The organism is Pauljensenia sp. UMB3104 (assembly GCF_030217285.1).
Taxonomy (GTDB): Bacteria; Actinomycetota; Actinomycetes; order Actinomycetales; family Actinomycetaceae; genus Pauljensenia.
The window spans coordinates 1-57,671 of the sequence record NZ_JASONN010000013.1 but is presented as its reverse complement, the minus strand read 5'-3'; the positions used below and the strand labels follow the sequence as shown (position 1 = coordinate 57,671).

Sequence of the window (57,671 nt, the reverse complement as noted above, 5' to 3'; positions counted from 1 at the left end):
CAGCTGCGCTGGTGGGACGGTCATGCCTGGACGGAATACGTCGAACCCTACGAGGCGACCCCCGCGCAGTCTGAGACCGCCGAGGCAATCCCCGCCTACGACGAGGCCCAGCACTACGCTCAGCAGGAGCAGGTAGCGGCGAACGCGCCGGTTCAGGACGCTGCCGAGGTCCCGCCGATCCCCTCCCCCGAGGAACCCTCGTACTGGGAGGACACCGTACCCGCCCCCTCCCCCGAGGAGACGGCGGCGTGGGAGCCCACCCCCGCCTCGTCGATGGACGAGGCAGGCGCTGCCCCGATCCCGATGCCCGACGAATCCGAGCCCTCCCAGGAGACCCCGAAGCGTTCGGGCACCCTCAAGTGGACACTCGGCTGCGTCGCCTCCTGGATGCTTGTCGCCGTCTTCATCGCGGTCCTCGTTCTCGCATGGTCCCACCTGGGCGCCAGCGGTCGCATCCACGATGACGCGAAGAGCCGCGCCGAAACCGCGCAGCAGGAGCTCGACACCGCGCAGTCCACGCTCGCGGACATTAACCGCCAGATCGAGGAGGCCAACAAGTGAGCGCACCCGCACCACTGCGCGCAGCGACCGTCGCCGGAGCCGCCCTCGCGGTCATCTTCATCATCCTGTCCGCCGTCGTCGGCGGCATCAACGTCTGGCGTTCGCATTCTGCGTCCAGCTACGAGGCGCAGGCCGAGCAGGCGCAATCCGAGAAGGCCGCGGTCGACCAGCAGATCACCGACGCGAAGACCCGCCTTGACGCCGCCAACGTCCACAAGGACGCTAAGGCATGGTGCGATTCCGTCACCCGCGACACGGCCGCCTCGATCCGCGACGCCATCAAGACCTACGATTCGGCGACGCAGGCCGTCAAGGACGCCATTCACCAGGAATGCGCCCCCAAGGAGACTCTCGCCAACGCGCAGCGCGCCGGCGCCGGCGCCGACGCCGCCTTCAGCCCCGGCGTCCCCGAGTGCACGACCGACCAGGTGACCACGACGATCAACGGCACCATCACCTTGAACTCCGCGAGCCCCATCTCCTCGCTCGGGCCGCTCGAACTGACGATTTCCGGCTACACCCTCGACAAGGGCACGACCCTGAACCCCTCCTCCCCCTACCAGGGGACCACAACTGTCACGCTCACGCCGGGAACCCCTGCTACGTTCACGATCTCCGTTCCGTACGACCCGGCGATGACCGACAAGACCGAGTGCGGGTTCACCATGACCTCCTGGTGGCCGACCAGCCTCTGACAAACACGTGAGGCCCATCACTGAACAGATTCCACCAATTGGCGCTGACCTAAAATTGGCGGGACACAGTGAAAGGAGCCTCCCCGTGAGCAACCCCGGTCAGGTGCCTGCTGCGGCCACACCCGCGGCGGCCAAGCCCACCGCGCAGCCGCCCGCCTCGCAGATCGTCACTGCCGCGATCCTGGCGCTCCTGGCGTTCTTCTTCGTCGTCGGCGCCGTGCTGGCCGGCAGCGTGTACGTCCGTGACGGGGAGGACCTCCAGCGCGCTCAATCAACCTACAATCAGGCCGAGCGGGACCTCCAGGAAGCGAAGGACGCGGGCAAGTGAGCGAGAATTCTTCCCCGACCTCCCTTCGCCCGGCGACAAAGGTCGCGACGAAGAGCCGAGGCCTGAGCATCGTCAACTGGATCATGGCCATCATCGTCGTCATCAGCGCGGTCGCAACCGTCGCCCTGTTGTCGCTGGCGGCCTCCCGCAGCGCTCAGGTCCGCGAGCTCACAAACGACACGGAGAAGACTAAGAAGCGCACGCTCGAGATCAAGGCCGCCAATTGGTGCGACCAGATCATCCCGGACAACGCCGAGAAGGTGCCCGACCTGTACAAGGACTACGACGCAGCGTCGTATGACCTCAAAGCGGAGATCGAACGACAGTGCAAGGCGCGCGTCTCCATCGCGGAAATTATCCGCCGCGCGGATCCCCTGTACGACTTCACGGTCGATCCCGAGTGCACCCTCAACGAGTCGCAGGGCACCGCCTCCTGCACCGCTACCGTGAACGCCAGTCCAACGACGATGCGGCTCAAACTCGCAAACTATCCGTCAACGACCGCGACCCTGCGCATGCGCGTCGCGGACACCCAGACGAGCTTGGTAACCCAGCCGCACGTCATCGACAACGTCGCGACCGTGACGCTCGATTCGAGCGGCAGCGGGACCGTGACCTTCGATGTTCCCGTCGACCCCAGCTGGGGCAGCGCGTACGACATTCAGGTGAGCTCCTTCTTCCCAAACGAGTAACACCAGAATCGAACGAGGTCCCGCTACCCCCTATTCACGTGAAGCCAATCACTGACCGAATCAATAAAATTGATGCTCCCATAGAATGAGGGGGACACAGTGAAAGGAGCCTCCTCGTGAGTAACCCCGTCCAGGGCTGGTACGCAGACCCTGCAGGAACCGACCAGCTGCGCTGGTGGGACGGTGCGCAGTGGACCGACCGCTACCAGGCCGCGCCCATTTCCAACACCGCCACGAATTCCGAAACCCCGAACGCCGCAGGCGATGCCGCGGCCACCGGCGAGACCGCGGCCACCGCCGCTCAGGCCGTGCCGCAGCCCACCGACACCACGGTGCAGTTCACCCCCGTGGCCCAGACGCCTGCCACCAAGGCCACCGGCGGACAGATCGCCCTCGCCGTCATCGCCTCGCTCCTCGTCGTCCTCTTCCTGGGCACGAGCATCATTGCGACTGGCATGCACGGAAAGGCGCGCGAGGACGTCGCGCATTCTCAGTCCATCCTCGATGACGCAAAGAGTGAGCTCCAGAAGGTGCAGGAGGCAATCCAGTGACTGACCTGAACACCGCAGCGTCCCCCGCGGCCACCGCAGCCACCGAGGCTCCCACCGCGACCGCGGCCACCACGAAGCCCGCTAAGAGCAAGGGCCTGTCCATCTTCAACCGCGTCACCTTCATCGTCGCAGCGCTCCTCGCAGTCTTGACGATCGCCATGCTTGTTGCGACTGCGATGACCGCCAAGTCCGCTACCAACATGCGCGACGAGGCCCAGGCGACTCGCGAGCAGGCCGGTCAGGAGCTCGCCTCCTACTGGTGCTCGCAGATCACACCCGAGAATGTCGCGAAGTTCGACGAGCTACGTCAGCTCTACCTCGACGTGAGCGAGACGGCTCAGCACGCTGTCGATCAGCAGTGCCAGAAGAAGGTCACCATTAGTGACCTCGTTGCTAACAACGATCCCAACTCGGCTTTCGACACCACCAGCGAGTGCACTATTAATGCATCACGCACGAAGATCACGTGCACCGCGACCGTTAAGGCAAACGACACGATCAAGAAGGATCTCGCGTCCTTCTCCTCCACGACAGTCACGCTCGACATGACCGTGCGCGCGACGAACAACGCGCTGACGTCGAAGGGCCACGACATCAACAACGTCGCAATCGTCACCCTGGACAGCAGCGGTAACGGCAGCACGCTGATCGAGGCTCCCTACGACCCCACCTGGGGCGAGTACTACAAGATCACCGTGTCATCGTTCTACCCGAACGAGTAACGCGGCGCTCCGACACGCGAAACCCCGTCGCCCCGTGGGCGGCGGGGTTCGTGCATCCGCAGCCGACGCTTGTCGGTCGAGCCCCGGAAGCAACTCAGCCGCGATGACACCCCCGCACGCACCCCACCGGGCCGGCCCCGGCCTCGTCGATGAGCTTAGTAGTGCTCGTGGGAATCGTAGCCGCGCAGCCTATCGAGCTCGCGACGCTCCTTCTTGGTTGGGCGCCCACTGCCCCTCTCCCGCATGGCGACGGGAATATGCACGCGCGGGCGCTCCGGCGTGCGGTCATCGTAGGCGGTACGCGCCTGCGGGTAGGAGACGCGCTTAGCCAGGAGCAGGACGACCCCAAGGATGCGGTCAAATCCCTCAATGCGCAGGCGCACCTCGTCACCCACGCGCACCTTGTAGGCCGCCTTGACGGGCTCCCCGTTCACGCGCACGTGCCCAGCGCGCACGGCGGCCGTCGCCTGGGAACGTGATTTCAGCTGACGGGTCGCCCACAGCCAGGTATCGACGCGCACGGACGACGATGCGAGCGCGCCGGCGGGGATTACGACGTCGTCGGGGGTCTGACTCATCGGCGTCCCCTAGTTGATGCGACGCAGACGCTTCTGGTGGCGGGGCGTCAGGACGATCGCGACGAGCGCGCACAGGATCGGTATGCCGATGAGCATGCCCAGGAGCGCACCCCACGGCACGACCGGCCACAGCGTGGTCAGGGTCGGGAAGATGCGGGAGCGAGCGAACGTGATGACGGCAAGAACGCCGACAACGAGGCCGGCGAGGACCGCCGTCGGGATCGCATTCAGGGCGAGGACAACGCCCTGCCAGGTCGTCACATGGCGACGCATCGCGGGGGCAGCACCGATCGCATCGAGCGTATCGAGGTCGGGGCGCATATCCGAGGCCGACAGCGCCACAACGAGAGCGACCGTGGCGGCCGCGGCAACAACCGCGATAAGCGCCGCGACGTAGGGCAGGACAAGGGAGCGCATCGTCGGCACGATCACCTGGGCCGAGGCGCCGGGCACCTGGCGCGCAATCGTCGCCTGGAACGACGGAGCATCGACGGGGCTCACCGGATGATCGACGGTGAGGAGCTCACCCAGAGGCCGCACCTGGAGTCCGAGGTAGGACGCCGCAGTCGGCGACAGCACGATGACGTTGACGCGAGTCAGGGGCGAGGCAACGAAGGTCTGGACGGTCGTCACCTTGGCGTCCGGCAGGTTATCGTCCGACGCTCCCGCCGCCTTCGCCTCCGCGATGGCACTCATGTCGAGGCTCCGCAGCGTCACCTGGCCCGCACCATCGATGTAGTCCGGGTCGGGAATGAGGACGCCGCCGGCGTTCAAGGTAGCGATCGCACGCACCATGTCGTCCTCGTTGCTGAAGTACCCAGCCTGACGCAGATACGTGCCGTCATCAACCATGTACGCCACGTCCAGTTCCGTCATGGTGCCCATGTTCGTCGACATCGTGAACGTCGAATTGTTGTACGGGTGCACCGCCTCGACCATCGTGGTCGGGCCACCCGGGCCGCTATTCCACGCCAAGCCGTTCAGCGTCGCCTGCGAGGTGACACCGCGCTGGCCGTCGACCGCATCAACAGCCGACTTCATGAGGTCGCGCGAGCGCTTGACCGAATCCGTGCGGTCAACCGTCGACACGAAGACCTGGCCCCGCTGCCCCACGTGCGGGCGCGAGTTCCAGCCGGCCTCGTTCGAGGAAGACAGGGTGATGAGCAGACCGCACGCCACGAACACCGTCGTCAGGATCGAGGCCATGGCCGGGAAGGTGCGGTGGCCATTGCGAACGGCGTCGCGCAGCGCCAGGCGCATGCTCATCGACGCGCGGCGGTTGGGAACGCGCCACCGGGTAAAGATGTAGGGGATCGAGCCGATCAGACCCGCCTCCAGCAGGCCGATACCGACGACGAGAGCGAGCACCGAACCGAACCAGGCGGCCACACCGAGGAGTGGCAGACCCGCCAGAAGCGCCAACGGGTAGATCATGCGGCGACGCACGAGGCGCGACGGCTCCCACACGCGACCGCCGATAACGGCGGAGGTGTCAATATGGGACGTCGTGTGGGCCGGTGACACCGACGCCATGAGCGATAGGAGTACCGGCAGAAGCACGGACAGCGCGAGGGGCCACCACGGGACGATGCCAATACCCAGGCCCGACCACATGCCGATTCCCACCATCGCGGCCGCTGAGAAGACCGCGGAAAACACAGCCGAGTAGAGGCCGATGATCACGCCGTGGGCGATCGTGAGGCGACGGCCGTCGGTGCGGTCACCGCCATTAGCGACAATCATGGCAGCCGTGCGCATGACCGAGCGCTGAGCAACGGTGTACAGCGGCGAGATGAGCAGAATCATCTCCGTGAGGATCAGGAGAATACCGGCAACGAGCAGCAGGTACTGCCACGGGTTGGCGCTCCGAGTACTTTGGGGGACCTCGTACTGGGCGATCTGCGAGGGCAGGGCCGAGGCGTCGGGCGGGTTTGCCAGGACCTGGCGGGACAGGACCGAGAAACCGGACGCGTTCAGCTCGCGGATCTTTTCCCACGACACCGGCGTCGGTCCCGTCACGAACCAGGCAGTCTGCGTGCGCCCCGCGACCGCGAGGCGGTCAATCGGAAGCGTCCCGTCGCCGATAATCGCGCGTTCGGAACCCCCAATGATGGAGTCGATCACGACGTTGCCCTTCAGGGACTGAGTCGCTCGTTCCTTCGCGATTGTCAGGGACAGGTTCACCGAGTCACCGACGCTCACCGACAGGGCCCGGGCCACGTCCTCGGAAATGACGGCATGGCCTGCGGCCAAAGGCCCGCTCTTACCACCCGCGTTCACGCGCGGCGCCTCCAGCGAAGCCGTTTGCGTGCCGTTATCGACCGTGAAGCCCGTGCCGTCGGCCTTTTCCAGGCGCAGCTGGTAGAGCGTATCGACGGCGATCAGCTGATCGCCCTCGGGCAGCCAGTTCTGGAGGGTGTCCATCGACACCGAGACCTCGTCGCTCGAGGCCGTCTTCGACAGGCGGTCCGCGGTGAAGTCCTGCTCGATGGCCGTCGACGACCGGTGCAGCGTCACCGCCTGGACGTCGCTGCGGTGGCCGAGCCACGACGAGGCCTGGTAACGCTGCGAGGTCGTGACGTCCCAGAAGGTGATCGCCGCGATCGCAATGATGATCGGCAGGGAGATCAAGAAGACCGCCGTGGCCGTACGGCCCAGGCTTTGGCGCGCATCACGAGAGGCGATGCGGAGTACTACTCCCCATCGCCTCATCCGTGTGCTGAGTCGGTTCATCAGATCCTTGGTGCAGTGTCTGCCAGCAGATCCTTCAGCGAATCCCCCCTCGATCGGTCGACAATGCGACCGTCGCGCAGGAAGACAGTCCGATCTGCCCATGCGGCCATTCTGGCCTCATGAGTCACGAGGATACCGGCTGCACCGGCATCAATGTGATCACGCAACACCAACATGATCTGTTCACCAGTGTGAGAATCGAGCGCACCCGTCGGTTCATCAGCAAGAATGACCGAGCGGTTACCCACGAGTCCGCGGGCGATTGCGACGCGCTGGCGCTGGCCACCGGACAGGAGCTCCGGGAAACGATCCGCCAGGTCCGCAACGCCCACCTCCTCCAGCGCGGCCATCGCGGCCTCGCGCACCTTGGAGGGACTCACACCATCGAGCTGCAGCGGCATCTCAACGTTCTCGAGGGCCGACAGCGAGGGGATCAGGTTGTAATCCTGGAAGACGTATCCAATCGACCGACGACGAACCTCGGCACGATGAACGCTATCCAGGGCCGCCAGGTCAACCCCGTTGATATAGACATGCCCTCGGGTCGGACGCTCCAGGCCACCGGCAATCGACAGCAGCGTCGACTTACCGGAGCCGGAGGGACCCATAACAGCGAGAAGCTCGCCGGGTGCGACCTCAAGGTCGATCCCGTCGAGCGCTCTCACTCGGACGCCGTCAGCGCCGAACTCATGTCCGACACCCGCCATCCTGATCGGTAGCGGCACAGGCTGGCTCATCGCACCCCGGCACGCTCCGAAATGCCGGCCTCAGCCTGAGCCCAGTTCATCGAGCGACCCTTCGCAGCGGCGAAGGCGGCGCGACGCGCGGCCTCGGAGACCGCACCGGACTCAATGTGGTCGAGCCAGTTGAGCTCGGCCTCGAGGTCGAAGATGTGACGCTCAAGAATGAGCTTCCACGCGAGCTCACCCTCATCAGCCGAAGCCTTCAGGCGGGTCACATCGCGCAGGGAGCCCAGGGTCGAGCGACGCTGGGTCTGGATCATGGCCTCGACGTCGACCGTGGGATCGGCGGCAGCCACAGCGAGCTTCATAACGAGCTCATCACGTTCGGGATGTTCGCGGGGAACGGGGGTGGACCACCAGGCGTTGAGGACATCGCGGCCAGCATCAGTCAGCTCGAAGACCTCGGAATCACGGCCCGCGTTGGTCTCAGCGTGAGACACAACCTGGCCGTCGCGCTCGAGGCGCTGCATCGTCTGGTAGACCTGGCCAATATTCAGCGGCCATGCTCCGCACGTCTGCTCCTCGAACATCTGCTTCAGGCGGTAGACACCGGCGGGCTGCTGCGCAACAAGCGCCAGCAGGGCATTGCGAACCGACATAACTCTCCGTTCGTTGTCTGGACGTGTAGACGATCGTGGTTGAACAGTATCTATCGTACGCCAAAATCGTTGTTAGAGCGGGGAATCGGCGGTGGGTTACCTAACAAAAACCCTACCAGCTAGTTAGACAGGGGTTCCCGAAATGACGGGGAATATCAGGGAAATCGACCGTGACACCAATAAAAGTGCCAACCACGTTGCAGATGCCTTTTTCAAGTTTTTCAGTGATATTCCAACAAAGCACCCGTCAAACAGCCAGAGCCCTCCAAAGTCGAGGCGAACGTCTTCCAAAACCAGGAAAAACCGCCCCCGAGGGCGCTCTGACCATTGGGACAGAAATTATTTGTCAGCCGACAGTCTCAAATTTTGAGATCTATCGCTCACGCGGGGACCTACTCGGCGAGAACGTCCTCAATATCTTCCCAGAGCACCTCCGGCGACGACGGCGCAACAGCCGCCCTGAATTCGCCATCCTTATCCGCCAGCAAGGGCACCTCGTCGGGGTACAGCTCGGCGAACTCCACGCCCGCCAGCACCTCGCAGACCTCCTCGCTGGTGGCGAGCAATCGCCAGCTCTCGCCCGACAGATCCGGGTACGACACCGCATCAACGACCCGCACGCCAAGCACCACCCACGCCTCGTCCGCGACGTCCGCCCAGAAGGCTCCCGTCGCCTCGTCGACCTCGGCATCGATCACCTCGGCGATCTCGCGAGCAACCCTCGGCACCTGCAGGAGGATCTGTGGGACGTCGCCCTGTTCCAGGGCCGTGAAGAACACCTCCGGCACCGCCGTCGGCACAATCCCCTCGCCCGACGGCTCTCCCAAGGCGCTGAGCTCGAGGAACGTCTCCCTCAGCTGCGCAACATCGATCGCCCACACCGACAGCATGTCTTCCTCGCCGCCGTACATACCTTCATCGTCACACCGCGACACGACGACGGAGCGCGGGCCGACGAAGAAGGTGACGAGGCGACATCCGGCCGGAGCGACGACCCAGGCGGTGAGCACTTTCGTCGCCTGCGCGAACCCATCGAGGACCGCGGCGAGGTGCGGGACAGGAGTATCGCCGACGACGAGGCCCTGGCTGCGCAGCACCTCAACAAAAGGATGCGCGGGGTCGGCGAGGAACCCATCGGCGTATGAGCGCAGCGCGTCGCACTCCAGCTCGCTCATATCGAAGACGACGCCGTCCTCCGTCTCGCATGCATTGATCATGATTTCTCCTGTGTACTCGAACGGGCACCGACGCGGCGCCGAAACCAGGACAACGGTACGGCACACCGACCGCCAGCGCGAGCGCCGACCGCGACCGCCCCCGACGCGGGAGGCTACACTGGTGGCGACTAGGAGGATTCATCGATGAACACCCCGCATCCCGCAGGCCCCGCCCCGGCCTCGTCCCCGATTCCGACCCTCACCCTCCCGACGGGCACGCCCATCCCCGTGCTCGGTTTCGGCACCTACAAGGTCGCACCCGAGGACGCGTACGACGCGGTAAGCCGCGCCCTCGAGGTCGGGTACCGCCACATCGACACCGCCCAGATGTACGGCAACGAGGCCGAGGTCGGGGCAGCGCTCGAGGCCTCGGGCATCGCCCGCGAGGACCTGTTCGTCACCACGAAGGTCGACAATTCCAACCACGAACCCGAGCGGGCTGCCGCCTCGATCGAGCGTTCCCTCGTGGACCTGCGTACCGACTACGTCGACCTCCTCCTCGTGCACTGGCCGCTGCCCACGCTCTACGGGGGCGACGTCGCCCTGCCCTGGCCCGCCCTCGAAGACGCTTTTACTGCTGGCCGCGCGCGAGCGATCGGCCTGTCGAACTACGAGCGCGAGCACATCGAGGCCGTCCGAGACGTCGCCACGGTCGCCCCGCACGTCCTCCAGGTCGAGGCCCACCCCTTCCTGCCCAACGCCGCGCTGCGCGATTACGCGCAGGGACTCGGCATAGTGTTCGAGGCCTGGTCCCCCCTCGCGCGCGGACGCGCCGTCACCGAGGCGACGCTCATCGAGATCGGGACCCAGCTCGGCGTGAGCCCCGCCCAGGTCGCCCTGCGCTGGGCCCTCGACCGCGGCCACGTCGTCTTCCCCAAGACACTGAGCCCAGCGCGCATGGCCACCAACTTCGATCTCTTCTCTTTCTCGCTGTCCCCCGAACAGAGCGCGCGCATCGACGCGCTGGACGAGGGCGAAGCCGGGCGCACGGGATCGCATCCGGCCACGATGGACCGACTCTGAGGGCGGGTACGATACAGGTATGGCTTCCAAGCTCACGCGCGCCGACCGCGCCATCGTCCGACTGGCCGACGGCACCGTCAAACAGCAAAACCTGCTCACGGGCACCGAGGTGTGGACCGTTCCGGGCCGCGGCAACCGGCCCCTGACCGCCCCGCACGCGGATCACAACCCCATCGACCACGAGGCCGACGGGCACCACTGCGCGTTCTGCTCGGGACGCTACCTCGAAACCCCTCCCGAAAAGTCGCGCCTCGTGCGCCACGAGGACGGGTCCTGGGAACAGCTGGACGCCCTGGGTGCCGACCAGCTGACCGACACGGTTGCGCAGTTCCGACGCATCCCGAACCTGTTCGAGATCGTCTCCTACAACTACTGGCACCTCAACCACGGCCACGTCCCCTCCGAGGCGGACCGACGCCGCATGGCCCACTACCTGGCCTCGGACGCAGGATACGAGCACGTCATGAACGTCGTGCGCGCCCGCATGCTGGCCTCGGGCATGAGCGAGGGCGAGTTCACCGCCACCAGCGAAACCGCGCGCCTGCAGGCCGCCAACGGCTTCTTCTCCGGCGGCCACGACCTCATCATCGGCAGGCGCCACTACGTCGACGGGGCCACCGAGGCCCACCAGCTGGCCGGGTCGGGCACCCTCACCCCCGAGGAGCATGCGCAGTACACGGCCTACACGGCCCGCTCGATGCGCGACCTCTACGACCTCGACCCCGCCGTGCGCTACGTCGCCACCTTCCAGAACTGGCTGCGCCCCGCCGGCGCGTCCTTCGACCACCTCCACAAGCAGCTTGTCGCCATCGACGACCTGTCCGTGCAAACCGAGGCCGAGTTGGAACGCCTGCGCGCCCAGCCCGACATCTACGACCAGATCTTCACGGTCGCGGCCACGCGCAAGCTCCTCATCGCGCAGAACCAGCACGCCGTCGCCCTCGCCGGCTTCGGGCACCGCTTCCCCGGCATCGCGATCTGGCCCCTCGGCAAGGCCGCCAACCCCTGGGAGGTCAGCCCCGAGGCCATGCGAGGCATCTCGGACATCCTCCACGCCGCGCACGCCGCAACCGGCGTCGAGGTGCCCGCGAACGAAGAGTGGTACCACCGCCCGCCCACGGTCTCCACCCCCATGCGCTGGCGCATCCTGCTCAAGTGGCGCATCTCGACCCTCGCTGGCTTCGAGGGCGGCACGCGTATCTACCTCAACACGATCGACCCGTGGAAGGTCGTCGAACGCACCGTGCCGCGCCTCCTCGAACTACGCGAAGCGGGCCTCATCGCCCCCATGCGCATCGGGGAGGAATGCAAAGTCAGCCCCGCAATGCTGCGAGGCTGACTCGACTCGTGGGGGCGCGGCGGGGCTACTCCTCGTCGCCCGGATCGCCGTCGCCCGTCTCATCCGAGGGCGCCTGATCCTGCCCTGCGTTGGACGCGCCGGGATCGGATCCCGCGTCGGCGGCAGGAGTCTGCGAGGGGGTGGGTGCAGGCGCGGCCAGCGCCGAGGACCACGTGGCCAGCCAAGCATCAAGCGCATCCAGTGAACCCACCGTCTCGTCAGCGACGACCGCTTCGCCCGTGATACCCATGAGCCAACTGGCCTTCGTGTCGGCCGCGAGCGCACCATCAATCGGATACGCGGCACCCGTCGTCGCCAACGAACGCTGAGCGCTTTCCCCCTGCAGCCAAGCAATCAGCGACTCCGCGCCATCAGAAGCCGACGACCCCGTCGCCGCCGCGTACATGATGCGGGCAATGCACGTCGACGAAATCGGCGTGCCGTAAGAGTCCGCACCCGTGTTCGTCGCGGCCGCGGCAGCCAGCGAGCGCGGCGCCACAACCAGCGGATACGCGCCCGACGTTCCCGCGGAGGCACCCACGACCTCGGACAAGTACCCATCGGACACGTGCGCGCCAGCGGTCCACGCGCCCACCGTCGCTCCCAGCGACGGGTCCACACGCGGGTTCAGAGACTGCGCGAACGACCCCAAGCCCTCGCCCGTCTGCGCGGCCGCCTCCTGCACGAACGCGCGACCCACCGACGACGAGGCCGGGTCCGGGACCGCGAGCAGCGCGCGGATACGCGGCGACGTCAGATCACCAAACGAGGTCGGCAACGGACGCCCATTCGCGCTCATCCACGACTTGTCGGCGATGACGCAGACATCATCGCGGCCGTAGGCGACCGCGCCAGCCGCGCCCTCCACCGCCGTACCCGACAGCGTCACCGTATCTTGCGGCGCGACAGTCGCAATCGCGCCCGACGCGCTCGCCTGCAACGCGTCCGCGCCATCGAGACCCAGAACAACGTCCGCGTTCGTCTTCGCGAGCTCATCCACACTGTCCACCGGCACAGCCGCCACCGTAAAACCGGTCGCCTTCGTAAACTCCTGAGCCGTCTCCATCGGCAGCTGCGCGCCACCAACCAGGGCGACCGTCACCGTGCCCGAACCGCTACGCGGGGTCGGCGCATCAATCGTGCCATGCCCGGCCGCGCTCGACGACGCGCGCGCACTCTGGCCAGGCACAATCGGCGACGCAAACGGATCCCGAGGCGCACTCGAGGACACGGACGGCGAACAAGCCGCCACCGTCGTCGCCGCAACAGCGAGGGCCGACAACGCAAAAACAGAGCGGGCGCGAGCCATGAGGAATCCTTCTGACGGGGACACTACCGTTCAAGCATAGGGCAGCACGCCCGTGGCCCTCGCGCAAGAGCCCCGCGTGGGGCATCATGGAAGCACGCGCACGCGCGAAGGGACAACCACCCCCCCACGCCAGGAGGCAACCATGGACTCAGCCACCATCGAAAAGGTCGCCACGACCGTCGTCATCGCCGGAGCGGCCTTCGCCGCCTCCAAGCTCTTCGAAGCCGGCTGGAAGATCGCAACCGGCCGACCGATCCCCGCCGAGGACGCCGACGACGTCACCATGGCCTCGCTGGTCCTCTTCGCAGCCTCCTCCGCCGCCATCGCGGCCGTCGCCCAGCGCTACGCCTACAAGGGCTCCCAGAAGTGGCTCGCCCCCAAGCTCGAAGCGCGCTTCGGCATCCCCCAGCTCGAGGCCTGAGCCCCACACACCGAGGCCCCTGCCTCGTCACCTGCCCTGTTGCTCACACGAGCGGCAGGAAGGGCCCCAGGTCCGTGCGCTCACCCGAAGCGCTCACCGCAGACCCTGCCACGGCCTCGTCCCACGTGAGGAGCCCGCACGCGAGCGACAGCCACGTGCGCGGATCAGTCTCCACGACGGCGGGCGGAGTGCCACGCCGGTGAGTCGTCCCCGGCAGGATCTGCACCGCGCCCGCGGGAGGCACACGCACCTCGACCGCGCGCCCCGGATGCAAGATGCCAAGCTCCTCGAGAGTGAAGCGGACCGCCGTCAACACGACCGCACGCGACGGCTCCTCGCCGCGCTCCACCGCGTCGCGCCACGAGCGCAGCGCCACCATTCCCTCACCCGGGTCAATCCGTCGTTTCGCCATACCCCGATTCTACGCGGCGCGACCACACCCACTCCGGGCGTGCAATCCGACCACTTTGTCAGGCACAATGGTTGTGTCCAACTTCCAACGAGAGGCCCCACGTGAGTGACACCGCTTCCCTGATCACACTGCGTTCGATCCTCGACCTCGAGATCGCGCGCAGCTACCAGTGGGACGCTGCCACCATCATCGCCATCTCCGGCGTCGACCGCGCCGGAGACCTCACCACCCGCATCGTCGAAGTTCCCGGCTCACTCTCAGACATCGCCGCCGAAGGCTTCTCGCCCCACTCCGCCGCCGGGCACGCCCTCTCCCACGAACTCCACGACGCCATCCAACGCCGCGTACGCCTGTGGATCGCCGACATCCCCACACGCGACCTCCCCCGGCTGCGCGACGCCCTCGGCGCCGACATCATCCACGAGGCCGGAGTGGCGCACGACGGCTACACGCCCGTCGCCATGTCCCCCCTCGAGCTCCTCGAACACTGGGCATCCGGCAGCGACGAACAGCGTGAGTTCATGCGCGTCGCCATGGCCGGACTCGACACGCTGACGACCTCCTCGCACGCGACGCACGCCTCGCGAGCCGTCGGCGCCTCCATCATCGAACGCGCCGGCTTCCTCAAGCTGTGCCGCAACCCCAAATTCATCGCCTACGTCGTCGTCCTCGTCTACTCCATGGCCCGCGCCGTCCCCGTCATGTACGTGCCGCACTTCCGGGGCGACTGGCGCATCCTGTGGGCCATCGACATGATCACCGCGATCCCCTACACGTGGGGCCTCATCGAAATGGTCGCCGGCCAAAAACTCTGGCACCGCATCGTCGGCGCGGCCACCGCGGCCGTCACCTTCCTCGCCCCCTACGTGTACTTCCTCATGTACGGGCGCCACGCTCCCCCGGGCGTCTGGACCGCCATCGCCTGCATCTTCTTCGGCGGGATCTTCCTCGAAGTCTTCCGCTACCGGCGCGACCGCGCCGTCAAGAAAGGCCTCGCGGAGCAACTGTAGGCGCGCCAGCGGCTACGTCCCGCTGGTGTTCCGGGCGCCGGAGGCCCCGGTCGCCCGCTACAACCACCCGACCACGGCCTCGCCCCCGGGCATCGCACACCCCGCCCCGGCCTCGTCGCCGTCGCGGCGACAACCCCGCCTGCACGACAGCGGATCCGCCAAGAACAAACGTCCCCCGAGCGCAAGGCCCGGGGGACGTTCGTATTCGTTCGTGACGAGGAGATTACTTGTCCTCGCCGGTCGCCGTGCGAATGAAGCCCGCGATCATGAACCAGCCGCCGCCCACCCAGAACAGAATCAGAGTCCACAGGGGCTGCACCGGGTAGACGACCACCAGGTACGCGCACGCGACAATCCACGCGGCCGCACCGATGATGTTGGGGATCTGGAAGCGCTTCACGCGCGCCGGGTGCGTGTAGTGCAGCGGTACCAGCGTCATAATCGCAAGGAAAATCGTCGCCGCAATATTCACCCACGCGGGAGTCTGAAGCACGTACATGACGATCGCCACGCAGTTCCACGCCGCCGGGAAGCCCACGAAGTAGTTATCGTTCGACTTCTCGCCGTCGTTCGCGTAGCAGAACACGGAGGAAACGATGATGACGACCATCATGATGACCGGGACGGGCTTGGGTCCAAACGGCAGGTACATCGCCATGAACAGGGCAGGCAGGAACGTCCACGTCAGATAGTCGACGAGATTGTCGACGACACCGCCATCGAACCAGGGGATCACCTGACGAACGCCGACCTTGCGGGCCAGCGTGCCGTCGACGCCATCCACGATGAGCGCGATGGCGAACCACAGCCACATCATCGGGATGTTATTGTCGAGCATCGCGAAGAGCGCGAGCGTCGCCCACGCGAGTCCGGAGATAGTGAACGCGTGCACCGCCCACGCGGCGATCACACGGCCCAGGCTGGGTTTGGCGGCAGCCTCCGACGAGGCCGGGGCCTGCTCAGTTGCAGTAGCCTGCTCAGTTGCAGTGGGGACGTTTTGCTCAGGCACGGACAGCTCCTGTCGTGGCGGATAATTTCCGCCCCTCAGTATGCCAAAGATTGACGAGCTTTTAGTAGGACTTCGACCATATGGCATGGCTTCGGAGCGTTGTCACAGGTCTGCCGCGCGTCGTCCCCATGCACCGCGACTGCAAATTGATGACACTTCGAATCGGTCCTGGCCGGTTCCTGGCGAGATTGTGTTTGCGCTTGCACACACCCCGGTCCGATGGGTGGTGGCCCCGGCCCGCCAATGCGCACGCGGGCCCACCAATGCGCACGTTAACCCGATGACCTGCGCGTGGGCCCTCTAACTCGCACGTTAACCCGACAGGTGGCCACGTGGACCCTCTCATGCGCACGTTCACCCGCTAATACGCGCCTGGGCAGCCCCGACCACACTCCACATAGCGGGTTTGCGTGCGCGCAACACGCCACGACAGGCACCGTTGCGCCCAAAACACAGACCACCTCGCCACTAACAGCCCGTTTTCAGTGTTTTTCACCGAGGTGGTCTGCGGTTTGGGCGCCCCAGCACTGCAAACCGCGGCCTCGCCGTCACCAGTCGGGGGGAATTGCACGACACGGGGGTCCGACACGCTGGCGACACGCCGCAAGAAGGCTTCGTGTAGTGCAAAACCCCCACCGCAGCCAGCCCGAAGTGCGCCGCATCGCCTACAAGTACTGGGCACAGCACCGGTCGGCACGAAAAAACTCGCCCAGCACGGCCCCTCCCGCGGCTCTTCCGCGAAAAAGTTCGCCCGGCACGGCCCCTCCGGCGGCTCTTCCGCGAAAAAGTTCGCCCAGCATGCATAAAAACGCCGAATTTGGGCCATTTTGAGCGCGCGGGGCGAACTTTTTCGCGCGCGCAGACGTAGGCCCTCCCGTGCACTACCCATCAGCGACCCAGCCCAACTGGTGTCGAGGGCGCCGTAGGGTCCGGAGGGACCGGAGGGCCAGGCTGCGGTGCAGGCTGCGGCCGGTTGGCAGGGCCAGCATGGGTCGGCGGGGCTAACGCCAGACAAATTTCGCACATAATTTCCCACGGTCACTTTTCGAGACCACCCGAAAACGTTGCAATTCCAACGAACTGATTTCAATGTTTGAACAAGCTGCTGGGGAATTACGTGCGAAATTGCTCAGACGGCGGCAAGACCCCAGCCAAACAAATTTCGCATGCAATTCGATTGGACCAAATTTCAACAAACCCAGAAAACGTTGCAATTCCAACGTGACAAATTCATGGTTTGAAATAGTCGCGGGGGAATTGCATGCGAAATTGATGATTGACAGCCACAACTGGGCAACATGCAGCAACCCAGGCCCCGGCCACACAACAAGCCGACGGACAACAGACAAAGGACAGCACAGGGGGCGCGAGCCCGCAGGCCCGCGCCCCCTGACGCTACAACTCAGACGCGAGTGCTCAGAAATACTTGCGTCCGGTCTCGCTCAGCTCGCGCAGCTCGTCGATCGAGGCGATCCAGCCGCAGCCTTCGCCTTCGGCGGCGAGCAGGTCGACGCCGCTAATCGCGAGCATGTCGCCGCCCGTGGTGCCGATGCGCACGGCATCCACGCCCTCGGCCTCGGCGGCCGCGAACACGGCCTTGACGGCCGCCTCGGGCACCGCGACGAAGGCGCGGGCCTGGGACTCGGACAGGAGCATCTCATGGTCGCCGACGCAGTCGCGGCGAGCAGCCCCGGCCACGTCGAACACGCCGCCGATGCCGAAGCGCAGCGCGGAATCCACGAGCGACTGCACGAGACCGCCGTTGGACAGATCGTGGGCGGCGCGCACGATGGGTCGGCCGTCCGGGCCGTCGGCGGCGCTCAGCGCGCGCACGACGTTACCGAGGGCGACCTCGGCCTTCAGGTCGACCTCGGGCGGCAGGCCGCCGAGGTGCGAGCGGGCGATGCGCGCCCACGCGGACCCGTCGAACTCCTCGCGGGTGGTGCCCAGGAGGATGACGGCGAGGCCCTCTTCGGTGAAGCCGGAGGGGTTGGCGCGCGTGACGTCGGGGAGGATGCCGAGCATACCGATGACGGGCGTCGGGTTGATCGACGAGTTCGGCAGGCCCTTCTCGGTGCCGGACGAGTTGTACAGCGACACGTTGCCACCGGTCACGGGGATCTCGAGCTCGATGCAGCCGTCCGCGAGCGCGGTCATGGCGGTCACCAGCTGCCACATGGCGTCCGTGTCTTCGGGGTTGCCGAAGTTCAGGCAGTCCGTGATGGCGACGGGTTCGGCGCCGACGACGGCGACGTTGCGGTAGGACTCGGCGAGGGCCTGGCGGGCTCCCGCTGCCGGGTCGAGCTTGGTGTACCAGCCGTTCGCGTCGGTCGAGAGGGCGACGCCGAGGCCGCTTTCCTCGTCGATGCGGATGACGCCCGCATCGTCGGGCTGGGCGAGGGCGGTGTTGCCCTGGACGTAGCGGTCGTACTGGTCGGTGACCCACGCCTTGGAGGCCTGGTTGACGTCGGAGAGCACGGCGCGCACGTCGGCGATGAGCTCCTCGCGCGTGGCGGGACGCGCAAGGTCCTCGGAGGTGGCGGCCTGCAGCTCATCCTGCCACGCGGGGCGCGCGTAGGGGCGGTCGTAGACGGGGCCCTCGTGGGCGACGGTCTTCGGGTCGACGTCGACGATGCGGTGGCCGTGGTGGTCGATGGTCAGGCGGCCGTCGCCGGTCAGGTGGCCGATAACCGCGGCCTCGACGTCCCACTTGTCGATGATCTCGAAGAAGCGCTCGCGATCCTGCGGGGTCACGATCGCCATCATGCGTTCCTGGGACTCGCTCATGAGGATCTCGCCCGCGGTGAGCGTGGGGTCGCGCAGGAGCACGTTCTCGAGGTCGACGTGCATGCCGGAGTCGCCGTTGGAGGCCAGCTCGGAGGTCGCGCACGAGATGCCCGCGGCGCCGAGGTCCTGGATGCCCTGGACGACGTCGGCCTCGAACAGGTCGAGGCAGCATTCGATGAGGACCTTCTCCATGAAGGGGTCGCCCACCTGGACGGAGGGACGCTTGGCGGGCATGCCGTCTTCGAAGGTCTCGGAGGCGAGGATGGACGCGCCGCCGATGCCGTCGCCGCCGGTGCGCGCGCCGAAGAGGACGACGAGGTTGCCTTCGCCGGTCGCGTTGGCCAGGTGGATGTCATCGTGGCGCAGCTTGCCGATGCACAGCGCGTTCACGAGGGGGTTGCCCTGGTAGGAGGGGTCAAACTCGGTTTCGCCGCCGATGTTGGGCAGGCCCAGGCAGTTGCCGTAGCCGCCGACGCCGGAGACGACGCCGTGGACGACGCGCGCCGTGTCGGGGTGGTCGACGGCGCCGAAGCGCAGCTGGTCCATGACGGCGATCGGGCGGGCGCCCATGGAGATGATGTCGCGGACGATGCCGCCCACGCCGGTGGCCGCGCCCTGGTAGGGCTCGACGAAGGACGGGTGGTTGTGGGACTCCACCTTGAAGGTGACGGCCCAGCCGCCGCCGATGTCGACGACGCCGGCGTTCTGGCCCATGCCGACGAGGAGGTTCTTCCTCATGGCGTCGGTCGTGCGCGCGCCGAACTGTTCGGCGAGGTGCTTCTTGGAGGACTTGTAGGAGCAGTGCTCGGACCACATGACGGAGTACATGGCGAGCTCGGCGTTGGTGGGTCGGCGCCCGAGGATGTCGCAGATGCGCTGGTATTCGTCCTCTTTGAGGCCGAGTTCCTTCCAGGGCATGTCCTGGTCGGGGGTCGCGGCGGCGTTTTCGACGGTGTCGGGCAGCTCGCGGGTGTTTTCGGAGGTCATTCGTGTTTCCATTCGAAAGGTCTGGGACGAGGCCGGGGCTCCCTCACGGGTGAGGGCGCGGTGGCGTCGTCAGCCGACGAGGGATGCGAGGACGGAACGGAAGATGCCCAGGCCGTCGGTGCCGCCGTGGTGGCTGGCACCGTCGGGTCCGAGGGAGAGCGGGCCGAAACCGGCTTCGGTCGCGTGCTCGGGGTGGGGCATGAGGCCGACGACGTTGCCCTCGGCGTTGGTGACGCCCGCGATGTCGTTGGCGCTTCCATTGGGGTTGAAGTCGACGTAGCGGAACACGACGCGGCCTTCGCCCTCGAGTCGTTCGAGCTCGGCGGGGGAGGCCTGGAAGTTGCCTTCGCCGTTCTTGAGGGGCACGGTGATGGTGTCGCCGGCGCTGTAGGCACGCGTCCACGCGGTGTCCGCGTTTTCGATGCGCAGCACCTGGTCGCGGCACAGGAACTTCTGGTGGTCGTTGCGGATGAGCGCGCCGGGCAGGAGGTGCGACTCGCACAGGACCTGGAAGCCGTTGCAGATGCCCAGGACGGGCAGGCCTCGTCCGGCTTCGCGCACGATTTCGCTCATGACGGGGGCAGTTGCGGCGATCGCACCGCAGCGCAGGTAGTCGCCGTAGGAGAAGCCGCCGGGGATCACGACCGCGTCGACGCCGTGCAGGTCGGCGTCCTTGTGCCACAGGGACACGGCCTCGGCGCCAGCGATCTCCACCGCACGGGCGGCGTCGCGGTCATCGAGGGTGCCCGGGAAGGTGACGACTCCGATGCGGGTCACTGCGCGCCTCCCGCGTAACGGGCGTCGGCCTCGTCGATGGCCTCGACGCGCACGACGTCCTCGATGATCGGGTTGGACAGGACCTCTTCGGCGGCCTTGCGGGCCTGCTCCAGGAGCTCGTCGGTGACGGGACCGTCCACGCTCAGGTGGAAGCACTTACCCTGGCGCACGGCCTCGAAGCTCGTGATTCCGAGCCTGGGCAGCGCCGAACCGACAGCCTTACCCTGGGGATCCAGGATCTCCGGCTTCGGCATCACTTCCACGATGATTCGCCCCACGGCGTTCCTCCTTGTGTTGTTGGTGAGGATCCCGCCGTGCATCTTGCCCGGCGGGCAAGTCAATTTACAGGATGGGGTCCGACCCGGTGAGTCGGCGGTAGGCCTCGACGTAGCGCGCGGCGGTCGCGGCTGCGACGGACTCGGGCAGCGCGGGCGGGTTGGCGCCCGAGGCGCGGTCCCAGCCGGACTGCTCGGAAACCAGCCAGTCGCGCACGTACTGCTTGTCGAAGCTCGGTGTCACCTGGCCCTCCACCCACTGGTCTGCGAGCCAGAAGCGCGAGGAGTCGGGGGTGAGGATCTCGTCGGCGAGCACGAGGGCGCCCGTGGTCACGTCAATACCGAACTCGAACTTGGTGTCCGCGATGATGATGCCGCGCTCGGCGGCGATGTCGCGGGCGGCCTTGTACAGGGCGATGGACAGGTCGCGGATCGCGACCGCGAGCTCCTCGCCGATGCGCTCGGCGGTCTGCTCGAAGGTGATGTTCTCGTCGTGCTCGCCCAGCTCGGCCTTCGCGGCCGGCGTGAAGATCGGCTCCTCGAGGCGCGAGGCCTCGGTCAGGCCCTCGGGCAGAGCGATGCCACACACGGAACCAGACTGGCGGTACTCGGCCAGACCCGAGCCGGTCAGGTAGCCGCGCACGACGCACTCGATGGGGATCATGTGCAGGCTGCGGCACACGACCGCGCGCCCGTCCACCTCGGCAGGAACCGTGAAACGCGTGGGCTGGGCGCCCTCCAGGGCGCGCGAGGCCTCGGCCGGGGCCTTCGTGCCGACGGCCAGCAGGTGGTTTTCCGTGAGGGGACGCAGCTGGCCCATCCACCAGATGGCGAGCTGGTTGAGGACCGCGCCCTTGCCGGGGATCAGCGTCGGCAGGACATAGTCGTAGGCGCTGATGCGATCCGACGTCACCATGAGCAGCGCCTCCGGGCCTGCCTTTGCGTGGCGGGGGCGTCCCGCCGGGGTGGCGGTCTGCGGCGCGGGGCCGACCACGGCCTCGTCGGGAGCGTAGATGTCGCGAACCTTGCCCGCGCTCAGCGGGGTCCAGCCGTGGAGGGTGGCGGTCATAGTGTTCCTCAGTAGGTTGTCAGTCAAGGGTGACGGTGAGGTCTGCGGGCCACGTCGCGATGTCGCTGCGGTGGTGCTCCCCGTCGAAGTGGATGAGTTCGACGCCGCGGTAGGCGAGCGCGCGGGCCTCGTCGAGCGTGGCCGCGCGGGCGACGACGTCGAGGACTCGGCCGCCGGAGTTCACCAGCGCGTAGGTCGGCTCGAAGCCGCAGCATCCGGCCGCGACGTCGGTCGGGTCGTCGGTGATCTCCTCGGAGGTGCCGGCGTGGATGACGTGGACGCCGTCCAGCGCCTCGGCCGCCTCGATGCCGGTGATTTCGTGGCCCGTGTCGGTGGGCCCTGGGTATCCGCCCGAGGCCATGACGACCGTGACGGCGGCGTCGTCGCTCCACACGGGGGCGGGGACCTTCGCCAGGGTGCCGGTCGCGGCCGCGTACAGGATGGGGGCCAGCGGGGAGTCGAGGCGTTCGAGGACCGCCTGGGTCTCCGGGTCGCCGAAACGCACGTTGAATTCGACGACGCGGATGCCCTTCGAGGTCATCGCGAGGCCGCAGTACAGGAGGCCGCGGAAGGGGGTGCCGCGACGCGCCATCTCAGTGATGACGGGCTGGGCGACCTCGTCGACGATGCGCTGCGTGGCCTCTTCGGGGAGCCACGGCAGGGGGCTGTAGGCGCCCATGCCGCCCGTGTTCGGGCCCTCGTTGCCGTCGCCCACGCGCTTGAAGTCCTGCGCGGGCTGCAGGGGCACGACGGTCGCGCCGTCGGCGAAACAGAAGAGGGAGACCTCGGGGCCGTCGAGGTAGTCCTCGATAACGACCGCTCCCCCGTCGCGCGACAGGCAGGCGCGCGCGTGGTTCGAGGCCTGGGCGCGGTCAGTGGTCACGACGACACCCTTGCCGGCGGCGAGCGCGTCATCCTTCACGACGTAGGGGGCACCCAGGTCGTCGAACGCGGCCTCGACCTGGTCCATCGTGGTGCACGTGAAGGCGCGAGCGGTGGCCACGCCAGCATCGGCCATGACCTGCTTCGCGAACGACTTGGAGGCCTCGAGGCACGCGGCGTCCTTCGTGGGGCCAAAGACGGGGATCCCGTAGTCCAGGACCGCATCCGCGACGCCCGCGACGAGCGGGGCCTCGGGGCCGACGACCACGAGGTCGACATTCTCGGACGTGGCACGGCGCACGACGTCCTTCGGGTCCAGCGGATCCATGGTCAAGGAGCGGCCCAGCTGCTCCAGCGCGGGGTTACCCGCCTGGACGACAAGCGACACGGGATGCTCAGGGGTGGACGTTCGTACAAGCGCACGGGCGATCGCGTGTTCGCGACCTCCGTTACCAACGAGAAGAACCTTCACGCTACCAGCCTATCGGTGTTTGACGGCCACCTGGGCCGCCGTTGGGTTTTATGGGTGCACGTCACAGCGAAAGTGAGACGGGTTAGCGTCCCTCACCACGCGCCGTTCGGGTTGCCGTCGCGTTTGCCGTCCTGGGCATCGCGCTGATTCTGCTGCCGGTCCTTGTTCTGACCCTGCAGCTGCTCCCGGCGCTCCTTCTCCTCCTGGGTCTCGCCCTCGTAGGGGTCCTCGGAGGGGCTGGGGCTGGGCGACGGATCCGTCTGCTGGTCCTGCTGTTGCTGCTGGTCCTGCGATCCGCTCTGCCCCTGAGACTCCTCCTCAGTCTGCTGCTTCTTGTCCCCGACGCGCTCCTTGTTTTCGTCGGCGGGGTTGTTGGATTCACTGCCCGACTGCTGGCCCGACTGTCCACCCGACTGGTTCTGGTCGCCGGACTGGCCGCCTCCACCGGAGGCGGTCTGGCAGGGGGAGATCGTATCCTCGGCCTCCTGGTAGACACTCACCGCGCTAGCGGTCGAGCCCGAGGCGCGCAGCTGGTCGCCCTGAATCTCCAGTCCGATAGCGAGATTGACGCGCACGCGACACTCGTAGGAGAAGGGCTCGAGGCGACCGGGCTGAACCTCGGTGGCCTTGGGCACGAGGTCGAAGGCGGTACGCAGCTCTTCCACGCCCTCGTCCACGCGGTCCTGGCGCACGAGTGTGGTGCCGAGGTTGTAGTGGGCGACCCAGGCCTCGATACCGATACCCGTCCACGTCCGCTGTCCCTCGTAGCCGGCCTGCGCGGCCTCGTACTCCTGGGCGTGCCAGTGCTTCAAGGACGACTCGGACCAGAGCTTCAGGCCGATCAGGTACCCGGCGATCACCAGGGCGATGACGAGAATCGGGATGGAGTACCACAGGGGACGCAGCGCGCGCGGGGAGCGCTGCACTTTCTGCTTGCCGTTGGTGGCCTGGCCGAGCTGCTCACGAACCGAGGAATCGACCGGGCCACCCGAGAGGGCGCCGAAAGGCAGGAGGTCCTCTTCGGGCAGGTTGTTGTTAGAGGGCATGCGAATTCCTCAGCTGTTGAGCGCGCAGCGCCAGGGTAGCGCCCTCCCACGCGAGGAGTCCCCCGAGCAGGAGCGCGAACGGCCAGATGATGTAACGGTACGTGTCTTTCATGTTGCGCTGTTCGGAGATCTCCGTCGCGCTATCCATGATGGTGCGCGCGTGGGACTCGATCGCCGACTTGTCGGGCGAATGCACGTAGTCGACGCCGATGCGCGATGCGACCGACTGGAGGGCTGCCTCGTCGATCTTCGAGATGGCGACCGGGTTGCCAGGCTGGGACAGGTCGTGGATGTAACCATCATCGCCCGCACTCTGCGACTCGCTGTTTCCCAGGCGCAGCACCTTCATCCGCCCGCCCGCTTCGGTGCCGTAGCCGATGACGAGGCCGCCGTCGGCGTACTCCTTGACGCGGTCCCAGTCCTCCTCGGACCCACTGGGCGCGCTCGACCAGTGATCCTGGTTCGAGGTCTCGCCGTCGGAGAAGATGAAGACGACGCGCAGATTCTGGGGGTGGCGCTCCTTGTTTTTCGCGAGGAGGGCCGCCAGGTCCGCGGCGGGGCGGTTGATCGACGATCCCTGGGAGGATGCGGATAGCTCTCGGTTGAAGCTATCCATGTACGAGGCCACGGCGGAGGCATCGCTCGTCAGCGGCATGTCCGTGTGCACCGAGGAGTCCCACGTGAGGATCGAGAAACGAGAGCCCGCGAGCGAGTTCATGAGGAGGGAGACGTCGTTGCGCACGCCGTCGATGCGAGGCTTGTTGCCGTCCCAGTCCTCTGCCGCCATGGAGCCCGTACGGTCGATGACGAGGTAGACCTCGAGCGCCGAGGAGACCTCAACGGCCTCGCCGGGGATCGACGGACCGGCACCCATGACGATGACGGTCAGGACGATCAGCGAGCGGCGGATGATGTCCATGACGCGCTTGCGAGCGGCGCGCCTGGCGGACAGGAACACGAAGGTTGCTGCGATCGCCAGGATGAGGACCAGCAACACCGGGTGGATCACGGGGCGAAAAATCATGTCAGAGCCTCCCGAAAGCAAGCAGACCGAGCAGGGACAGGACACCGACGATGGTCCAGCCGAGGGCGGCGCCCGGGCGGTCGGTTTCCACGAGCTTGCCCGCGGAATCGAGTTCTTCCTTCTGCTCGGATTCAATCTGCCGAACGACGTCATCGACGGCGGAAGGGGACGACGCGTCGTAGAAGTCGCCGCCGGTGGACTTGACCTGGTCCTGCAGCTCCACGCCCTCGTCCTTCATTCCGTACTTCGACCCGGGGTACAGGACCGAGACGGTCACGCCCTGGCTCTTCGCGAATTCGATAGCTTCGGACAGGTTGTAGATGCCCTCGCCGAACACCTCGTTGTCGGTCGCGAGCAGGATCGTGCGCGAACGCTTCTTGTCGGTGTGGTCGAAGCCCAGCACGCAGGAGGCGAGGCCATCGCCAACCAGGGACCCGCGCTTCTCATCCGGGTTACCGAGCGTCGGCTTGAGGTAGGCCTCGAGCTCCTTGGTGAAGTAGATCTTGTTACCGATCTGGCTGAAGCCTCGGTCGATTTGTTGGGCCATCTCGGTGAGCACGTCGTCGGCCATCTCGTAGTCGTCGGTGAGCGGGAACATCGTCATCGAGTAGGTGTTCCACAGCTGCAGCGAGATTCGCTCGCCGTTGAAGTGCGCGATGATCTGCTTGAAGGCGTCGCCGATCTCCGAGTCGTAGGGAAGCATCGAACCGGAGGCGTCCAGGCACAGGACGATGTCGCGGCTCGCGGACTTGTCGTACTTCGTGTAGCGATCCACGGGAGCGCCAGCCGACACCGACGTCGCGATGACGGCGATGATGAAGCAGACGACCGCCATCGCGAGCGACGAACGGGTGCGGCGCACGAGCGCCTGATACTTGGGAAGGTCGCGCAGGAAGCCGGTGTTGGCCACCCAGCCCTTCTTGCCCGAACGCTCGCCGGCTCGGCGGGCGAGCATCCATCCGATGACGGTCGCCGCGACGACGACCAGCAGGACGACGGGAATAAGCCACCCAAACCTCATACGTTCACCGCCTCCACAGCCATGGTCAGAACGCGGGTGACAGCCTCATGCGAGGGCTGTCCCTGCGGGATGTTGTCACCCGTGAAACTGGGAACTTCACAGGCCTGAAGGATGTCGGCCAAGCCCGGCCACACGGGGACGAGCTCGCGCACCTCGGAAACGGTTGCGACCTCGAGGTCGCGGCCCGTACGCTCCGTGCCGAGCGCACGCATGAGGCCGGCGAGCGCGAGGTGCACGCCGCGCGCGTCCAGGTCGCCGTCGGCGTAGCGGTCCGCGATCTGATCGATGAAGGTCAGGTACTTCTTGCGGCGCGCATCCGTGATCGTCTGCAGCTCCATGACCTCGCCGATGCGCGAGGTCCACCAGCGCCACACGCTGTACAGGATCCACCCGATCACGCCGACGACGATCGCCAGGCCGAGGACCCACATCCAGTTCGGATAGGGGACGGGATCCTGCAGGTATTCTTTGAGGTCACCGGACATGTGCGCCCCTTTCGAGAGCGCGCATGAGGGCGCGCGGCACTTCTTCACTGGACGAGACATCCACGTGGATGACCCCCCTCTTATCAAGCATCTGGGTCACTGCGGCGCGTCGCATCGCCATCACGTTCGCGGCCTCACCCGAGAGCTGGTCGTCGCGCAGCAGGAAGTCGGGCAGCGGCCCCTCGTTCACGTCGACGACGTCCGTTCCCTTGTCCAGGGACGTCGGATCGATGTCGGCCACGCTAATCTGAATGACCTGGTGGCGCACCGACAGCGACTTAATCAGGTCATCGGACACGCGCGTCGGCTCCGGCTGGGTCGCATCCGTGACGATCACGATGAGGCTTCGCCGCTGGGTGACGGTACGGGCGCGCGCCAGGAGTTTGGGCACGTCCGAGTGGGGCGAGGACAGGGTGATGTCCTCCTCGATGCGGCGCATCACGGTCTCGGCGTGCGCGTTGCCCGAGCGGGCGGGCATGAAGCGCACGCGCTCGGAGTCGCCGGCGACGAGGCCAATCTGGTCTCCTCGGGCGACGCTCAGCCATGCGATCGCCTCGCATGCCGTCAGCGCCACCTCTTCCTTCGTCTCCCCAGAAGGGGCCAGCGCGCCCATCTCACGCCCGGTGTCGACGACGAGCATAACCTGCAGGTTAGCTGTCGCCTCGCGTCGCTTAATGACCGGCGATCCCGTGCGCACGGTTGCCGGCCAGTCGATGGCACGCACGTCGTCGCCCGCCTGGTAGGGAGCCAAGTCCATGAACTCCCAGCCGCGTCCGTGCCTCAGCGCCGAGTGCTGGCCGTCCATGATGGACAGCAGCTTGCGCAACACGGGCAGCTGGATGCGCGACGAGAGCGAGTGGATTTCGCGCGAGCGTACAGGCATAGCGTTCCTCTAGAAAGTCGACTGGCGTGTGGGGGCGGGGTTCTTTACGGAACGGGAACCGCGTTGAACACGGCGTCGATGAGGCCCTCAATGGACACGTTGTCGGCGAGCGCGTCGAAGGTACGGATGATGCGGTGACGCAGGATGCCGTAACGCATCGCCTTAATGTCGTCGGGCATCACGTGATTGCGACCGGACATGAGGGCGATTGCCTGGGAAATCTGCATGAGCGCGATGCCGCCACGCGGCGAGGCGCCGACACGCACGTGGTTGTTCCACCCCGGCAGAGGGTTAGGACCGGCGCCTCGCGTCGTGTTCACAATGTCCACGATGTACGCCTTGAGCGTCTCGTGGACAAACACGCGGCGGGTCGCCTCCTGCAGGGTGCGCACATCGGCGAGCGTGATCGGCGCCGCCGACGACTTCGCCGCAATCTGGCCGTTGTCGATACGCGTCAGAACCTCAAGCTCCTCAACGGGCGTCGGGTAGGTGATGACCTCCTTGAGGAGGAAACGGTCCATCTGCGCCTCGGGCAGCACGTAGGTGCCCTCTTCTTCGATGGGGTTCTGGGTCGCCATGACCATGAAGGGGCTGGGCAGCTTGTGGTTGACACCGCCGATGGTGGTCTGGCGCTCCTGCATGGCCTCCAGCATGGCGGACTGGGTCTTCGCGGACGAACGGTTGATCTCGTCCATGAGGACCATGTTCGCGTGAACGGGACCCAGCTGGGTGACCATCTCACCGCGTTCCTGGCTCCAGATCTGCGAGCCGACGATGTCGTTCGGCATGAGGTCGGGCGTGCACTGGATGCGGTGGAAGGTACCAGAGACCGCGGACGCGAGTGTCTGTGCGGCGGTCGTCTTCGCGAGGCCGGGGACAGATTCGACCAGCACGTGGCCACCCGCGAGCAGCGCGGCGGTCAATGCTCGGCGCAGACCCTCCTGGCCGACGACGGTGTGCTGGAAAATATCGTTCATACGATCGAGCAGCCCCTTGGCGTGGGCCAGCTCTTCGTTGGTCAAGTAGTTGGGCACGGGCTCTCCTTGCGTGCGCGGTCGGATGCAGTCTCAGTGTAGCCGTCTCCGCCGCCGCGCACGCAATCCGGTCAGTTTTCGCGTAGATATCAACGAGCCGCAGAAACGGACACACAAAAGGGGCGAGCCCCGGAGTTTCCTCCGGGGCTCGCCCTCAGATCCGCGCGGATCAGGCCTGCTTCGCGGCGGCAATGCGCTCGCGGAACTTGGCCAGCTGCTCGGTGATGGCAGCGGGGAGCTTATCGCCGAACTGCGAGAAGTACTCCTCGGTGTCGTTCATCTCGGCGGCCCAAGCGTCGGGGTCGATCGCGAAGAGCTTCGCCCAGACGGTCTCGTCGATGTCCAGGCCCTCAAGGTTGAAGTCCTCGAACTTCGGGTAGCGGCCGGTCACGCCGTCGATTGCCTCGACCTCGCCAGCCGCGCGGCGAACGATCCAGTCCAGAACGCGGGAGTTGTCGCCGAATCCGGGCCACATGAAGTTGCCGTCTTCGTCCTTGCGGAACCAGTTGACCTGGTAGACCTTCGGGAACTTCTCGCCCAGCTTGTCCTGCATCTCCAGCCAGTGGCCCCAGTAGTCGGCCATGTTGTAGCCGCAGAAGGGCAGCATGGCGAAGGGGTCGTGGCGCAGCGAACCGGCCTTGACGTCGGTTGCAGCAGCGGTGACCTCAGAGGCCACGGAAGCGCCGATGAACACGCCGTGTGCGGGCTCGTACTGCTCAGCAACCAGCGGAACGTTGGTTGCACGGCGACCACCGAAGAGGATGGCGTCGACCGGAACACCCTCGGGGGCTTCCCAGTCGGGGCAGATGATCGGGCACTGCGAGGCGGGGACGGTGAAGCGGCTGTTCGGGTGAGCAGCCTTCTCGCCGGACTCGGGGGTCCAGTCGTTACCGTGCCAGTCGATCAGGTGGGCGGGAACCTCACCGTCGATGCCTTCCCACCACACGTCACCATCGTCGGTCAGTGCAACGTTGGTGAAGATGGAGTTGGCCTTGCCGGTCTCCATGGCCATGGGGTTGGTCTTGTAGGAGGTTCCCGGTGCAACACCGAAGAAGCCTGCCTCGGGGTTGATGGCGCGCAGGCGGCCATCGGTTCCCGGACGCATCCATGCAATGTCGTCACCCACGGTCTCGACCTTGTAGCCGGGGATGGTGGGCTGGAGCATGGCCAGGTTGGTCTTGCCACATGCGCTGGGGAACGCTGCGGTCACGTGGTACTGCTTGCCGGTGGACTCGCGGGTCAGGCGCAGGACGAGCATGTGCTCTGCCATCCAGCCATCGCGCTTTGCCATGGTCGAAGCGATACGCAGCGCGAAGCACTTCTTGCCCAGCAGTGCGTTGCCGCCGTAACCGGAACCGAAGGACCAGATTTCGTTGGTCTCGGGGAAGTGGGTGATGTACTTCTCGTCGTTGCAGGGCCAGGTGGAATCTTCCTGACCGGGCTCCAGAGGAGCACCGACGGAGTGAACGGCGGGAACCCACACGCGGCCCTCGTTGATGAGGTCCATTGCCTTTGCACCCATGCGGGTCATGATGCGCATGGAGACAACAACGTAAGGAGAGTCGGTGATCTCAACGCCGAGCTGGGAGATGGGGCCACCCAGGGGGCCCATGGAGAAGGGCACCACGTACATGGTGCGACCCTTCATGGCACCCGTGAACTTCTCGTGCAGGGTGGCCTTCATTTCCTTGGGGTCGGCCCAGTGGTTCGTCGGGCCGGCGTCCTCTTCCTTCTCACAGCAGATGAAGGTACGGGACTCAACACGCGCCACGTCGGACGGCTTGGAGCGAGCCAGGAAGGAGTTCGGGCGCTTCTCCTCGTTGAGCTTGGTGAACATGCCACTCTCAACCATCTGAGAGGTCAGGCGATCCCACTCCTCCTGGGAGCCGTCGGAGAACTCGATGGCGTCAGGGGTGGTCAGCTCAGCAATTTCAGCAACCCACTTGATGACATCTTCGGGAGCGTTCGCCGGAGCGGCTGCACGCACGTCCTGTTCGGTCACGGACATTTTGCCTCCTGAGGCATTTCGGATTGTCGAGGCCGCAGTTGCGTCCCCGATTGACAGAATCAATCATGCCGGACCCTTCACCCGCGCTTACGGGCGCTTGGTCCCGGTCACACCACAATCGTAGTCGAACGAGTCACACACCGCCCGGCCGATAGGGACCTTCAACCCACCCTGGGGCCGCCACACTTCACGCCCAACCCAGCCCCGACCTCGTGAATGAGACGGAAGTCGGCCCATCACCGTCCTCCGTGAGATAGACCACCTGATATGGGGTCACAAATCCATCACTGAACTTGAAGTCTCACCGCCCCATGACCGACGATTACAGGTAGCACAACAGTGCTGTTCGCCATTGGAAGGACCGAGTACACCATGGGATTCCGAAACAAGACCCAAGGCCCTGACTTTTTTGAAGACTTCACCTCCCAGGCCCGCCAGCTCGTGCAGGCCGTCGAATTCCTGACGCACATCTACGCCGCCTCCCCCGAGGAGCGCATCGCCCTGCGCGATCAGCTCCACGAGGTTGAGCACCGCGGCGACGAGCTGAACCACGCGATCGTTCAGCGCATCAACTCCTCGTTCATCACGCCTTTCGACCGCGAGGACCTGCAGTCGCTGGCGTCGCACCTGGATGATTGCCTGGACTTCATCGACGAGGCCGGCGACCTCCTGGTCGTTTACGGAATCGCCGACATCCCCTCCTCCCTGGTCTCCCTGCTCAACGAGCAGATCGCGGTCATCAAGCACTGCGCAGACCTCACTGCCGAGAACATGCCCAAGCTCAAGTCGCCCGTGGACATGCGCGACTACTGGATCGAGATCAACCGTCTCGAAAACGAGGGAGACCTGGCGTACCGTCGCACGCTGACGGCCCTGTTCGACTCGGGCCTCGACCCGGTCACGATCATCAAGCTCAAGGACATCGTCCAGGGCCTCGAGTCCTGCGCCGACGCGTTCGAGGAGCTGGCCAACGTCATCGAGTCCCTCGCACTGAAGGAATCTTGAGCCGTGGATCTGAATCTGATCCTCGTCTGCGTCGTCATCGCCGTCGCGCTGTTCTTCAGCTACACGAACGGCTTCCATGACGCGGCGAACGCGATCGCGACCTCCGTGTCGACGCGCGCGTGGACTCCCCGCGCGGCGCTCCTCATGGCCGCGACGATGAACGTCATCGGCGCCATGATGGGCACGGCCGTCGCGAAGACTGTCGGCAAGGGCATCATTTCGATCAGCGACTATGCCGAGTCGCCCCTGCCGGAGATGCAGCAAAAGGGCCTGGTCATCATCCTGGCCGCCCTGCTGGGCGCCTGCATCTGGAACCTGATCACCTGGTGGTTCGGGCTCCCCTCGTCCTCCTCGCACGCCCTGATCGGCGGCATGGTGGGCGCAGGCCTCATGAGCGGCACGGTCGTGTACTGGTGGGGCATCATGAGCCACGTCGTCATCCCGATGTTTGCCTCCCCCATCATCGGCTTCGTCATTGGCTACATCGCCATGAAGATCGTGCTGTCGCTGCTGCACAAGGCGCAGTATCACCGCACGATGCGTCGCTTCCGCGCCGCGCAGCGCTTCTCGTCGGCGGCTATGGCCCTGGGCCACGGCATCCAGGACGCGCAGAAGACGATGGGTATCATCATCATGGCGCTGCTGGCCGGCGGTTACGGCGAGACACACAACATCCTCGATCCCGTCACGGGTGAGATGAACGTGCCGCTGTGGGTGAAGATCTCGGGTGCTCTGGCGATCTCGCTGGGCACGATGGCTGGCGGCGGGCGCATCATGCGCACGATCGGCCGCAAGATCATCGACCTGGATCCGGCTCGCGGCTTCACCGCCGAGGCCGTGTCCGCCTCGATCCTGTACCTGTGCTCGTACGTCATCCACGCCCCGATCTCGACGACACAGGTCGTGTCGACGGCGATCATGGGCGTGGGCTGCACGAAGCGGTTCTCGGCTGTGCGCTGGGGCGTCGCCGGCAACATCGTCATCGCGTGGTTCCTCACGCTGCCAGCCGCGGCCATTGTGTCTGGCATCGTGTACCTCCTCGTGGCGCTTCCCCTGGGGGTCCACTAGTGGTGCGCTCTCGCCTCATCGGCGCGATCGCCGTCGTCGGACTCCTCGCCGCCCCGCTTGCGGCATGCTCGGACTCGTCCGTCATGCACATGCGGGTGGGCCAGTGCATCCTCCTGCCGGAGGGGTCGGAGGAAACCACGGCGACCACCCTCGAGACGACCGGCTGTACGCGCGAGCACGACGCCGAGGTCTTCCACATCGACACGGTGGCCGACGGGGATTTCCCGGGTGCGGACGAGCTCAACAGGCAGGCCGAATCGATGTGCATATCGGCGTTTGATGAGTACGTGGGCGCGGATTACCTGACGTCATCGCTGGATGCGACGTGGATGATCCCGACGAAGGATTCGTGGGCGCAGAAGGACCGCACAATCGTGTGTCTGGCTCGCCCGCTGGATCATTCAAAGCTCACCTCGTCGGTGAAGGAGTCGGGCCTGTAGGGTTTCCTCCACCTCGACATGTCGATGGGTGGTGCGTGGTTCATTCCGCGCACCACCCACTACTTTTACCGCGCGGTATTGTGATTGTTACAATTCGTATCGCGGCCTCTCGGTGGACTCTTCTGAAGGCTTCCTCCCGGCCCGCGCGCATCCCCATCGAACACGCCCCACTGTCAAGGAGCACCATGTCCCGCACCCTGCCTCGCGCCCTGGCTCTGACGGCCTCGGCCCTCGCCCTCGCCCTGACGACGTCGGCCTGCAGCCTGCTCTCCTTCGGCCCGCGCACCTCCGCTTTCAGCATGAAGGTCGGCCAGTGTGTTCAGCTGCCCACTGGCGATGGCGATAACGTCACCGACCTGGAGACCACCGACTGCTCTGCCTTGCATGACGCCGAGGTCTTCCACCTGACCCAGGTCACCGAGGACGAGCGCCCGAGCGACTCCGAGCTCGAGGACATGGGCGGCGACGCCTGCCTGGCGGCCTTCGAGGGATACGTGGGTATCCCCTACGAGGAGTCCGAGCTGGACTACACGATGCTCTACCCGTCCCCGGGCAGCTGGGAGCAGGGCGACCGAGAGATCATCTGCTTTATCATTTCCGGTGACGGCACGGACACTCAGCTGTCCGGCTCCATGAAGGGGTCCAACAAGTAAGCGGACACCTTCGCACCCAAGGAGAATCATGTCCCAACGTTCATTCGCATCCCGCACCGCGCGCCCCGCGCTGATCCTCGGGGTCTCGGCCACCATCCTGAGTCTGGGCCTGTCCGCATGCATACCGAGCTACCGGCCTCGCAGCTCGTCGCCCAACCCGGCGCGCACCTCGTCCAGCGGGAGAAATCCCACTGCCCCGTCGAAACCAGCCACTGGGCCCATTTACTTCGCCGATCTCGCGGTCGGCCACTGCTTCCAGGACTGGACTGAGGGAGATACGCAGCTGATGGCCGTCGACTGTTCAACCCCACACGACAACGAGGTTTACTACGTAGCGGAGCTTACGGAGGATGACCTTCCCTCCGAGAACGACTTGGATCGCATCAGCAGTGGACTATGCCTTGCTTCGTTCGAGCCCTATGTTGGCGCGCTCCCTGATGAAACGACGTTCGACTACTCCTGGCTAGTTCCGGGCGAGGAAGCTTGGTCCGAGGGTGACCACACCATCGCCTGCTACCTTTTCGCCGCAGATCAATCGAAGCTGCATCAGTCGGCACAGAACTCGTATCAGTGAGTGCGGACGTCCCCATCTACATACCCTGGCAGGCGTGGCGGCTCGGCTGGTGCCGGGTCGCCACCGCTTTTACCCCTGCGACCTGCGCCTTGTATAGTGTCACCATCGACACCGAAGTCCTACCGGACAGTCAATGTCGCCGTCCCGTGTGCATCGCATCCCATCGGCCACGGTCCCATCACCCAAGGAGCATCATGTCCCGCGTTTCTACCCGTACTCTTGCGCTCGCGTCGTCCGTCGCGGCCCTGTCCATGACTCTGTCCGCCTGCTCCCTGCTGGGCGGCAACACCTCGGCCTTCAACGTCGAGGTCGGTCAGTGCGTGCAGCTGCCGAACGGCAGCACCATCTCGCGCGTCGAGGTCGTCGAGTGCACCGCCGAGCACGACGGCGAGGTCTACCACATCGAAAAGCTCACTGACGGCGAGCGCCCCTCCGACTCCGCGCTCAACGATCGCATGACCGAGGTCTGCACCAGCACCTTCGAGGGATACGTGGGCGCCGCCTACGAGGACTCCGACTTGGAGATCACGACGATGTTCCCGACGGAGGCGAGCTGGAAGCTGGGCGACCGCGACATCGTGTGCATCGCGATTTCGAATGACGGTGAGAAGCTGTCGAAGTCCGTGAAGGACTCCGGCATGTGACCTGCGCTCGTACGCGCTCTGATGGCGGCTCGGCTTGTGCCGGGCCGCCTCAGTGCTTCTTGGAGGCCTTGCGCGCGTGGGTGGCGGGGTTTTTCGTGGTAACACCGTGCGTTTCGAGGGCTGCGACGACCGGCCCGTCGGGACCGTGCTCGACGTGTGCGACGAGGACCTGACCGTGGGCCAGGCGCGGGGCCTCGGCACCGGCAACAGCACCGGACGCGTAGGCGCGGATCTCCTCGATGACGGCCTCACGCACGGCGCCCGCGACGGACAGGACCGTGGGGGACGCGTGCTCGCGCAGGCGCTGCGCCGCAAAGGCGCGGACACGACCGAGGCGCGCCTCGTCGCCGATAGATGCGTCTGAGCCGGTGGCGGTCAGGTCGAGGGAGTCGACGAGCGTCACCGATCCCCCACCCATCGACGCCCAGGGCGTGAGGCTCTGGCGCGCGCGGGCGACCGGCGACGCGAACGCGCGAGCGACGCCGAAGCTCGAGAGCAGGTCAATGAGATCGAAAGCCTGGCGCACACCGAATCGGCTGAGCGGCGGGTCGACGGGTTCGCGAGCAGCTTCGACCTTCTTCGCCGAGGCCTGCTCCACCTGGGCGGCCCTCCTAGCCGCGGCGGACGCGACCATCGCGGGGGTCGGCGCGGGGCGAGGCTTGGCGGGGGCCGCAGCCGCGGCGGGCACGGCGGGGCCGCCGGAAGACGCGGAAGACCCGGAAGAAGCGGCAGGCGACGCGGAAGCGTGGGCGTCCCCGGCCTCGTCGAGGCGCGGGGTGACGCCCTGCCCGGGACGCAGAACGAGGAGCGTTGTCGTCACGAGGCGGCCTTCGCGGGCGCGGGCGACAATGTCGGCGAGGAGGCGGCGGTCGCCTCGGCGCGTGAGCATGTCGGCGGCGCGCTCGGGCGAGGTCCACGCGGTCTGGTCGATTTCGGTGCGCGGGGCGCGCGCGACGGGGGCGCGCAGGCGCTCGGAGGCGTGGCCGGGGGGAACCGGTGTGCCCACCCAGTAGTGGACTTCCTTGGTCTGCCCGCCGCCCAGGCGGTAGCGCTGGGTCGTCAGGGGTGCGCCGAGCGTGACGATCTGTCCGGTCTCTTCCTCGACTTCGCGCACCGCAGCGGCGACGAGGGACTCACCGTTTTCGGTCTTGCCCTTGGGCCAGGACCAGTCGTGGTAGCGCGGCCGGTGGACCATGAGGACTTCGATGTCCGCGGGGTCGATAGGCTCGCCGGGGACGGCGACGCGCGCGGGGTCCGTGAAGCGCCAGACGAGTGCGCCCGCAGAGCGAACGAGTCGCTGGGGGCGTGGGGCTGGCATCGGGCGCATAGGGAATAGGGTAGTCGCCCGGGCGCGCCCTTGCCCTGGTGGGCGCGCCACGTCACCCCGGGTCACGCCCGGGGTGAGGCACCCCGGCCTCGGCGGCGAGGGGTCAGTCGAGGGAGCCGACAGCCGCCTCCCGCGCGGCGACGTCGAGCTCGTCGGCGGTGACCAGCAGCGCGGAGTGGCGCATGGTGACGCGGTGGGCGAGCGGGTCCGAGGGGTCTTCGATCCACAGGGCCCCGGCCTCGCCGGCGGCGAGCACGCGCATCGCCCGCGACGCCTGGGCGAGCACATACTCGAGGTCATCGTCGGTCAGGTCGCCGCGCAGCAGCGAGTCAATTTCCTCCATGATGAGGTTCAGGGGGCGTAGCTCGACGGGGGCCTCGAGGCCCTGGATGATGGGCGCGCGCATCCCGTCGGCGTAGCGCTCAGCCACCAGGAGCGGATCGCGGTGGTACCACTCGTGCAGCAGGTAGACGCGCCAGAGCGCCCCGGGGAGGGTGAACTCGGGGCTGCGCGACCACACGTGCGCGATCGTATCCACGCCGCGGGTGCGCACGGTCTCGCGCAGGCGAGCGACGTCCGCGTCGGTGAAGGTCTCGTCTCCCACGCCCATGAGGGCCCAGGCAGCGGTGTGCGCGACGGCGGCGGTGGCCGCGGGATCTTCGTCGCCGACGATGGCCTCAGCCCGGGCTGCGTCGAGCATGGCGGGGCGTCGCGGCATCTTCGATTGGGCCATGGGGACTTCTTCCTCCTACAATGGGGCTGCTGGGCCTATAGCTCAATGGTAGAGCAGCGGACTTTTAATCCGTAGGTTGGGGGTTCGAGTCCCCCTGGGCCTACTGGTCGCCTCGGAACGTTCCGGGGCGTTCACGCTATCTGCGGGCGCGCGCCCGCGCTGGAGGTGCAGCATGGATCCTCGTTTTTCTCGCGCGTACGGCGCCCTGGCTGGCCTGGCGCTCGGCGACGCGCTGGGCATGCCGACGCAGGCAATGTCTCCCGAGCAAATCCGCGCGGTGTACGGGCGCATCACGGGCCTCGTCGACGGTGACGCCTCGCAGCCCTACGCGCCGGGGATGCCGGCGGGGTCGGTCACGGATGACACGGAGCAGGCGCTGCTGATTGCATCCCTCCTGGTACGAGGCCGGGGCACGTCCTCGGGTCGCGTGGCCCTGGACGCGGGCGAGTTCGCCCACGCGCTGCTGGCCTGGGAGGATTCGATGATCGAGCGCGGATCGCTCGACCTGCTGGGGCCCTCCACGAAGGCGGCGCTCGAGCGCGTGCGCGCGGGCGAGGATCCGCTGACCGTGGGCGGTGCGGGCACTACGAACGGCGCGGCGATGCGCGTCACCCCGATTGGCATCGCGATGCCAACGGCGGATCCGGAGGCGTTCGCGGACGCCGTCTGGTCATCCTGCCAGGTCACGCACGCGACGCGACAGGGCTTCCAGTCGGCGGCGCTCGTGGCGGCGGCCGTGTCCATGGGTATTGACGCGGCGCGTTCGCCTTCCTTAGACCTGAGAAGCCTGCTGTGGAAGGCCCTCTCCTACGTCGATTCGCTGCCCGAGCGCGGCGCATGGACCCCCGACCCGGACGTCGTCGCGGCGACACGCCGGGCCATGCAGCTGACCGCCAACCCCGCGTCCTCGTCCCTGGAATGCCTGGTCGAGCAGGTGGGCACGTCCGTGGCATCCGCGCAGGCGATCCCGATGGCCTTCGCGCTGCTCGCACGAGACCCCTCCCCGCAGGCGCTGCTGGACGCCGCCAACATCGGCGGCGATACCGACACGATCGGCGCAATCGCGGGCGCAATCCTGGGCGCCGCCCTCGGCTTTGAGGTCTTTGTCGGCCGCGGCCTCGCCCAGGTCGAACTCGCCTCCCACCTGGACCTGCCGTCCGTCGCCCTCGAGCTGTTGGAGCTGCGTGCGGCTCACGAGCCTGCCGCGAGCGCACCCGCAGCCTCCAAGACTGAGGACTCGAGCGAAGCCGCTTCTCCCGAGGTGCCGGCCCCGGCCTCGTCCTCCGTTCCCGGGGCAGGCCGAGTCGTCCTCATGGGGCAGATCCTCGTGGACCGTGTCCTTCAGGGGGCGCGTCCGATTCACGGCGGCGGCTCCGAATGGGCGCGTGACGGGGGCACGCACGTGGGCGGTGGCTTCAACGCGCTCGTGGCGGCGCGCCGGATGGGAGCCGAGGCCATCTCCCTCAGCCCGATTGGCGCCGGACCCCACGCGTCGATGATCGAGGCCGCCCTCGCTCGCGAGGGAATCGTCGATGCCGGACCACGCGTGGACGGCATGGACAACGGATTCTGCGTCGCCATGATCGGTCACGACGCCGAACGCACCTTCATCTCGACGAAGGGCGCTGAGACGATGACGCCCGAGACCGCGTGGGCGGACTTCGTGCGGACGATGAACCCGGGCGACGTGCTGTACATCGACGGATACCTCATGGACCACCCCGCGAACCGCGAGGCCGCGGAGGCTGCGTTACGCGTCTTGCCCGAGGGTGTGCGCGTGCTCCTGGATGTCTCTCCCGTCATCGGGATCCCGGAGAGCTTGCCCGCGCACCACGCGATCATCTCGATGAACAGCGTCGAGGCGAGGGCAATCGCCAAGCAGTCGCGACTTGACGGCTACCTGCCTTTTGACTCTCTCAGTTGCCGCCTCGCGCAGACACTGGGGCGCGACACGTTGATTCGCCTCGGAGCATCCGGCGCGTATTTTGCTCGCTCTGCCAGCCCCGATAGCGAAACATCAGCCGCGCACATCCCGACCCCAACCGTCGACGCCGTCGACACGAACGGGGCCGGCGACGCCCACACCGGCGTCCTGGCGGCATCACTTGCCCTTGGTATCCCACTTGAGCGAGGCCTTGTCCTCGCCAACTGTGCGGGGGCCCTGGCCTCGACCGTGCCCGGTCCGGCCTCGTGCCCGACGCGCGAGGACATCGAGGCCGCGGCGGACGCACTGAGCGAGTCGGGAAACTGACATGGATCCGCGCTTTGATCGTGCCCACGGGGCGATGGCCGGACTCATTTACGGTCGGTCGCTCGGGGTCGATACTTCGGGCGAGGAAAGTACCGACGCTGCAAGCGTGTGCAAAGCCATTCTCGAGCTGCTGACAGTCGACAAATCGGCGGAGCCGCCGACACTGCCGTCACTGTTGGCCCCCACCAAACACCCGTACGCACTACTGATCGGCGGCGTCCAGGTCGGCATCTCCACCCCGACAAAGGGACCTCAGGTCTTTGCAGACGCCGTGTGGAACAACCATCTGATGGTTGAGCCAACGCGCCAGCAATTCCAGGCGTCAGCCCTCGTTGCCGCCGCCGTGTCACTCGGCCTCGACAGTCCGCACTTCCGCGTGGCCGATGTTCTAGTGAAAGCCGTCGATGTCGTTTCATCGCTGGAGGAACGCGGAGAGTGGAGCCCGGAGCCGAACGTCGTGGCCGCGACGCGCAGGGCGCTGAACATCGTCAGCGACATGAACGAGTACGTCGAATCCCCACTCGAACGTCTCCTCGAGCACATCGGTGCGGGCGATTCGCTCTCGCAGATCGTTCCCATGGCCTTTGCCCTGGCTTCCCGCTACCAGAACCCCCACCTCCTGGCCTCTCCCCTGCACCTGGGCCCCCAAGCGCACACGATCCTGTCCGTCGCCGGCGCGCTGGTCGGCGCGGTTCGTGGCGTGAGTTTCCTGCGGCCCTACGGCTACCCCCTGGTTGAGGAGGTGTTCACGCAGGACTTCAAACAGAGTGCACATGACCTGCTCGCGAAGCGCGTGCCTTACCCCGGCGACGCTCGCGCCTCGGACACGGCCGCTCCGTCGGGGCCCTCCTCGTTCGAGGATGACAATTCTGGCCAGCGCACGCGCCAGCGCTACTTCGAGCCCCTCAACCCACCCATGCCTCTCAAGGCGCTCCGCGGCGACTCTCAACGCGGACGCGTTGTTTTCCTCGGTGAGCTCTTTGCCGACCATCTCATGCACGCACACAAGTACCCGAAACTTGGGGAACACGTGTGGGCGTCGGACCAGGGACGGACTGCGGGCGGCATGTTCAGGGCCATGGCGGCGGCTCGCCATATGGGAGCCGAGGTCGTGTCGCTCGGCCCCATCGGGCAGGGACCCAACGCGCGTATCATCACGCAGGCCATGCGACGCATGAACATCGTCAACGCCGGCCCCCACCTGAGCGGAGTGGACAACGGCTACCGCCTTCAGTTCTCCGCCGACGAGGGGTACCGCATGATCCCACGCGGGACCCCCAACAACGGCTGGTTCTTGACCCTTTCGACGAGGAGTCCGATGCCTTCCGCGGCGTCGCGCGGGTGGTCGGAAGCCATCGAATCCCTGGGGCCCTCGGATGTTCTGTGGATCGATGGAACGCTCATGGGCGACGACACCACGGCACAGGCCCTGAACGAGGCCCTGCGAGGAGTTCCCGAACACGTGCGCGTCGTATTCGACGGGGCATCGGACGAGGGTATCCCCACCAATCTCCCTCTCGACAACGTCCTCGTATCGCTACGAATCGACAACCATGCGACGTTCAGCAAGCACTTCAACGCTGCCCCTACTCTCGTGCGTTACCGCGACCAACCCGAGCAGCAGGCGACAGCTCTGAGCCTGCTCAGCGCGCGCCACATCGTCGCATGCACTGACGACAATGATGCGCTGTTCGCGCGCCCCACGCTCGATGACGCCCGTATCCTGTCCCCCACTCTCACACGGGTTGCGGGGCCTTCGATCAATCCGGCGTTCAGAGCGGAGCGGATGGCGGACGTTCATTCCGGAACGCTGGCAGCCTGCCTCGCACTGGGCATGAGTGCCGAACGAGGGATCCTCCTGGCCAATTGCGCGGCTGCACTGGCGACCCCCGTCTCATTGTCCGCCCGAGACGCTATCGAGGCGGCCGCTCACGATCTTCTGACCCGCAATCAGGCCTAACAAGGAGAAACGAGAATGGATCCACGACTCCCCTACGCTCTCGGGGCGCTGGCAGGCTTGGCCCGCGCAGACGCAGCGCATTCGGACACGCTCGAGGCGTCCGATGGGCCTGGCTGCGAGGTCGCAACCTCGGCGATGGCCGTTGCCCTCCAGCTGCTGCGAGCACCGGGCGAGGACTGCACCACCCACTCCGGGACGCAGCTACCCACCACCGCGAGCGCTGATGCTCGTCTCATGTGCGCGATACCGGTCGGCATCGCGCTGTCGACGGTTGACCTCGAGGCATTCGCCGAGACCGTGTGGCGTGTATGCGGGTGTACGAGCCGGAACGAGTTTCAGTCCGCCGCGCTTCTTGCTGCCGCGGTGTCCATCGGCATCAATACCCGCATCCATGCCCGTCCTCTTTCCTACACCGACCCCCTGTGGGACGCCGTCGATGTCGTGAGCGCGATGCCCCCTCGCGGCGAAACAGACAGCAGCCCAGACGTGCTCGAGGTGGCCCAGCGCACCCTGAAGGCGGTTGCCAATACCCAATCGGATCTGCGCTCGTCGCCCGCGCCCGTACTTCAGGAAACGCTGTCAGACTGCGCTCCCTCCAGCCGGATCGTTCCGCTCGCTTTCTTCTTGGCTGCCTCTCCACAAGGCGCCGACGAGGCCTCGAAGTGCTTCGCGTTGAGCGGCTCACCGGCGCTGTGCGAGGCGGTTGTAGAGACGCTTTCTGGGATCTTCAAGCCAACCGGCGTGCTCCCAGACCCCAATCTGGCGCAATGCTCTGAGGGCGCTCACTCGGATTGGCTGGGGATCACCGGTCAGCTCCTCGAACTGCATCCTCTCACCCCCATCAAGTGGATCCGTCGAGCGTTGGGCGATTCCATTCCGCGCGTGCCCCGGCGTGATCCTTCCCCCTTCGAGGCCTCTGAATCTGGTGCGTCCACCCGCGCCGTTGCCGATGGCCCAAGCACCGATGAACAGCGGGATTCAAACGCTGCAGAGGCGTCGTCTGGCCGGGTCATCGTCATGTCCGAACTGATGCTTCGATACGACCGGGGCTCCGAGGAGGACCCCATTCCCGCCGGGAACGAGTGGACCACCCGAAAGGGCGTCTATCTTTCCCTCCCCTTCACGGTCATGCGGGCGGCGCGCGCCATGGGGGTCGAGGTCATCTCTCTGAGCCCGATCGGGCAGGGCCCGCGCTCCTCAGTCATCACCGATGCACTGGCACGCGAAGGGATCGTGAATGTCGGACCACAGGTGACCGGGGGCGATAGCGGGTTCATGTCGCCTATCACCAGAAAGTTCGGACCAGGCGAAACAGAAACAATCACGGGCATGCCACGGGACGGATGGGACGAGGTCATCCGCACTTTGGGCCCCTCCGACGTGCTCTACATCGACGCGGGAATCGAAACCAATCCAGCTGTTCTAGCGGCGGCCGAGCACGCGCTGTCTCACCTCCCCCAGCACGTACGAGTGATCCAAGACATGTCGGGAGCATTCATCGGTCCGCGTAATGTTCGCAACGATAGCGTACTGACGGTGCTGGACCAGGGGTCGGTACAGCGTTTGGGTGAGCGATTCATGTCCGATCGCACCGCCTACGACGCCTCCCGCGTCCCTGCTCACGCCGCGAGCTTCATCCTGTCTCTCTTCCATCGTTCCGCGCTCATCAGCACGATGACGTACGAGTCCTTCCTCGCTCGACCGCGCCACGCGACGGGCGAGGCGAGCGAGCCGCGGACCCGTTTCCAGGCCCCCACCGTCGTGTCCACCGACCACGACGGGTCTTACAGCGTCTGGACAGGAGCCCTCGCGGCCGCCCTCGCTGAGGGGAACGCCATCGAGCAGAGCATCGTCCTTGCGAACTGCGCGGGGGCCTTGGCCTCGACGATGCCCGGTCCGGCCTCGTGTCCCACGCGCGAACAGATCGAGGCCGCGGCTCGCACCCTGCCAGAGCGAGACGATGTTGAGCTGGAGCGCCGTGCCCGTGCCTTCGGGGCGCTGGCGGGAGTCGTGTTCGGCGATGCAATCGGCATGCCCGCTAAGGGTATGCCGACGGAGCAGGTTCAGGAGCTCTACCATCGGTCTTCCTCTCTGAAGGATGCGCCCACCTCACACCCCACGATGCCGGCAGCACCCGCGGGAACACTCACTGCTGTCACGAGCGAGGTTCTCGCGTCATCATCGGCGCTACTCTCGGAAGGCATCTCCCCTCTCAGGGGCGAGGCCGAGGACCGTGCGGGTGATGAGCTGGCGGGTTCTCGCTACGCTCTGCGCGCTATTCCGGTGGGCATCACGACCGTGACGACAGATCCCGAGGCCTTCGCGGAGGCCGTGTGGCAGGCCTGCGGAAACGAGAACCTCACCCGGCAGGAGTTCCAGGCGGCCGCTCTCGTCGCCGCGGCAATCTCCTTGGGCATTGACAAGAAAAACTACAGGGCCAGTGGAATCGCTTCTTTCCTGCAAGAAGCGATCAACTACGTGGCGGCTCTTCCCCCGCGAGGCTCCTCGAATAGCGAGCCTGACGTGTTGCAAGCTGCGCGCAAGGCGCTCGACATCGTCGCCAACTACCGGAGCGATGCCCTCGAGCGCCTGCGCGACTCGACCGGCACGTCCGCGGATCCGACACAGGCAGTTCCTGCTGCCTTCGCACTCGTTCACAAGAGCGAATCACGCTTCGCCGCTGTCAGCGCCGCTATCCTCGGCGGGGAGACAAGTTTAATCGCGGCGATTTCCAGCGCCGTTCAAGGGGCGATTTGCGGCATCACGATGTTCTCTCCCAACGACCTCGATACAATCGAGAGGGTTTCTCGCCCGCGCGTGGCTCCCCTGGCCGAGCGCCTCGTCGAACGGCGGGTGTACGTCTCCGATGATGCTGCGTCCAACTAGGAAGAAAACAGCATGATTCCGCTCTCTGACACCACCCATTCAGTGCCGCCAACGGAACCACCGACCCCCAGCCGTCACGGTGGCACCGACGGTAACGATCACACGGGACGCGTGGTCCTCATGGGCCAGATCCTCGTGGACCTCGCCGTGCGCGGCGAGGCTCTGCCCTCGCCCGGTGGCGACGTGTGGGCCATCGACGAGGGAATGCACGTGGGCGGTGGCTTCAATGCCCTCGTGGCGGCGCGGCGCATGGGGGCCGAGGCCGTCTCCCTCAGCCCAATCGGTGAAGGCCCCTACTCCTCGCTCATCCAAGCGGCGCTTGAGCGCGAGGGGATCACTGACCTCGGGCCTCGCATCGCGGGCATTGACAACGGGTTCTGCATCGCGTTCACGGACCGCACGGGCGAGCGCACCTTCATCTCCACCAAGGGAGCCGAGACGATGGCGCCCGCGAGCGCATGGGCGGACTTCGTGCGCACGATGAGCCCGGGGGACGTCCTCTACATCGATGGATACCTGATGGACCACCCCGCGAACCGAGAGGCTGCGGAGGCGGCGCTGCGCGTCCTGCCCGAGGGCGTGCGCGTCGTCTTGGACGTCTCCCCAGTCATCGGGATCCCGTCCGCTCTCCCCTCCGACGGCGTCATCGTGTCGATGAACCACAGGGAGGCTCAGGAGATTGGTCAACAGAGAGGGGATTCGAGCGTCTGCGACCGGTGCCGTGAGCCTCACGAAGCGGCGCGCGCGATGCTCGGCCTGCTGGGCCGTCCCGTCCTCGTGCGCGCGGGAGCGGCGGGGGCATACTTTGTGCGCCCCGCCGGGACAGCGCCGAATGCCAGCAATGAGGATGCGGCCCACATCCCGACGCCTCACGTCGAGGCGATCGACACGAACGGCGCGGGGGACGCACACTCCGGTGTCCTGGCGGCCTCCCTCGCGCATGGTATCCCCATGGGGAGGGCGCTCCTGCTGGCCAACTGCGCGGGCGCACTGTCCACGACGGCCGTCGGACCGGCCTCGTGCCCGACGCGCAGCCAGATCGAGGCCGCCGCCGACGCGCTCACCGCGGATGCGGCTGCGGAATAGGAGAATGCAACATGGACACACGCTCTGAGCGTGCCCACGCGGTGCTGTTGGCCTGCGCGATCGGTGACGCGGCCGGGTTGCCCACCCGCGGCATGGCCCCCGACGAGATCGAGAGCACCTACGGCCCGCCGCCGACATGGTGGGATCGTGACGTCGTCCACCCCACCAAGCCCGGCGTTCCCGAGGGAACGATCACGGAGGTGACGCGCGAGATCCTGGCGGCGGCCTCGACTCTTCTCGGTGACGAGGCGGGGGCGACCATCCGGGAGCGCGCGGACACTGCACCGATGGGATGGCGTCAGCTTGTGCGTGCCATTCCCGTTGGCATCGCAACCTCGACGGCCGATCCCGAGGCCTTCGGGCAGGCTGTATGGGAGGCGTGCGGAGGGGAATGCCTCACCCGGCAGGAGTTCCAGGCGACGGCTCTGCTCGCCGCGGGCGTCTCCCTCCAGGTGGACGGGACTCAGGAGAGGCTATCGACGAGGTACAACCGCCTGTGGGAGGCCCTCCACCTCGTGGAGTCCCTGAAACCGCGCGGCACCTGGAGTCCGGAGCCAGACGTCGTGGCGGCAACCCGCCGGGCGATGAACATCGCCATGCAGGTGGCAACGACGCCCACGCAGATCCTGACCGAGCAATTCGGCTCCTCCCCGGAACCCACGCGCATGGTCCCGCTGTGTTTCGGACTGAGCACGTACCTCGCGCACTGGCTCTCGCGCTACGGGATCACGCGGATAGGAGGCGACACCAGCCTCATGAGCGCAATCGTCGGCGCTCTCTGCGGCGAGGCGAAGGGGCATCACGAATTGCGGCGCGGCTCGTGGATGCAGGTCGAGGAGGTCAACGACCTCGACCTGACATCGCTCGCTGAGCGCCTCGTCGCGCGCCGCCCCGCGCCCGTGGATGACGCAGCCCGCGACGATGATGCGTCCGACGAGGGTGCCACGGCGGCCTGGGAGTCGCCCAACGCGCCTTCCCCGTTCGAGGATCCCAACTCCACCCGAATGACACGACGGACACTGTTCACGCAGGTGTCGCCTCCGACTCCGCTCGGTTCCGCGCGCGGAGAGGCTCCCGTGGGGCGCGTCGCCTACATGGGCCAGCTCGTGCTCAACCAGTCGCTACATGTGTCTTCCTTCCCCGAGCCGGGTGGGGATGTGTGGGCCGCCGACGAGGGAATGGAGCTAATCGGAGGCATCGAGGTCCTGCGCGCTGCTCGACGCATGGGGCTCGAGGCCGTCTCCCTCGGCCCGATCGGCGAAGGCCCCCACGCCTCGCTCATCGAGGAAATCCTGCGACGAGAGGGCATCATCAACGCGGGGCCGCGCATCCCGGGAATAGACAACGGCTACCGAGTGACGATCACCGACGACGCGGGGCAACGCCTCGTCGTCAGGGCGATGATAGACAAGTGCGCGGTGCCAATCCGTGCGTGGGCTGAGTTCACCCAGACGATGGGCCCGGCCGACGTGCTCTACTACGACGGCGAGTTTGCGGGCGCGTACGGATACGACTATGGGGACCTGGGAAACGATGATGCCGCTCGCGAGGCGCTCCTGCGCTTGCCCGAGCATGTGCGCCTCGTCCTCGACACGTCCTACCGAGGGGAGATGCCCTCCGGCATTCCCTTCGACAACACCATCTTCGTTATTGGCCAGGATGAGGTCGCGGGGATAGGCACTCGCATGACCTGCGACCGCACCGCGTTCGATGGCAGCCGCACGTTCCGCGGCGCAGCTTTCGAGGCCACCAGGCTCTTCGATTGCCACGCTCTCGTTCCCTCGGGGCCGGAGGGGGCCCACTTCTCCAGGCCTAACTACGGCGGAGAGGACTTGAGTTGGCCGACGGTGACGCACTGCCCGGCACCGCCCTTCGGGGCCGAGGACCCACTCGAGGCCAGACACGTATTTTCCGGTGTCTTCGCGGCGTCCCTCGCCAGGGGCCTGCCCATCGAACGGGCGATCCAGCTCGCGGTGTGCGCACGCGCCCTCGCCACGGCCACGCCCGGCAGGGCGACGTGCCCGACGCGCGAGGAGATCGAGGCCGCGGCGGATGCGCTGGAGGCGAGCACGGACGGGGAGTAGACACGGTCGAGGCGTGAGCATGGGCGAGGCGTGAGCGCCTCGTGTGCGCTCGACTGCGCGACCATCGCGCACATCCTCCCACGGCATGAGCGCCTCGCACTCTCGACGTTCGCTCGATTGAACGACGCCAGCGGTGGCAGGTCGGCGCAGATAGCGCCCCCCAGGTGCGAGATTCGTCAAAAAATCAACCGATTTGACTATTGCAAACTCGCGCGGGAGGACAATCATCTGGTGACGACTGATCAGACGAACAAGCGCGATGGCATCGTCGGCGGGGCGCTCACGGTTGCCCTGCTGATCACGCTGGCCGTGCAGAACGCCGTGCCCCCGATGGCGACCGACATGTACTCGGCTGCGTTCCCGCAGATCACGGCGGACCTGGCGACGAACTCGACCATGCTCGGGTTCACGCTCACGACCTTCTTCGTGGGCTACGCGACCGGCCAGGTCCTGGGCGGCGCCATCTCGGACCAGATCGGGCGCCGCCGCCCGATCATCGCGGGCGGCATCATCGCCCTCGTCGGCTCCATGATCTGCGTGTTCACGCCCAACATCTGGGTGCTCCTCGTGGGTCGAGTCTTCCAGGGCCTTGGCGGCGGCGTCGCCTCCTCGGTGGGCCGCGCGATCCTCGTCGACGTCGCGCACGGCAAGACGCTGGCTCGCGCGATGAGTCTCCTCCAGGCGATCGTCGGCTTCGCTCCGATGCTCGCCCCGGTCCTCGGCGCGTTCATCATCACGCACGCGACGTGGAGGGTCGTCTTCTGGGCGCTCGCCGCCTTCACGCTGCTCATGGCGGCCCTCGCGTGGTTCGTCGTGCCTGAGTCCCTGCCCGAGGATCGCCGCCACCCCGGCGGTATTCCGCGGTTCTTCTCCGGCCTCGTCCAGGTCGTGCGCATCCGCCCCTTCGTGGGCTTCATGCTGACCAACGCCTTCTCGAGCTTCTGCATGTTCGGCTACATTTCGAACGCCACGTACGTGCTGCAGGGCCCGCTGGGCCTGTCCCCCATGGCTTTCGCGTGGGTGTTCGCGTTTAACGCGCTGCTGTCGACCGGTTTCGCGCTGGTCAACGTGCGCCTGATCTCGCACTTCACGCCGCGCACGCTCATCATCACGGGCCTCACGATCACCGCAACCGGTGTGGTGACGCTGGCAATCTCGACATTCCTCCTCGACCTGCCGCTGATTCTCACGTGTGTGGGCTTCGCGCTGGTCATGACGGCGAACGCGTTCATTTTCGGCAACTCGGGCGCGCAGGCCATGAGCGAGGCGCGCGAGCACGCGGGCACGGCCTCGTCCGTCATGGGCGTGTTCCAGTCGATCGCGAACGGTATCGCCGCTCCCCTGGCGACCTCGGGCGGTGACAGCGCCGTGCCGATGGTGCTCGTCATGATCGTCGGTTCGGTGGGCGCGTGGTTCGCGTTCTGGGTGATCGCCCGCGGCGGCAAGCACACGCAGCGCCACCTCAGCCTCGACTGAGGGGCGGTACCTCGCAGGGCCCTTAGTCGCGCGAGGCTAGCCACACCGCGACCGACACCAGGACTAGGCCGATCAGCTCGAAGACGCCGGGGATCTGGCGCAGCATGACGGCTCCAACCAGCGCCGACGTGGCCGGCAGGATCGCGGCGAACAGCGCGAAGGTCGACGCCGCCAGGCGCCGCATCGCGAGCGCCTCGAAGGTGTAGGGAATCGCGGTGGACAGCAGGCCCACGCCGATGACGATGGCGATCAGCTTCCACGAGGCCGTGGCCGCCATCGCACCCGGACCGAGGAAAGGCGCAAAAAACAGGGTGCCCCACGCGCAGCCGAGCGCCAGGTTCGTCACCCCGTCGCGCGTGGTCGAGGCCTTCTGCCCGACGACGATGTAGGCCGACCAGGCGAGGGCCGCGAGGAGGATCCAGGCGACGCCGACGCGCACGCTCGCCACGCTCAGGTCGAGGGCGAGACCGCCGATGCACGCCACCCCCGCGAACGCGAGGACTGCGGCGATGCGCGGACGCCAGCCACGGCCTCGGAGAACGGCGACGGCGACCGGGCCGATGAACTCGATGGACACGGCAGTCCCCAGGGGAATGCGCGCGATGGACTCGTAGAACGAGGAGTTCATCGTCAGGATGATGATGCCGAAGAGCGCGGAAATCGCCAGGTCAGAGCGCGTGAGGCCGCCGCGCCACGGGCGCTTCCACGCGAGGAGGACGACCGCGCCGGTCAGGACGCGCCACCAGGCGACGGAGGCGGGTTCGACGGACGCGAAGGCGATGACCGCGAGCGCCGCGCCCACGTACTGGATGAGGCCGGAGCCGACGATGTAGAGCTGGGGTGGGATGCGGTCGGTGACGGGGCGCTGGGCGGGTGCGTTCACTGAGTGCGCGCGTTCACTTCGCGGGCGCGAAGGTGAGGGCCGCCGAGTTCATGCAGTAGCGCATGCCGGTGGGCTGGTCGGGCGCGTCGGGGAAGACGTGGCCGAGGTGGGAGCCGCACGTCGCGCAGCGCACTTCGGTGCGGATCATGCCGTGGCTGGTGTCGACGCTCTCGACGGTCGCGCCGTCGTGGGCCTGGAAGAAGGAGGGCCACCCGCAGGAGGAGTCGAACTTCGCGTCGGAGTCGAAGAGAGCGGATCCGCAGGCCGCGCACGAGTACGTGCCGACGCGCGCCTCGTCGAGGAGCTCGCCCGTGAAGGGGCGCTCGGTGCCGGCCTCGCGCAGCACGTGGTAGCGCATGGGGCTCAGGAGCTTCTTCCACTCGGCGTCGGTGCGGGCAGCGGGATCAGTTGCGTTCATACCGTCTATTGTCCCGCGCGACCCGCGCCCTCGCACGCGTGCGGCCGCTCTCCTCGCGCTCCTCCATCGACGAGGCAGGGGCTCAGTCTGCGCTCACCGCCCCGGACCCGCGGGCGGTGGGATCGGGAGCGTTCATGCCCCTATTGTCGCGGACCGCCCGCACCCGTGCACACATGTGCGTGGGTGCGGGCGGTCCGCTTTCCTCGCGCCGACCTCAGTCACGAGGCCGTGGCCCGTTCACCTGTCCCCATCACTCATCGGTGGCGGGCCCAGCGCCTGAGGCCTTCTTCGCGGCCGCCTTCTTGGGAGCTGCTTTCTTGGCGACGCCCTTCTTGGCGGCGGCCTTCTTCGCAGGAGCCTTCTTGGCGGGAGCCTTCGCGGCCTTGGCGGGGGTCGCGTCGCCTCCCTCACCGGCTGCGGCGTTGTCGCCGCTCACGGTTTTCTTAGCCGTCGTGGAGGACTTTTTGGCGCCCTTTTTCGCGGTCGTCGCTTTCTTCGTGGCAGCCTTTTTCGCGGGAGCCTTCTTCGCGCCAGCCTTGGTGGAGGCCGCCTTCTTGGCGGTCTCCTTCTGTGCCGGGGCTTCCTCTTCCGCTGCGGCGTCCTCGGTCTGCGAAGCGGGCTCGACCTCGGAAGCAGGCTCGGCGATGGCCGCCACCGGCATCACGAGAGTCTCGTCCACGGGCTCGTCGACCGCGGGCAGGACCTGCGTCGCGTCGGAGTCGAGGGCTCCGGCCTCGGCGGCCTCCACGGGATCCATGACGGTGGTTGACTCGACGTCGTCAGATTCAGGGGCTTCGAAAGCCTCAGCATCGTCCGCCTCTGTGTCATCCGTCGACGCGTCAACGTCATCGGCCGCCTCGTCGGCGTCCGACTCCTCGATGCTTTCCGCATCATCCGACTGCTCCGCGTTCTCCTGACCCTCCGCCTGGGCGGCGGGCTCGTCGGTGGCGGCGGGCTCGTCGGTGGCGGCAGATTCATCCGCGGCCTGACCCACAGCCTCATTCTCCGACACTTCGGCGTCGTTCTCCGACACTCCGGCCTCGGGGGTCGCGGACTCGTCGTCCGTCGCAGTCGCGGCGGACTCACCCTCATCGGACTCCTGCTCGAGACGTTCGACGACCGGGATCTGGCCGGTGACGGCGCGCAGGACATCGGCCTCGGCGCCCGTGGGGGCGACGGCGGGGAAGAAGTCCATGATGGACACGCGCGCGGGCTTCACCGTGGGCGTGGGGCGGGTTTCCGCGTCGAGGCGCGCCTCTTCAGCGACCGCGTACCAGCCGGGGTGGACGGTCGGCTCGTCGGGGGTTTCCTCGTCGGCGAGCGACGCCGCCATCTCAGCGGGGGTCGGCTCGGGCGGCGGCACGAGCGCGGGCGCGACCGCCTGGACCGTGTCAGTCATGACAGGTCGGCCGGTGCGCACAGGCGGGGGCACCTGCACGGGATGTTTCACGGATGTTTCACGCGCGGGGATCGGCGTGGTTTCCTGTTCGTCCGGCGACATTTCACCGTCCGACGAGGCCTGGGCCTCCTCCTCGCCGCCCGTTTCTTCGGGGGTGCCGGGAGCGGGTGCACCCTCACGCTCGGCGTCCTCGGCGAGGGCGCTGTCCTCCTGCGCGTCGGCGGTCTGAGTGTCCGCGGCGTGCGAGTCGCCCGAATCAGCGGATGCGCCAGCGTCAGATGCGCCAGCGTCGGGTGCACCCGCCTCGGCGGCAGACTCAGTAGCGGCCGTGTCGGCGTTCACGGCGCTCTGCTCGGAGACCTCGTCAACCGCAGGCACCTCGGAGGGGGCCTCGGTTTCGGGAGCGGGCTCGTTAGCCTCGGGTTCACCACCCTCGGAAGCCCCAGCTTCGGAGTCGGCAGCTACGGCGTCGGCGGGCGCGGGGGCACCGGCCTTCTCAGCGGCGGCATTAGCCTCGGTGATTTGTCCGGGCGTCGCACTGTTCGCAGCGGACGCGACGGATGCGACAGACGCGGCGGACCCTGGGGACGCGACAGCCCCCTGAGCCTCGCCGGAACCGGTAGCGTCACCGGCGGCGTCCGCGGTGTCCTGACCCGGCTGGGCCTCTCCATTCTCGGGAACGACGGGCTCGACGCCGACGGCCGCCAAGGCAAGGGTCGCCTCGGGATCCAGGGTGTCTGAGCTGCGGTTCTTGTAGCCTTCGCGGCGTTCCTGGGCGCGACGAGCCTCGGCCTCGCGCTCGGCGTAGGCCTCTTCGCCGGGTCCCTCGAGGGCGGCGGCGCGCTCATCGGCGTCGGCGGATCCCGAGAAGAAGCGCTCTCCTCGCCCGATGGAGGTCGCGGTGAGGGTCTGCGTGAGCTGTGGGTTCGCGTTACCGGCGGCCTCGATGATCTTGCGCAGCGCGGCCTTGGAGATCACCTGGGTTTCGTCGCGCGAAGCGGCGGGTCCGCCCTCGGCGAGTTCGCGCTGGCGGTCCGCCATCGCGCGGCGGCGGGCGCGCTTGGCCTTGCGGCGGGCAGCGACCATGCGCGCAGCGTGGGCGGGATCCTTGGGCGAAACGCCCGCAGGCATGGCGCCAGCGGTGGACGCGGCGCCTCCCGTCGCACTACCTGCGGCGGTGCGCTCCCCCGCGACGGGGTGGGCGGGCGACACACCCGTGGCGGCCACGGCCTCGTTCGTGCCGGAGATTCCGGCAAGCTCAGCGGCCAGGCGCGCGATGCGTTCGCGGCTCATGTCCTTTTCGACGGTCACGGTCTCGCGGGGCTCGATGCGCTGGGCGGGGCGCGCCCACGGCTCTTCCGTGACGATCCAGGAGATGAGCTGCTCGCGCAGGTACGCGCGCAGGTCGGACAGGTGTCCGGAGTTCTTCGCGGAGACGAGAACACGCACGGTCACCGTGTACTCGTCCGAGTCGGTGATCTGCACACCCCACGTGCGCCCGTCCCACAGGTCCGTGGAGGTCAGGAGCTGCTCAACCTTGGTGCGGATGAGGGTCATGGGCGCGGACCAGTCGAGCTTGAGCTCAACAGTGCCGAGCTGGGCTGCGGCGCGACGCGTCCAGTTCTCGAAGGGCGTCTGCGTGAAGTAGCGGCACGGAATGATGAGGCGGCGCTCATCCCAGATGCGCACGACCACGTAGGAGAGTGTGATTTCCTCGACGGAACCCGTCTCATGCTTGTCGCCGGCGACGACGACGTCACCCACGCGGATCGCGTCGGTGAAGGCCAGCTGCAGGCCGGCGAACACGTTACCGAGAGTCTGCTGGGCGGCGAGACCGGCGATGACCGAGAGGACGCCGGCGGAGGCCAGCACGGTCGTCATAGCCTGGCGGGCGACCTCGAACGTGCCGATGATGGCGACCACGCCGACGACGACGACGATCCCTTGGGTGAAGCGGCGCAGCACTTGCGCCTGCGTCTCGAAACGGCGCGAACGCCCCTGGTCAGAATCCTGGCGGGCTTTGGCGGCGTCCTCGAACACCCAGGCGGCGGCGTAGGCCATCCACGTCAGGCACGCGAGGGCAACGATGAGGAGCACGTGCATGAGGAACGTCGTGATCGACGTGCCGTTCCAGTCGGATAGATTCGGGTTGACCAGCGCGATGCCGAGCCCCGCCCATGCTCCCCACGCCGCGAAGGTGAAGTGGCCCGGGCGGCGCACGCGCGCCAGGATCGACGAGGCCGTGGCAGCCTTCGCGAAAGCCTTTCGCAGGAGCACGGACATGACGACCGAGATGACGACACCCACGAAGGCGCCGACGATTGGGCCGAGGATCAGGAGGGTGAAGTCAATGGTCGTGGCGACGGCGGCCTCCGCCCCGGATTGAGGGTCGGTAATCGCCCGCGTGAGGGCGTCCGAGGCCTGGGCGAGGGCACCGAGTGCTGGTGTCATAGTCATGCATCAAGGGTAGGTCGCCTAGCTGATGAAATCCTGTGAATTCCGCACAATTGCAACGTTTTCCGGTAATGTGTCAGCTGTCACTTGATTTCGTTTTGACGTGCCGCGTGCGTTCTGCCTAAACTATCTCCCGTCTTCGGACGCCAGTTCGACGGCCAAGCAGGCCCCCATCGTCTAGCGGCCTAGGACACCGCCCTTTCACGGCGGCGACACGGGTTCGAATCCCGTTGGGGGTACCACCGGTCGCTATCGTGACTGGAACAATTCAATAGGTCTTACCTGTTGTAAGGCCCCGTAGCGCAGTTGGTTAGCGCGCCGCCCTGTCACGGCGGAGGTCGCGGGTTCAAGTCCCGTCGGGGTCGCCGACCAGACCTTTTGGTTCAGGTCTTGGCTCTGTAGCTCAGTTGGTAGAGCGTTCGACTGAAAATCGAAAGGTCACCGGATCGACGCCGGTCGGAGCCACCAGCAAGTCCCCGAAGCATGCGCTTCGGGGCTTTTGTTTTGCCCGCGGCGGGATGCTTGCATGAATGCCCATCCGACAGCTCCACACGCGCGACGAACACGCTCCGCCAGACAAATTTCGCACGTAATTTCCAACGGTCATTTTTCAAGGACACCAGAAAACGTTGCAATCCCAATGATCTTCCTTCAAAGCTTGGAACACCGTCGAGGGAATTACGTGCGAAATTTCTGGAGACCCGAGACTCCGAGACCCCGCAGCCCTATGGCGCGACCCCACAGCCACCAAACGGGGGAATTGCACTACACGGGGGTCCGACACGCCGGCGACACGCCGCCAGAAGGCTTCGTGTAGTGCAAAACCCCCAACCGCCGCCGCGCGATCATTTTCAGATCACACAACATGAGAGCGCGAACCCCAGGGCGGAGCACCTCGTATGAGCTTCACCACTAACACAACTGGGCGACAAGAGATAGTAACGCCGGCCAATTAATTACCGAATAACCGGAATGCCCGGCAGCGAGTCGCGTGACCGGCCGGTCTAAAATCCATCGAAATGGCAGACGACTAACACAATGTCGCCACGACATAGACAAATAGGCGCAATTAAACGCACAGACTATTAAGGACAAGCGTACCCTTCCAAGAAGCAGCATTACTTGCAAACCAAAGCGGATGGGAGGGCACCCCGAGACCGCAGACACGGCCTCGTCCCCCATCCATAACGAATGGAGACTCACGTGCACCCACGCAGTATCGGGCACTTTTTCCCTCTCGTTGTCGGGATGATCGTCGCCGGGCTACTTGCGGCATTCATCGCGATCGCCCCCACGTACGCCACCTCGGTCGGCGTCGTCAGCAACATTTCCCTGACGCGCGAGGACAAGGAAACCACCGCTCCCACCGTCGGCATTCACGTCATGACGATGAGCTTCGACATCGACACGACCGGCAAGCAGGTCGCGCCGGGTGACACGTTCAGCATTCAGATCCCGCCCGAGCTCGCGATCATCTCGGACTCGGGCAGCTCGACGCTGACCTTCAGCATGCTCAACGACGAGAAAGTTCCGGTCGTCGACTGCTCCGTCCCCGCGGGCGAGGGCGTGACCATGACCTGCACCTTCGGCGAGTACGCGAAGGACCACCACAACATCATCGGCCACGGCACTGTGCGCACGAAGGCGGTGCACGCCACGACCTCGTCGACCATCTCCTTCCCGGTGAACGGCACCGCGGTGATCGTGGACCTGCCCGGCGGATCGATCGCAGCCTCGTCCGAACGCATCCTGCGCCACACCCAGAAGTGGGGCATCCCCAAGGAGGGCGACTCCAGAACCATCATCTGGGAGATCGATATCAAGGGCTCCGAGCTGCCCGAGGGCGCGAGCGAGGTCGAGATCGTCGACGCCTTCGACATGAGCTCCGGCGGTTATTCGCTGGTGCCCGGGTCGGAGAAGCTGTTCTACTACAACGACAACGCCGAGTACACGGCCGATCAGGCGCCCGCCCTCAAGGCCGGTACGAGGATCGGCGACGGCACCTTCACGATGGAGGCCAACGCCGACGGCACCGGGTTCACCGCCTCGTTCCCACGCCTGACGAACAACGGCACCTACGTCCTGCAGTACGAGGCCACGATCAACAACATGGCGACCGTGCGGAATGGCGCTACTTTCCACAACAACGCGACCATCAACGCAAAGTTGTACACGGGAGGCGTGGACATTCACTCGGACGGCTCGGGGAACGCGAACGGCGACGCGAATCCGACGCCGACGCCTTCGGTGACGCCGACACCTACTCCTTCGGTAACGCCGGAGCCGACGCCTTCCACGACTCCCGCCCCGTCTCCGAGCCCGACCCCATCCAAGACACCGTCTCCGACTGCGACACCGACGCCGTCTTCCACGCCCACGCCGTCAGTGACGCCTACTCCTTCGGTGACGCCGACCCCGTCAACCACCCCCACTCCTTCGGCCACGCCGACACCGTCGACCCCCTCGACGCCGAGCTCGTCCACACCCCCGGCTACGCCTCCCGCTCCTTCGACTCCCACTCCTTCGACTCCCGCGCCGAAGCAGCTGGCTCGCACGGGTGCCGACATGGTGGGCATCCTCGCTGGCGCCGGCATGCTGGGCCTGTTGGGTGCGCTGGCGGTGGCCGCTCGCCGACGCCAGGCCTGACCACCCACCCTCCGCGTGAGGGCACGCATCGGACACGCCACGCCCCGGCCTCGTACATATCGACGAGGTCGGGGCGAAGTCATGTGCGAACGCGCCCACGCGGGGCTCGTCATTGCCGGGAAAGTGTGAGAGAAACCGGCGGCGAGCGGTCGCGTGGGCGCGTCCGTTTACACAGAACGTTTCAACAGGAGAAAGCACCCGGAAGAAACAGTGACTAGCGTAACAGGCCTCGGGTTCTCGCGGGTGCGTTTGGATGATCAGTTTTCGACGAACTTTTGCGCGGCCCTCTCGGTCCATCCGGGCACGCCACGACCGCCCTCATACCCCTCGCTCGGGACGACCGAAACGCATCAGGGCTCGACCGAGTCCCAGTCGTCGTCGTGGATGTAGGTGCCGTCGAGGCGTTCGACCATCTCGGAGACGCGGATGCAGGCTTCGACGGCCTCGAGGATGCCGAGAGCAATGAGCGCGCGGCCACCTTCGTCGTTCAAGCGGTCTGTATCGACGACGAGGGTGGCTCACCTGCCCGGGGATCACTCCCAGGTGGACTGGCTGCCACCCTCGTACGCGCCTTATCACTGTTTCGAGAACACCTCATCCCTGCTCACAGGAAAAAACTTCGATCAAACCAGTGTCAGCAGGAGAGCGTTGTTTACATGTCTTTCTTGACCGAAACTTGGCTTTAAGGCTAATATCGGCCTAGCGAGAGGATGCGTCGGACGTCTGGTAACAGCCGTTCAAAGGAAGCCGCTTCGGCGACTTCGGGTGCGGGACTGCCTTCAGCTTCAGGCTGTAAAGACCCCATGTACCAAGATCTCCTCTCGCCACCTCTACTCCTGAACTACGTTAACTACGTTCAGGAGCTTTTTTATGCTCAACTCGCTTGCCGATTCCTAGTTGGACTCATCCCCACTCTCGGTCAAGTCCTGTGGAGTGGTGTAATCGTTTTGTGTCCTTCGGGGTGGGTTATGCGCTGAGTTGGAGTGTGGGTT

Annotated in this window: 49 protein-coding genes and 4 tRNA genes (1 of these 53 running past the window's edge); 27 read left to right on the top strand and 26 right to left on the bottom strand. The window is 66.5% G+C overall.

Annotated elements, in window-relative coordinates:
• The 6 genes from QP415_RS07505 to QP415_RS07480 all read left to right on the top strand — a co-directional run.
• Window positions 1-561: the 3' portion of a DUF2510 domain-containing protein gene (locus tag QP415_RS07505; RefSeq protein ID WP_285099588.1), read on the top strand. The gene continues 48 nt to the left of window position 1, outside the view; the window shows 561 of its 609 coding nt (coding positions 49-609); its start codon lies off the left edge, out of view; its stop codon occupies window positions 559-561.
• Window positions 558-1,256, top strand: a complete 699-nt coding sequence (locus tag QP415_RS07500) for a hypothetical protein (protein ID WP_016460453.1) — start codon at window positions 558-560, stop codon at window positions 1,254-1,256. The genes QP415_RS07505 and QP415_RS07500 overlap by 4 nt, the downstream gene beginning before the upstream one ends.
• Window positions 1,257-1,341: 85 nt before the next feature.
• On the top strand, window positions 1,342-1,584 hold the full coding sequence (locus QP415_RS07495) for a hypothetical protein (protein WP_016460454.1): 243 nt from the start codon (window positions 1,342-1,344) through the stop codon (window positions 1,582-1,584).
• Window positions 1,581-2,276 (top strand): hypothetical protein, encoded by a 696-nt coding sequence (locus tag QP415_RS07490; RefSeq protein WP_016460455.1) that lies wholly within the window; start codon window positions 1,581-1,583, stop codon window positions 2,274-2,276. The genes QP415_RS07495 and QP415_RS07490 overlap by 4 nt, the downstream gene beginning before the upstream one ends.
• 116 nt (window positions 2,277-2,392) lie before the next feature.
• A complete protein-coding gene (locus QP415_RS07485) occupies window positions 2,393-2,827 on the top strand; it encodes a DUF2510 domain-containing protein (protein ID WP_016460456.1) in 435 nt (144 codons plus the stop codon).
• Window positions 2,824-3,549: a hypothetical protein gene (locus tag QP415_RS07480; protein WP_285099587.1), complete on the top strand. Its 726-nt coding sequence runs from the start codon at window positions 2,824-2,826 to the stop codon at window positions 3,547-3,549. Before QP415_RS07485 ends, QP415_RS07480 begins: the two co-directional genes overlap by 4 nt.
• A gap of 155 nt (window positions 3,550-3,704) precedes the next feature.
• Here QP415_RS07480 and QP415_RS07475 read toward each other — a convergent pair whose 3' ends face one another.
• The 5 genes from QP415_RS07475 to QP415_RS07455 form a co-directional block, all read right to left on the bottom strand.
• The gene (locus QP415_RS07475; protein WP_285099586.1) at window positions 3,705-4,127 is read right to left on the bottom strand and encodes an RNA-binding S4 domain-containing protein; all 423 of its coding nucleotides are present in this window, start codon (window positions 4,125-4,127) and stop codon (window positions 3,705-3,707) included.
• A gap of 9 nt (window positions 4,128-4,136) precedes the next feature.
• Window positions 4,137-6,839, bottom strand: coding sequence for an ABC transporter permease (locus QP415_RS07470; protein ID WP_285099595.1), 2,703 nt, complete (start codon window positions 6,837-6,839; stop codon window positions 4,137-4,139).
• 20 nt (window positions 6,840-6,859) lie between these two features.
• The gene (locus QP415_RS07465) at window positions 6,860-7,597 is read right to left on the bottom strand and encodes an ABC transporter ATP-binding protein (RefSeq protein WP_016460460.1); all 738 of its coding nucleotides are present in this window, start codon (window positions 7,595-7,597) and stop codon (window positions 6,860-6,862) included.
• A complete protein-coding gene (locus tag QP415_RS07460; RefSeq protein WP_016460461.1) occupies window positions 7,594-8,202 on the bottom strand; it encodes a PadR family transcriptional regulator in 609 nt (202 codons plus the stop codon). Before QP415_RS07460 ends, QP415_RS07465 begins: the two co-directional genes overlap by 4 nt.
• 392 nt (window positions 8,203-8,594) lie before the next feature.
• Window positions 8,595-9,419 carry a hypothetical protein gene (locus QP415_RS07455; protein ID WP_048674953.1) on the bottom strand — a complete coding sequence of 275 codons (825 nt, stop codon included), beginning with the start codon at window positions 9,417-9,419 and terminating at the stop codon, window positions 8,595-8,597.
• Window positions 9,420-9,563: 144 nt separating this feature from the next.
• Here QP415_RS07455 and QP415_RS07450 point away from each other — a divergent pair, with 144 nt between their 5' ends.
• Both QP415_RS07450 and QP415_RS07445 read left to right on the top strand, forming a co-directional pair.
• A complete protein-coding gene (locus QP415_RS07450; RefSeq protein ID WP_285099585.1) occupies window positions 9,564-10,442 on the top strand; it encodes an aldo/keto reductase in 879 nt (292 codons plus the stop codon).
• Window positions 10,443-10,461: 19 nt separating this feature from the next.
• The gene (locus QP415_RS07445) at window positions 10,462-11,781 is read left to right on the top strand and encodes a DUF4921 family protein (RefSeq protein ID WP_048674947.1); all 1,320 of its coding nucleotides are present in this window, start codon (window positions 10,462-10,464) and stop codon (window positions 11,779-11,781) included.
• 25 nt (window positions 11,782-11,806) lie between these two features.
• Here QP415_RS07445 and QP415_RS07440 read toward each other — a convergent pair whose 3' ends face one another.
• Window positions 11,807-13,090, bottom strand: a complete 1,284-nt coding sequence (locus QP415_RS07440; protein WP_048674944.1) for a hypothetical protein — start codon at window positions 13,088-13,090, stop codon at window positions 11,807-11,809.
• A 142-nt stretch (window positions 13,091-13,232) separates the two neighbouring features.
• Between QP415_RS07440 and QP415_RS07435 the strand changes: the two genes are divergently transcribed.
• Window positions 13,233-13,511 carry a DUF4235 domain-containing protein gene (locus QP415_RS07435; RefSeq protein ID WP_016460466.1) on the top strand — a complete coding sequence of 93 codons (279 nt, stop codon included), beginning with the start codon at window positions 13,233-13,235 and terminating at the stop codon, window positions 13,509-13,511.
• Between the two features lie 43 nt (window positions 13,512-13,554).
• Here the strand turns inward: QP415_RS07435 and QP415_RS07430 are convergent, their stop codons facing one another.
• Window positions 13,555-13,923 (bottom strand): sterol carrier family protein, encoded by a 369-nt coding sequence (locus QP415_RS07430; protein ID WP_048674941.1) that lies wholly within the window; start codon window positions 13,921-13,923, stop codon window positions 13,555-13,557.
• 101 nt (window positions 13,924-14,024) lie between these two features.
• Between QP415_RS07430 and QP415_RS07425 the strand changes: the two genes are divergently transcribed.
• Window positions 14,025-14,933 (top strand): cytochrome C oxidase subunit IV, encoded by a 909-nt coding sequence (locus QP415_RS07425; protein ID WP_285099584.1) that lies wholly within the window; start codon window positions 14,025-14,027, stop codon window positions 14,931-14,933.
• A 223-nt stretch (window positions 14,934-15,156) separates the two neighbouring features.
• Here QP415_RS07425 and QP415_RS07420 read toward each other — a convergent pair whose 3' ends face one another.
• The 13 genes from QP415_RS07420 to QP415_RS07360 form a co-directional block, all read right to left on the bottom strand.
• Window positions 15,157-15,942, bottom strand: coding sequence for a CDP-alcohol phosphatidyltransferase family protein (locus QP415_RS07420; protein WP_285099583.1), 786 nt, complete (start codon window positions 15,940-15,942; stop codon window positions 15,157-15,159).
• 1,416 nt (window positions 15,943-17,358) lie between these two features.
• Window positions 17,359-19,716, bottom strand: a complete 2,358-nt coding sequence (purL, locus tag QP415_RS07415) for a phosphoribosylformylglycinamidine synthase subunit PurL (protein ID WP_285099582.1) — start codon at window positions 19,714-19,716, stop codon at window positions 17,359-17,361.
• Between the two features lie 69 nt (window positions 19,717-19,785).
• Window positions 19,786-20,493 (bottom strand): phosphoribosylformylglycinamidine synthase subunit PurQ, encoded by a 708-nt coding sequence (gene purQ, locus QP415_RS07410; RefSeq protein WP_048677320.1) that lies wholly within the window; start codon window positions 20,491-20,493, stop codon window positions 19,786-19,788.
• Window positions 20,490-20,771: a phosphoribosylformylglycinamidine synthase subunit PurS gene (gene purS, locus QP415_RS07405; RefSeq protein ID WP_016460472.1), complete on the bottom strand. Its 282-nt coding sequence runs from the start codon at window positions 20,769-20,771 to the stop codon at window positions 20,490-20,492. The genes purQ and purS overlap by 4 nt, the downstream gene beginning before the upstream one ends.
• A 64-nt stretch (window positions 20,772-20,835) precedes the next feature.
• Window positions 20,836-21,837 carry a phosphoribosylaminoimidazolesuccinocarboxamide synthase gene (locus tag QP415_RS07400; RefSeq protein WP_285099581.1) on the bottom strand — a complete coding sequence of 334 codons (1,002 nt, stop codon included), beginning with the start codon at window positions 21,835-21,837 and terminating at the stop codon, window positions 20,836-20,838.
• 19 nt (window positions 21,838-21,856) lie between these two features.
• The gene (gene purD / locus QP415_RS07395) at window positions 21,857-23,191 is read right to left on the bottom strand and encodes a phosphoribosylamine--glycine ligase (protein ID WP_285099580.1); all 1,335 of its coding nucleotides are present in this window, start codon (window positions 23,189-23,191) and stop codon (window positions 21,857-21,859) included.
• Window positions 23,192-23,283: 92 nt separating this feature from the next.
• Window positions 23,284-24,237, bottom strand: coding sequence for a hypothetical protein (locus tag QP415_RS07390; RefSeq protein WP_016460475.1), 954 nt, complete (start codon window positions 24,235-24,237; stop codon window positions 23,284-23,286).
• Window positions 24,227-25,261 (bottom strand): vWA domain-containing protein, encoded by a 1,035-nt coding sequence (locus QP415_RS07385; RefSeq protein WP_016460476.1) that lies wholly within the window; start codon window positions 25,259-25,261, stop codon window positions 24,227-24,229. Before QP415_RS07385 ends, QP415_RS07390 begins: the two co-directional genes overlap by 11 nt.
• A gap of 1 nt (window position 25,262) precedes the next feature.
• On the bottom strand, window positions 25,263-26,282 hold the full coding sequence (locus tag QP415_RS07380; RefSeq protein ID WP_285099579.1) for a vWA domain-containing protein: 1,020 nt from the start codon (window positions 26,280-26,282) through the stop codon (window positions 25,263-25,265).
• Window positions 26,279-26,767, bottom strand: coding sequence for a hypothetical protein (locus tag QP415_RS07375; protein ID WP_016460478.1), 489 nt, complete (start codon window positions 26,765-26,767; stop codon window positions 26,279-26,281). Before QP415_RS07375 ends, QP415_RS07380 begins: the two co-directional genes overlap by 4 nt.
• The gene (locus tag QP415_RS07370; protein ID WP_016460479.1) at window positions 26,757-27,650 is read right to left on the bottom strand and encodes a DUF58 domain-containing protein; all 894 of its coding nucleotides are present in this window, start codon (window positions 27,648-27,650) and stop codon (window positions 26,757-26,759) included. The genes QP415_RS07375 and QP415_RS07370 overlap by 11 nt, the downstream gene beginning before the upstream one ends.
• Before the next feature lie 44 nt (window positions 27,651-27,694).
• Window positions 27,695-28,684 (bottom strand): AAA family ATPase, encoded by a 990-nt coding sequence (locus QP415_RS07365; protein ID WP_016460480.1) that lies wholly within the window; start codon window positions 28,682-28,684, stop codon window positions 27,695-27,697.
• A 169-nt stretch (window positions 28,685-28,853) separates the two neighbouring features.
• Entirely contained in the window at window positions 28,854-30,692 is a 1,839-nt protein-coding gene (locus QP415_RS07360; protein WP_016460481.1) for a phosphoenolpyruvate carboxykinase (GTP), read from the bottom strand.
• 372 nt (window positions 30,693-31,064) lie between these two features.
• Here QP415_RS07360 and QP415_RS07355 point away from each other — a divergent pair, with 372 nt between their 5' ends.
• From QP415_RS07355 to QP415_RS07330, 6 genes are all read left to right on the top strand, one after another.
• Window positions 31,065-31,697, top strand: coding sequence for a DUF47 domain-containing protein (locus QP415_RS07355; RefSeq protein WP_048677325.1), 633 nt, complete (start codon window positions 31,065-31,067; stop codon window positions 31,695-31,697).
• A gap of 3 nt (window positions 31,698-31,700) precedes the next feature.
• Window positions 31,701-32,765 (top strand): inorganic phosphate transporter, encoded by a 1,065-nt coding sequence (locus QP415_RS07350; RefSeq protein WP_016460483.1) that lies wholly within the window; start codon window positions 31,701-31,703, stop codon window positions 32,763-32,765.
• The gene (locus tag QP415_RS07345; protein ID WP_285099578.1) at window positions 32,765-33,205 is read left to right on the top strand and encodes a septum formation family protein; all 441 of its coding nucleotides are present in this window, start codon (window positions 32,765-32,767) and stop codon (window positions 33,203-33,205) included. The genes QP415_RS07350 and QP415_RS07345 overlap by 1 nt, the downstream gene beginning before the upstream one ends.
• Before the next feature lie 185 nt (window positions 33,206-33,390).
• Window positions 33,391-33,858: a septum formation family protein gene (locus QP415_RS07340; protein ID WP_285099577.1), complete on the top strand. Its 468-nt coding sequence runs from the start codon at window positions 33,391-33,393 to the stop codon at window positions 33,856-33,858.
• Between the two features lie 28 nt (window positions 33,859-33,886).
• A complete protein-coding gene (locus tag QP415_RS07335; RefSeq protein ID WP_285099576.1) occupies window positions 33,887-34,432 on the top strand; it encodes a septum formation family protein in 546 nt (181 codons plus the stop codon).
• A gap of 194 nt (window positions 34,433-34,626) precedes the next feature.
• Window positions 34,627-35,076, top strand: a complete 450-nt coding sequence (locus QP415_RS07330) for a septum formation family protein (protein WP_285099575.1) — start codon at window positions 34,627-34,629, stop codon at window positions 35,074-35,076.
• A gap of 49 nt (window positions 35,077-35,125) precedes the next feature.
• Here the strand turns inward: QP415_RS07330 and QP415_RS07325 are convergent, their stop codons facing one another.
• Both QP415_RS07325 and QP415_RS07320 read right to left on the bottom strand, forming a co-directional pair.
• On the bottom strand, window positions 35,126-36,394 hold the full coding sequence (locus QP415_RS07325; RefSeq protein WP_285099594.1) for an NUDIX domain-containing protein: 1,269 nt from the start codon (window positions 36,392-36,394) through the stop codon (window positions 35,126-35,128).
• Between the two features lie 112 nt (window positions 36,395-36,506).
• A complete protein-coding gene (locus QP415_RS07320) occupies window positions 36,507-37,136 on the bottom strand; it encodes a hypothetical protein (protein WP_285099574.1) in 630 nt (209 codons plus the stop codon).
• A 31-nt stretch (window positions 37,137-37,167) separates the two neighbouring features.
• Here QP415_RS07320 and QP415_RS07315 point away from each other — a divergent pair.
• The 7 genes from QP415_RS07315 (at window position 37,168) to QP415_RS07290 (ending at window position 48,879) form a co-directional block, all read left to right on the top strand.
• Window positions 37,168-37,239, top strand: a tRNA-Lys gene (locus tag QP415_RS07315).
• Between the two features lie 69 nt (window positions 37,240-37,308).
• The gene (locus QP415_RS07310) at window positions 37,309-39,387 is read left to right on the top strand and encodes a PfkB family carbohydrate kinase (protein WP_285099573.1); all 2,079 of its coding nucleotides are present in this window, start codon (window positions 37,309-37,311) and stop codon (window positions 39,385-39,387) included.
• 1 nt (window position 39,388) lies between these two features.
• Window positions 39,389-41,347 (top strand): carbohydrate kinase, encoded by a 1,959-nt coding sequence (locus tag QP415_RS07305; RefSeq protein ID WP_285099572.1) that lies wholly within the window; start codon window positions 39,389-39,391, stop codon window positions 41,345-41,347.
• Window positions 41,348-41,362: 15 nt separating this feature from the next.
• Entirely contained in the window at window positions 41,363-44,233 is a 2,871-nt protein-coding gene (locus QP415_RS07300) for an ADP-ribosylglycohydrolase family protein (protein WP_306559605.1), read from the top strand.
• 12 nt (window positions 44,234-44,245) lie between these two features.
• A complete protein-coding gene (locus QP415_RS13320) occupies window positions 44,246-45,319 on the top strand; it encodes a PfkB family carbohydrate kinase (protein ID WP_306559604.1) in 1,074 nt (357 codons plus the stop codon).
• Window positions 45,320-45,330: 11 nt separating this feature from the next.
• A complete protein-coding gene (locus tag QP415_RS07295) occupies window positions 45,331-47,403 on the top strand; it encodes an ADP-ribosylglycohydrolase family protein (RefSeq protein WP_285099571.1) in 2,073 nt (690 codons plus the stop codon).
• A gap of 231 nt (window positions 47,404-47,634) precedes the next feature.
• Window positions 47,635-48,879 carry a multidrug effflux MFS transporter gene (locus tag QP415_RS07290; protein ID WP_285099570.1) on the top strand — a complete coding sequence of 415 codons (1,245 nt, stop codon included), beginning with the start codon at window positions 47,635-47,637 and terminating at the stop codon, window positions 48,877-48,879.
• A gap of 22 nt (window positions 48,880-48,901) precedes the next feature.
• Here QP415_RS07290 and QP415_RS07285 read toward each other — a convergent pair whose 3' ends face one another.
• The 3 genes from QP415_RS07285 to QP415_RS07275 all read right to left on the bottom strand — a co-directional run bounded on the left by QP415_RS07285 (window position 48,902) and on the right by QP415_RS07275 (window position 54,036).
• Window positions 48,902-49,762 carry an EamA family transporter gene (locus tag QP415_RS07285; RefSeq protein ID WP_285099569.1) on the bottom strand — a complete coding sequence of 287 codons (861 nt, stop codon included), beginning with the start codon at window positions 49,760-49,762 and terminating at the stop codon, window positions 48,902-48,904.
• 13 nt (window positions 49,763-49,775) lie between these two features.
• Window positions 49,776-50,180: a peptide-methionine (R)-S-oxide reductase MsrB gene (msrB, locus tag QP415_RS07280; protein ID WP_016460495.1), complete on the bottom strand. Its 405-nt coding sequence runs from the start codon at window positions 50,178-50,180 to the stop codon at window positions 49,776-49,778.
• A 250-nt stretch (window positions 50,181-50,430) separates the two neighbouring features.
• Window positions 50,431-54,036: a mechanosensitive ion channel domain-containing protein gene (locus QP415_RS07275; RefSeq protein WP_285099568.1), complete on the bottom strand. Its 3,606-nt coding sequence runs from the start codon at window positions 54,034-54,036 to the stop codon at window positions 50,431-50,433.
• A gap of 163 nt (window positions 54,037-54,199) precedes the next feature.
• On the opposite strand from QP415_RS07275, the gene QP415_RS07270 reads away from it, so the two are divergent.
• The 4 genes from QP415_RS07270 to QP415_RS07255 all read left to right on the top strand — a co-directional run bounded on the left by QP415_RS07270 (window position 54,200) and on the right by QP415_RS07255 (window position 56,679).
• Window positions 54,200-54,275, top strand: a tRNA-Glu gene (locus tag QP415_RS07270).
• Between the two features lie 49 nt (window positions 54,276-54,324).
• Window positions 54,325-54,398, top strand: a tRNA-Asp gene (locus tag QP415_RS07265).
• Between the two features lie 27 nt (window positions 54,399-54,425).
• Window positions 54,426-54,501, top strand: a tRNA-Phe gene (locus tag QP415_RS07260).
• A gap of 735 nt (window positions 54,502-55,236) precedes the next feature.
• A complete protein-coding gene (locus QP415_RS07255) occupies window positions 55,237-56,679 on the top strand; it encodes an Ig-like domain-containing protein (protein WP_285099567.1) in 1,443 nt (480 codons plus the stop codon).
• Between the two features lie 350 nt (window positions 56,680-57,029).
• Here the strand turns inward: QP415_RS07255 and QP415_RS07250 are convergent, their stop codons facing one another.
• Window positions 57,030-57,170, bottom strand: coding sequence for a hypothetical protein (locus QP415_RS07250; RefSeq protein ID WP_156824702.1), 141 nt, complete (start codon window positions 57,168-57,170; stop codon window positions 57,030-57,032).
• Window positions 57,171-57,671: the final 501 nt, after the last annotated feature.

What these genes read in the sequence shown, in the direction of transcription:
- QP415_RS07330 (WP_285099575.1), top strand. Translation starts at nt 34,627, where the DNA reads ATGTCCCGCGTTTCTACCCGTACTCTTGCGCTCGCGTCGTCCGTCGCG.
- QP415_RS07295 (WP_285099571.1), top strand. Translation starts at nt 45,331, where the DNA reads ATGGACACACGCTCTGAGCGTGCCCACGCGGTGCTGTTGGCCTGCGCG.
- QP415_RS07275 (WP_285099568.1), bottom strand. Translation starts at nt 54,036, where the DNA reads ATGACTATGACACCAGCACTCGGTGCCCTCGCCCAGGCCTCGGACGCC.
- QP415_RS07465 (WP_016460460.1), bottom strand. Translation starts at nt 7,597, where the DNA reads ATGAGCCAGCCTGTGCCGCTACCGATCAGGATGGCGGGTGTCGGACAT.
- QP415_RS07325 (WP_285099594.1), bottom strand. Translation starts at nt 36,394, where the DNA reads ATGCCAGCCCCACGCCCCCAGCGACTCGTTCGCTCTGCGGGCGCACTC.
- QP415_RS07400 (WP_285099581.1), bottom strand. Translation starts at nt 21,837, where the DNA reads ATGACCGCCACCCTCCACGGCTGGACCCCGCTGAGCGCGGGCAAGGTT.
- QP415_RS07455 (WP_048674953.1), bottom strand. Translation starts at nt 9,419, where the DNA reads ATGATCAATGCATGCGAGACGGAGGACGGCGTCGTCTTCGATATGAGC.
- QP415_RS07380 (WP_285099579.1), bottom strand. Translation starts at nt 26,282, where the DNA reads ATGAGGTTTGGGTGGCTTATTCCCGTCGTCCTGCTGGTCGTCGTCGCG.
- QP415_RS07370 (WP_016460479.1), bottom strand. Translation starts at nt 27,650, where the DNA reads ATGCCTGTACGCTCGCGCGAAATCCACTCGCTCTCGTCGCGCATCCAG.
- QP415_RS07450 (WP_285099585.1), top strand. Translation starts at nt 9,564, where the DNA reads ATGAACACCCCGCATCCCGCAGGCCCCGCCCCGGCCTCGTCCCCGATT.
- QP415_RS07390 (WP_016460475.1), bottom strand. Translation starts at nt 24,237, where the DNA reads ATGCCCTCTAACAACAACCTGCCCGAAGAGGACCTCCTGCCTTTCGGC.
- QP415_RS07385 (WP_016460476.1), bottom strand. Translation starts at nt 25,261, where the DNA reads ATGATTTTTCGCCCCGTGATCCACCCGGTGTTGCTGGTCCTCATCCTG.
- QP415_RS07430 (WP_048674941.1), bottom strand. Translation starts at nt 13,923, where the DNA reads ATGGCGAAACGACGGATTGACCCGGGTGAGGGAATGGTGGCGCTGCGC.
- QP415_RS07340 (WP_285099577.1), top strand. Translation starts at nt 33,391, where the DNA reads ATGTCCCGCACCCTGCCTCGCGCCCTGGCTCTGACGGCCTCGGCCCTC.
- QP415_RS07335 (WP_285099576.1), top strand. Translation starts at nt 33,887, where the DNA reads ATGTCCCAACGTTCATTCGCATCCCGCACCGCGCGCCCCGCGCTGATC.
- QP415_RS13320 (WP_306559604.1), top strand. Translation starts at nt 44,246, where the DNA reads ATGATTCCGCTCTCTGACACCACCCATTCAGTGCCGCCAACGGAACCA.
- QP415_RS07305 (WP_285099572.1), top strand. Translation starts at nt 39,389, where the DNA reads ATGGATCCGCGCTTTGATCGTGCCCACGGGGCGATGGCCGGACTCATT.
- QP415_RS07320 (WP_285099574.1), bottom strand. Translation starts at nt 37,136, where the DNA reads ATGGCCCAATCGAAGATGCCGCGACGCCCCGCCATGCTCGACGCAGCC.
- QP415_RS07360 (WP_016460481.1), bottom strand. Translation starts at nt 30,692, where the DNA reads ATGTCCGTGACCGAACAGGACGTGCGTGCAGCCGCTCCGGCGAACGCT.
- purL (WP_285099582.1), bottom strand. Translation starts at nt 19,716, where the DNA reads ATGACCTCCGAAAACACCCGCGAGCTGCCCGACACCGTCGAAAACGCC.
- QP415_RS07375 (WP_016460478.1), bottom strand. Translation starts at nt 26,767, where the DNA reads ATGTCCGGTGACCTCAAAGAATACCTGCAGGATCCCGTCCCCTATCCG.
- msrB (WP_016460495.1), bottom strand. Translation starts at nt 50,180, where the DNA reads ATGAACGCAACTGATCCCGCTGCCCGCACCGACGCCGAGTGGAAGAAG.
- QP415_RS07470 (WP_285099595.1), bottom strand. Translation starts at nt 6,839, where the DNA reads ATGAGGCGATGGGGAGTAGTACTCCGCATCGCCTCTCGTGATGCGCGC.
- QP415_RS07460 (WP_016460461.1), bottom strand. Translation starts at nt 8,202, where the DNA reads ATGTCGGTTCGCAATGCCCTGCTGGCGCTTGTTGCGCAGCAGCCCGCC.
- QP415_RS07475 (WP_285099586.1), bottom strand. Translation starts at nt 4,127, where the DNA reads ATGAGTCAGACCCCCGACGACGTCGTAATCCCCGCCGGCGCGCTCGCA.
- QP415_RS07300 (WP_306559605.1), top strand. Translation starts at nt 41,363, where the DNA reads ATGGATCCACGACTCCCCTACGCTCTCGGGGCGCTGGCAGGCTTGGCC.
- QP415_RS07440 (WP_048674944.1), bottom strand. Translation starts at nt 13,090, where the DNA reads ATGGCTCGCGCCCGCTCTGTTTTTGCGTTGTCGGCCCTCGCTGTTGCG.
- QP415_RS07445 (WP_048674947.1), top strand. Translation starts at nt 10,462, where the DNA reads ATGGCTTCCAAGCTCACGCGCGCCGACCGCGCCATCGTCCGACTGGCC.
- QP415_RS07435 (WP_016460466.1), top strand. Translation starts at nt 13,233, where the DNA reads ATGGACTCAGCCACCATCGAAAAGGTCGCCACGACCGTCGTCATCGCC.
- QP415_RS07310 (WP_285099573.1), top strand. Translation starts at nt 37,309, where the DNA reads ATGGATCCTCGTTTTTCTCGCGCGTACGGCGCCCTGGCTGGCCTGGCG.
- QP415_RS07355 (WP_048677325.1), top strand. Translation starts at nt 31,065, where the DNA reads ATGGGATTCCGAAACAAGACCCAAGGCCCTGACTTTTTTGAAGACTTC.